The 57,671-nt window shown below is 70.9% G+C and carries 48 protein-coding genes and 1 pseudogene; 31 read left to right on the forward strand and 18 right to left on the reverse strand.

What is annotated here, in order from left to right; genetic code table 11:
• The 5 genes from ACFVYR_RS07715 to ACFVYR_RS07735 all read left to right on the forward strand — a co-directional run.
• Positions 1 to 327, forward strand: a 327-nt coding sequence (locus tag ACFVYR_RS07715; RefSeq protein WP_384253401.1) for an alpha-glucosidase C-terminal domain-containing protein, incomplete at its 5' end; no start/stop codon positions are given.
• Positions 328 to 340: 13 nt separating this feature from the next.
• Positions 341 to 1,681 (forward strand): maltokinase, encoded by a 1,341-nt coding sequence (locus ACFVYR_RS07720; RefSeq protein WP_384253399.1) that lies wholly within the window; start codon positions 341 to 343, stop codon positions 1,679 to 1,681.
• Positions 1,575 to 4,088: a 1,4-alpha-glucan branching enzyme gene (glgB, locus tag ACFVYR_RS07725; protein ID WP_384253396.1), complete on the forward strand. Its 2,514-nt coding sequence runs from the start codon at positions 1,575 to 1,577 to the stop codon at positions 4,086 to 4,088. Before ACFVYR_RS07720 ends, glgB begins: the two co-directional genes overlap by 107 nt.
• 72 nt (positions 4,089 to 4,160) lie before the next feature.
• Positions 4,161 to 4,694: a GNAT family N-acetyltransferase gene (locus tag ACFVYR_RS07730; RefSeq protein WP_384253394.1), complete on the forward strand. Its 534-nt coding sequence runs from the start codon at positions 4,161 to 4,163 to the stop codon at positions 4,692 to 4,694.
• Between the two features lie 114 nt (positions 4,695 to 4,808).
• Complete coding sequence (locus ACFVYR_RS07735; RefSeq protein WP_384253391.1) at positions 4,809 to 6,005, forward strand: Vms1/Ankzf1 family peptidyl-tRNA hydrolase; 1,197 nt, start codon at positions 4,809 to 4,811, stop codon at positions 6,003 to 6,005.
• Positions 6,006 to 6,071: 66 nt separating this feature from the next.
• Here ACFVYR_RS07735 and ACFVYR_RS07740 read toward each other — a convergent pair whose 3' ends face one another.
• Entirely contained in the window at positions 6,072 to 6,257 is a 186-nt protein-coding gene (locus ACFVYR_RS07740) for a hypothetical protein (RefSeq protein ID WP_384253389.1), read from the reverse strand.
• Positions 6,258 to 6,495: 238 nt separating this feature from the next.
• Between ACFVYR_RS07740 and ACFVYR_RS07745 the strand changes: the two genes are divergently transcribed.
• From ACFVYR_RS07745 to ACFVYR_RS07780, 8 genes are all read left to right on the forward strand, one after another.
• A complete protein-coding gene (locus ACFVYR_RS07745; RefSeq protein ID WP_384253387.1) occupies positions 6,496 to 9,561 on the forward strand; it encodes an FAD-binding and (Fe-S)-binding domain-containing protein in 3,066 nt (1,021 codons plus the stop codon).
• 47 nt (positions 9,562 to 9,608) lie between these two features.
• A complete protein-coding gene (locus ACFVYR_RS07750) occupies positions 9,609 to 11,435 on the forward strand; it encodes a thiamine pyrophosphate-requiring protein (protein WP_384253385.1) in 1,827 nt (608 codons plus the stop codon).
• Entirely contained in the window at positions 11,432 to 12,559 is a 1,128-nt protein-coding gene (locus ACFVYR_RS07755; protein WP_384253382.1) for an enolase C-terminal domain-like protein, read from the forward strand. Before ACFVYR_RS07750 ends, ACFVYR_RS07755 begins: the two co-directional genes overlap by 4 nt.
• Positions 12,560 to 12,608: 49 nt before the next feature.
• Positions 12,609 to 14,414 (forward strand): glycoside hydrolase family 15 protein, encoded by a 1,806-nt coding sequence (locus ACFVYR_RS07760; protein ID WP_384253380.1) that lies wholly within the window; start codon positions 12,609 to 12,611, stop codon positions 14,412 to 14,414.
• 51 nt (positions 14,415 to 14,465) lie between these two features.
• Positions 14,466 to 15,470, forward strand: coding sequence for an SDR family oxidoreductase (locus ACFVYR_RS07765; protein ID WP_384253378.1), 1,005 nt, complete (start codon positions 14,466 to 14,468; stop codon positions 15,468 to 15,470).
• 212 nt (positions 15,471 to 15,682) lie between these two features.
• Positions 15,683 to 17,149, forward strand: a complete 1,467-nt coding sequence (locus ACFVYR_RS07770) for an aldehyde dehydrogenase family protein (RefSeq protein ID WP_384253375.1) — start codon at positions 15,683 to 15,685, stop codon at positions 17,147 to 17,149.
• 29 nt (positions 17,150 to 17,178) lie between these two features.
• Positions 17,179 to 18,747, forward strand: coding sequence for a GMC family oxidoreductase (locus tag ACFVYR_RS07775; protein WP_384253373.1), 1,569 nt, complete (start codon positions 17,179 to 17,181; stop codon positions 18,745 to 18,747).
• A complete protein-coding gene (locus tag ACFVYR_RS07780) occupies positions 18,744 to 20,207 on the forward strand; it encodes an APC family permease (RefSeq protein ID WP_384253371.1) in 1,464 nt (487 codons plus the stop codon). The genes ACFVYR_RS07775 and ACFVYR_RS07780 overlap by 4 nt, the downstream gene beginning before the upstream one ends.
• 192 nt (positions 20,208 to 20,399) lie before the next feature.
• On the opposite strand, the gene ACFVYR_RS07785 is transcribed toward ACFVYR_RS07780, so the two are convergent.
• A complete protein-coding gene (locus ACFVYR_RS07785; protein ID WP_384253368.1) occupies positions 20,400 to 21,539 on the reverse strand; it encodes a PQQ-dependent sugar dehydrogenase in 1,140 nt (379 codons plus the stop codon).
• A 320-nt stretch (positions 21,540 to 21,859) separates the two neighbouring features.
• Between ACFVYR_RS07785 and ACFVYR_RS07790 the strand changes: the two genes are divergently transcribed.
• Positions 21,860 to 23,035 carry a serine hydrolase domain-containing protein gene (locus ACFVYR_RS07790; protein WP_384253366.1) on the forward strand — a complete coding sequence of 392 codons (1,176 nt, stop codon included), beginning with the start codon at positions 21,860 to 21,862 and terminating at the stop codon, positions 23,033 to 23,035.
• A 71-nt stretch (positions 23,036 to 23,106) separates the two neighbouring features.
• Here the strand turns inward: ACFVYR_RS07790 and ACFVYR_RS07795 are convergent, their stop codons facing one another.
• Complete coding sequence (locus ACFVYR_RS07795) at positions 23,107 to 23,547, reverse strand: DUF2000 family protein (protein WP_384253364.1); 441 nt, start codon at positions 23,545 to 23,547, stop codon at positions 23,107 to 23,109.
• A gap of 50 nt (positions 23,548 to 23,597) precedes the next feature.
• Between ACFVYR_RS07795 and ACFVYR_RS07800 the strand changes: the two genes are divergently transcribed.
• Together ACFVYR_RS07800 and ACFVYR_RS07805 are read left to right on the forward strand one after the other, a co-directional pair.
• Positions 23,598 to 24,515, forward strand: a complete 918-nt coding sequence (locus ACFVYR_RS07800) for an AraC family transcriptional regulator (RefSeq protein WP_384253362.1) — start codon at positions 23,598 to 23,600, stop codon at positions 24,513 to 24,515.
• A 281-nt stretch (positions 24,516 to 24,796) separates the two neighbouring features.
• Positions 24,797 to 25,258 carry an SPW repeat protein gene (locus ACFVYR_RS07805; RefSeq protein WP_384253360.1) on the forward strand — a complete coding sequence of 154 codons (462 nt, stop codon included), beginning with the start codon at positions 24,797 to 24,799 and terminating at the stop codon, positions 25,256 to 25,258.
• Positions 25,259 to 25,345: 87 nt separating this feature from the next.
• Here ACFVYR_RS07805 and ACFVYR_RS07810 read toward each other — a convergent pair whose 3' ends face one another.
• Positions 25,346 to 26,392, reverse strand: a complete 1,047-nt coding sequence (locus ACFVYR_RS07810) for a sulfotransferase (protein WP_384253357.1) — start codon at positions 26,390 to 26,392, stop codon at positions 25,346 to 25,348.
• Between the two features lie 287 nt (positions 26,393 to 26,679).
• Here ACFVYR_RS07810 and ACFVYR_RS07815 point away from each other — a divergent pair, with 287 nt between their 5' ends.
• From ACFVYR_RS07815 to ACFVYR_RS07835, 5 genes are all read left to right on the forward strand, one after another.
• Complete coding sequence (locus ACFVYR_RS07815; protein WP_384253355.1) at positions 26,680 to 27,801, forward strand: FAD-dependent oxidoreductase; 1,122 nt, start codon at positions 26,680 to 26,682, stop codon at positions 27,799 to 27,801.
• Positions 27,802 to 27,895: 94 nt separating this feature from the next.
• On the forward strand, positions 27,896 to 28,402 hold the full coding sequence (locus ACFVYR_RS07820) for a MarR family winged helix-turn-helix transcriptional regulator (RefSeq protein WP_384253353.1): 507 nt from the start codon (positions 27,896 to 27,898) through the stop codon (positions 28,400 to 28,402).
• Positions 28,399 to 29,739 (forward strand): MFS transporter, encoded by a 1,341-nt coding sequence (locus ACFVYR_RS07825; RefSeq protein ID WP_384253350.1) that lies wholly within the window; start codon positions 28,399 to 28,401, stop codon positions 29,737 to 29,739. Before ACFVYR_RS07820 ends, ACFVYR_RS07825 begins: the two co-directional genes overlap by 4 nt.
• A 10-nt stretch (positions 29,740 to 29,749) precedes the next feature.
• Positions 29,750 to 30,703, forward strand: coding sequence for a helix-turn-helix domain-containing protein (locus tag ACFVYR_RS07830; RefSeq protein ID WP_384253348.1), 954 nt, complete (start codon positions 29,750 to 29,752; stop codon positions 30,701 to 30,703).
• Between the two features lie 103 nt (positions 30,704 to 30,806).
• Positions 30,807 to 31,289, forward strand: coding sequence for an SRPBCC family protein (locus ACFVYR_RS07835; protein ID WP_384253346.1), 483 nt, complete (start codon positions 30,807 to 30,809; stop codon positions 31,287 to 31,289).
• Positions 31,290 to 31,333: 44 nt separating this feature from the next.
• Here ACFVYR_RS07835 and ACFVYR_RS07840 read toward each other — a convergent pair whose 3' ends face one another.
• Positions 31,334 to 33,613, reverse strand: a complete 2,280-nt coding sequence (locus ACFVYR_RS07840) for a catalase (RefSeq protein WP_384253343.1) — start codon at positions 33,611 to 33,613, stop codon at positions 31,334 to 31,336.
• Between the two features lie 287 nt (positions 33,614 to 33,900).
• Between ACFVYR_RS07840 and ACFVYR_RS07845 the strand changes: the two genes are divergently transcribed.
• Both ACFVYR_RS07845 and ACFVYR_RS07850 read left to right on the forward strand, forming a co-directional pair.
• Positions 33,901 to 34,290 carry a cupin domain-containing protein gene (locus ACFVYR_RS07845; protein ID WP_384253341.1) on the forward strand — a complete coding sequence of 130 codons (390 nt, stop codon included), beginning with the start codon at positions 33,901 to 33,903 and terminating at the stop codon, positions 34,288 to 34,290.
• A 54-nt stretch (positions 34,291 to 34,344) separates the two neighbouring features.
• Complete coding sequence (locus tag ACFVYR_RS07850) at positions 34,345 to 35,256, forward strand: glutaminase (RefSeq protein ID WP_384253339.1); 912 nt, start codon at positions 34,345 to 34,347, stop codon at positions 35,254 to 35,256.
• Positions 35,257 to 35,287: 31 nt separating this feature from the next.
• Here the strand turns inward: ACFVYR_RS07850 and ACFVYR_RS07855 are convergent, their stop codons facing one another.
• Together ACFVYR_RS07855 and ACFVYR_RS07860 are read right to left on the reverse strand one after the other, a co-directional pair.
• A complete protein-coding gene (locus ACFVYR_RS07855; RefSeq protein WP_384253336.1) occupies positions 35,288 to 36,178 on the reverse strand; it encodes an LLM class F420-dependent oxidoreductase in 891 nt (296 codons plus the stop codon).
• A 48-nt stretch (positions 36,179 to 36,226) separates the two neighbouring features.
• On the reverse strand, positions 36,227 to 36,865 hold the full coding sequence (locus tag ACFVYR_RS07860) for a LysE family translocator (protein ID WP_384253335.1): 639 nt from the start codon (positions 36,863 to 36,865) through the stop codon (positions 36,227 to 36,229).
• Positions 36,866 to 36,977: 112 nt separating this feature from the next.
• On the opposite strand from ACFVYR_RS07860, the gene ACFVYR_RS07865 reads away from it, so the two are divergent.
• From ACFVYR_RS07865 to ACFVYR_RS07875, 3 genes are all read left to right on the forward strand, one after another.
• On the forward strand, positions 36,978 to 37,658 hold the full coding sequence (locus ACFVYR_RS07865) for a CGNR zinc finger domain-containing protein (RefSeq protein ID WP_384253332.1): 681 nt from the start codon (positions 36,978 to 36,980) through the stop codon (positions 37,656 to 37,658).
• 177 nt (positions 37,659 to 37,835) lie between these two features.
• Positions 37,836 to 38,777, forward strand: a complete 942-nt coding sequence (locus ACFVYR_RS07870) for an endo-beta-N-acetylglucosaminidase H (protein WP_384253330.1) — start codon at positions 37,836 to 37,838, stop codon at positions 38,775 to 38,777.
• A 410-nt stretch (positions 38,778 to 39,187) separates the two neighbouring features.
• Positions 39,188 to 40,819, forward strand: a complete 1,632-nt coding sequence (locus tag ACFVYR_RS07875; RefSeq protein ID WP_384253327.1) for a M4 family metallopeptidase — start codon at positions 39,188 to 39,190, stop codon at positions 40,817 to 40,819.
• Between the two features lie 106 nt (positions 40,820 to 40,925).
• Here ACFVYR_RS07875 and ACFVYR_RS07880 read toward each other — a convergent pair whose 3' ends face one another.
• From ACFVYR_RS07880 to ACFVYR_RS07895, 4 genes and pseudogenes are all read right to left on the reverse strand, one after another.
• Positions 40,926 to 41,756, reverse strand: coding sequence for a pectate lyase (locus tag ACFVYR_RS07880; RefSeq protein ID WP_384253325.1), 831 nt, complete (start codon positions 41,754 to 41,756; stop codon positions 40,926 to 40,928).
• 76 nt (positions 41,757 to 41,832) lie between these two features.
• Positions 41,833 to 42,129, reverse strand: a pseudogene (locus ACFVYR_RS07885) (hypothetical protein); the annotation flags it as partial.
• An 87-nt stretch (positions 42,130 to 42,216) separates the two neighbouring features.
• Positions 42,217 to 42,549: a hypothetical protein gene (locus ACFVYR_RS07890; RefSeq protein ID WP_384253323.1), complete on the reverse strand. Its 333-nt coding sequence runs from the start codon at positions 42,547 to 42,549 to the stop codon at positions 42,217 to 42,219.
• 210 nt (positions 42,550 to 42,759) lie between these two features.
• Positions 42,760 to 44,964 carry an Ig-like domain-containing protein gene (locus tag ACFVYR_RS07895; RefSeq protein WP_384253321.1) on the reverse strand — a complete coding sequence of 735 codons (2,205 nt, stop codon included), beginning with the start codon at positions 44,962 to 44,964 and terminating at the stop codon, positions 42,760 to 42,762.
• Positions 44,965 to 45,541: 577 nt separating this feature from the next.
• Between ACFVYR_RS07895 and ACFVYR_RS07900 the strand changes: the two genes are divergently transcribed.
• Positions 45,542 to 48,085: a discoidin domain-containing protein gene (locus ACFVYR_RS07900; RefSeq protein WP_384253319.1), complete on the forward strand. Its 2,544-nt coding sequence runs from the start codon at positions 45,542 to 45,544 to the stop codon at positions 48,083 to 48,085.
• Between the two features lie 221 nt (positions 48,086 to 48,306).
• On the opposite strand, the gene ACFVYR_RS07905 is transcribed toward ACFVYR_RS07900, so the two are convergent.
• Positions 48,307 to 48,714, reverse strand: a complete 408-nt coding sequence (locus tag ACFVYR_RS07905) for a type II toxin-antitoxin system PemK/MazF family toxin (RefSeq protein WP_384253318.1) — start codon at positions 48,712 to 48,714, stop codon at positions 48,307 to 48,309.
• Positions 48,715 to 48,910: 196 nt separating this feature from the next.
• Between ACFVYR_RS07905 and ACFVYR_RS07910 the strand changes: the two genes are divergently transcribed.
• Complete coding sequence (locus ACFVYR_RS07910; protein ID WP_384253316.1) at positions 48,911 to 49,249, forward strand: pyridoxamine 5'-phosphate oxidase; 339 nt, start codon at positions 48,911 to 48,913, stop codon at positions 49,247 to 49,249.
• A 558-nt stretch (positions 49,250 to 49,807) separates the two neighbouring features.
• On the opposite strand, the gene ACFVYR_RS07915 is transcribed toward ACFVYR_RS07910, so the two are convergent.
• On the reverse strand, positions 49,808 to 50,233 hold the full coding sequence (locus tag ACFVYR_RS07915) for a tautomerase family protein (RefSeq protein ID WP_384253314.1): 426 nt from the start codon (positions 50,231 to 50,233) through the stop codon (positions 49,808 to 49,810).
• 37 nt (positions 50,234 to 50,270) lie between these two features.
• Complete coding sequence (locus ACFVYR_RS07920; protein WP_384253312.1) at positions 50,271 to 50,972, reverse strand: SDR family oxidoreductase; 702 nt, start codon at positions 50,970 to 50,972, stop codon at positions 50,271 to 50,273.
• Between the two features lie 91 nt (positions 50,973 to 51,063).
• Between ACFVYR_RS07920 and ACFVYR_RS07925 the strand changes: the two genes are divergently transcribed.
• Complete coding sequence (locus tag ACFVYR_RS07925; RefSeq protein WP_384253409.1) at positions 51,064 to 51,546, forward strand: winged helix-turn-helix transcriptional regulator; 483 nt, start codon at positions 51,064 to 51,066, stop codon at positions 51,544 to 51,546.
• 126 nt (positions 51,547 to 51,672) lie between these two features.
• Here the strand turns inward: ACFVYR_RS07925 and ACFVYR_RS07930 are convergent, their stop codons facing one another.
• Entirely contained in the window at positions 51,673 to 52,134 is a 462-nt protein-coding gene (locus tag ACFVYR_RS07930) for an amidase family protein (RefSeq protein ID WP_384253310.1), read from the reverse strand.
• Positions 52,135 to 52,509: 375 nt separating this feature from the next.
• Here ACFVYR_RS07930 and ACFVYR_RS07935 point away from each other — a divergent pair, with 375 nt between their 5' ends.
• Complete coding sequence (locus ACFVYR_RS07935) at positions 52,510 to 53,265, forward strand: SDR family oxidoreductase (RefSeq protein WP_384253307.1); 756 nt, start codon at positions 52,510 to 52,512, stop codon at positions 53,263 to 53,265.
• 96 nt (positions 53,266 to 53,361) lie between these two features.
• Here ACFVYR_RS07935 and ACFVYR_RS07940 read toward each other — a convergent pair whose 3' ends face one another.
• Entirely contained in the window at positions 53,362 to 54,015 is a 654-nt protein-coding gene (locus ACFVYR_RS07940) for a response regulator (protein WP_384253305.1), read from the reverse strand.
• Positions 54,012 to 55,214, reverse strand: coding sequence for a sensor histidine kinase (locus tag ACFVYR_RS07945; protein ID WP_389611470.1), 1,203 nt, complete (start codon positions 55,212 to 55,214; stop codon positions 54,012 to 54,014). Before ACFVYR_RS07945 ends, ACFVYR_RS07940 begins: the two co-directional genes overlap by 4 nt.
• Positions 55,215 to 55,336: 122 nt before the next feature.
• On the opposite strand from ACFVYR_RS07945, the gene ACFVYR_RS07950 reads away from it, so the two are divergent.
• Positions 55,337 to 56,299 (forward strand): SDR family NAD(P)-dependent oxidoreductase, encoded by a 963-nt coding sequence (locus ACFVYR_RS07950; protein ID WP_384253300.1) that lies wholly within the window; start codon positions 55,337 to 55,339, stop codon positions 56,297 to 56,299.
• Positions 56,300 to 56,739: 440 nt separating this feature from the next.
• Here the strand turns inward: ACFVYR_RS07950 and ACFVYR_RS07955 are convergent, their stop codons facing one another.
• Positions 56,740 to 57,609 carry a DUF5937 family protein gene (locus ACFVYR_RS07955; protein WP_384253298.1) on the reverse strand — a complete coding sequence of 290 codons (870 nt, stop codon included), beginning with the start codon at positions 57,607 to 57,609 and terminating at the stop codon, positions 56,740 to 56,742.
• Positions 57,610 to 57,671: the final 62 nt, after the last annotated feature.

Genomic DNA, 57,671 nt, shown 5'->3' on the forward strand with positions numbered 1-57,671 from the left:
GAAATCCGCAAACAGAACCCCGCCTTCGGCCTCGGCTCCTACACCGAACTCCCCTCCTCCAACCCCGCCGTCATCGCCTTCCTCCGCGAATACAAAGACGACCTCGTCCTGTGCGTCCACAACTTCTCCCGCTTCGCCCAACCCACCGAACTCGACCTCCAGACCTTCGACGGACGCCACCCCGTCGAACTCATCGGAGGAGTGCGGTTCCCCGCGATCGGCGAGCTGCCCTACCTCCTCACCCTCGCGGGCCACGGCTTCTACTGGTTCCGCCTGCGCGACCACCTTCCCCTGCCCCGTCCGGTGGCCCCCGCCGTGCGCCTCTGAAGGGATGTGTCGCATGCTCAAGACCGCACCGCTCTCGCAGGACAGCCTCAGCCCGCCACTGGTGCTGAGGTCGCTGGCCGGGCTGCTCACCGAGTGGCTCCCGAAGCAGCGCTGGTTCGCGGCCAAGGGATGGCCCATCACGGATCTCTCCGTGGTGTCGATGACCACGCTGCACCCGGGCTGCCTGCATCTGCTGATCAGCACCCGCCACGACGGGACGTCGCCGCACTGCTACCAGCTCCTGCTCGGCATCCGCGAGGAACTGCCGCCGCGGCTCCACCACGCGGTCATCGGCAGGCCCACCGCGGGTCCGCTCGCCGGGCTCAGCGTGTACGACGCCCTGCTGGACCCCCGGTCCGCCGGGCTGCTCCTGGAACGTCTGCGGACACCGGGCGAGGCGGGCCCCCTGCGCTTCGAGCGCGACGCCGGGGCCGTGGTCCCCGCCGGCCTCACCCCCCGGCTCCTCGACGGCGAGCAGTCCAACACCTCACTGGTGTACGGCAACCGCTTCATCCTGAAGCTCTTCCGCCGCATCCAGTACGGCACCAACCCCGACCTGGAAGTCCCCTGGGCCCTCGCCGGCGGCGGCTGCGCACGCGTGCCCGCCCCTGTGGCCTGGTTCTGGACCACACAACCGCGCAGGACGACCCTCGGCGTGCTCCAGCCCTTCCTGCGCGACGCGACGGACGGCTGGACGATGGCGCTGCAGTCCCTCGCGGCGGGCCAGGACTTCACCGCCGAGTCGTACGAACTCGGGCGCGCCACCGCCGAGGTGCACCTGGCACTGGCCGAGGTCTTCCCGCCACGCCCGCCCGACCGCCGCGCGGGCGGCGAGCTCGCCGCCGCGATGACCGAACGCCTGGAGGCCGCCGCGAGCCAGGTGCCGGCGCTCGCTCCGTACGTGCCCCGGCTGCGCGCCGCCTACGACGCCGTCGCCGCGGGCGGCCAGGAACGGGCGGACCAGCGGATCCACGGCGATCTGCATCTGGGCCAGGTGCTGCGCGCCGGCCAGCGTTGGTTCGTCATCGACTTCGAGGGCGAACCGGCCCGGCCGCTCACCGAGCGCAGACAGTTGCAGGCCCCGGTGCGCGACATCGCGGGAATGCTCCGCTCGTTCGACTACGCGGCGCACTCCGACCGCCCCTGGCAGCCGCAGTGGGCGAACAGCTGCCGGGAGGCGTACTGCGCGGGCTACGCCGCCGCGGCGGCATGGGACCCACGCGCGGACTCCGCGCTGCTGCGGGCCCATGAGACGGACCGGGCGGTGTACGAAGCGCTGTACGAGGCCAGGCACCGCCCCGAGTGGCTGCCCGTGCCCATGGCGGCGCTCGCCCGGCTCGCGGAGGGCCCCTGACAGCGAAGCCCACCGCACTGACGAAACGTTTCTGCATTCCCTCGGTCCACCCGTCACCCTCCACCCCCACCCTCCAGAGGAGAGCTCATCCGTGGCCACCACCGATACGTCCGCTCCTGAACCGGCGGCCGCCCTCCTCCAGCGCCCCCGAGCCCGCCGCCCGAAGCCCGCACCCGCCGACACCCCGCGGGTCACCGACAGCGGCCTTCTCCCCGAGGCGCCGCTCGACGCGGAGGACCGGCACCGGCTGCTGGCGGGCACGCACCACGACCCGCATGCCGTGCTCGGCGCACATCCGGCGCCCGGCGGCATCGCCTTCGTGGTCCTGCGCCCGCACGCCGAGGCGGTTCGGCTCGTCGTGGACGGACGGAGCATGCGGCTGAACGACGTGGGCGACGGCTTCCACTCAGGAGTCCTGCCCCTGACCCCGGGCACCTCCATGCCGGAGTACGAGCTGCGCGTGACGTACCCGGACGCGGAGATCGAGACGGGCGACCCGTACCGCTTCCTGCCAGCCCTCGGCGAATTCGATCTGCACCTCATCGGCGAGGGCCGCCACGAAGAGCTGTGGCGCGCGCTGGGGGCGCACCCGATGACCCACCAGGGCACACGGGGCACCCGCTTCACGGTGTGGGCGCCGAACGCCAGGGGCGTGCGGGTCTGCGGCGACTTCTGCCACTGGGACGGAACCGCCTACCCCATGCGCTCGCTCGGCTCGTCCGGCGTCTGGGAGCTGTTCGTGCCCGGGCTCGGCGAGGGCACCCTCTACAAGTTCGACATCACGCGCCCCGACGGCAGCCACACCCTGCGCATCGACCCGATGGCCCGCCGCACCGAAGCACCCCCGGCGACCGCCTCGGTCGTCGACGTCCCGCGATACGAATGGCGGGACGCGGAGTGGATGCGGCGCCGCGGCGACGTGCCCGTCCACGAGGCGCCGTTCTCGGTCTACGAAGTGCATCTGGCGTCCTGGCGCCCGGGACTCGGCTACCGCGAGCTCGCCGAGCAGCTGCCCGCCTACGTGTCGGACCTCGGCTTCACCCACGTCGAGCTGATGCCCGTCGCCGAGCACCCCTTCGGCGGCTCCTGGGGCTACCAGGTCACCGGCTTCTACGCGCCGACCGCCCGCCTCGGCACCCCCGACGACTTCAAGCACCTCGTCGACGCGTTCCACCGGGCAGGCATCGGCGTGCTCATGGACTGGGTGCCCGCGCACTTCCCGCGCGACGACTGGGCACTCGCCGCCTTCGACGGGGAGCACCTCTACGAGCCGGCCGACCCCCGGCGCGCTGAGCACCCCGACTGGGGGACCCTCACCTTCGACTACGGCCGCAAGGAGGTCCGCAACTTCCTCGTCGCCAACGCGACGTACTGGTGCGAGGAGTTCCACATCGACGGCCTGCGCGTCGACGCCGTCGCCTCAATGCTCTACCTCGACTACTCCCGCGAGGAGGGCCAGTGGGCGCCCAACGCCCACGGCGGCCGGGAGAACGAGGACGCGGTCGCCTTCCTCCAGGAGATGAACGCCACGGTGTACCGCCGCTGCCCCGGGGCCGTCACCATCGCCGAGGAGTCGACCGCGTGGGACGGCGTCACCCGGGCCACCCACGAGAGCGGGCCCGGCGGCGTCGGGGGTCTCGGCTTCGGCATGAAGTGGAACATGGGCTGGTCGCACGACTCCCTGGAGTACGTCGCGCACGAACCCGTGCACCGCCAGTACCACCACTCGGACCTCACCTTCGCCATGGTCTACGCGTACAGCGAGAACTACCTCCTGCCGCTCTCGCACGACGAGGTCGTCCACGGCAAGCGCTCGCTGGTGTCGAAGATGCCGGGCGACTGGTGGCAGCAGCGCGCCAACCACCGCGCCTACCTGGCCTACATGTGGGCCCACCCCGGCAAGCAACTCCTCTTCATGGGCCAGGAGTTCGCGCAGGGCGCCGAGTGGTCGCAGGAGCATGGACTCGACTGGGGCCTCCTGTCGGAGGACTGGCCGGCGCGGGGCGACCACCATGGCGTGCGGGAGCTGGTGCGGGACCTCAACCACCAGTACCGGGACGCGCCCGCCCTGTGGGAGCAGGACACGTCACCGGCGGGGTTCTCGTGGGTCGTGGTGGACGCGGCGCACGACAACGTCGTGGCGTTCCTCCGGTGGGCCAAGGACGGCACCCCGCTCCTCGCCGTGTGCAATTTCTCACCCGTGGTCCGCCACGACTACGCGCTGACCGTGCCCGACTCGGCCAGCGTCTGGCGGGAGACCCTCAACACGGACGAGGCCCGGTACGGCGGCGGCGACGTCCGCAACCCTGGGCCGCTGCGGCCCGAGCCGGAGGCGGGCGCAGACGGCCGCGGACGGCTGAGCGTGACGCTCCCGCCGCTGGCCACTCTGTGGCTGCGCCCGGCGTGAGCCGAGGTCACGAGCGGTGGGCGCGGCCGGGCTGATTACCGCTGAGGCTCCCGCCTTCGGCAGGATGGGCCCATGACCGAGATCCGCACACCCCGCCTCATCCTGCGTCGCTGGCACGACGACGACCTCGCGCCCATGGCGGACATCAACGCGGACCCACGCGTCATGCACTGGGTCGACGACGGTTCGGTGTACGACCTGGACCGCACGGCGGAGGAGATCGAGCGCTGGGAGGAGGAGTGGGACGACGAGGGCTTCGGCCTCTTCGCCGTCGAACTCCTCGCCTCCGGCGAACTGGTCGGCTTCACCGGCCTGTCCGTGCCCGAGTTCCTGCCGGAGGTGAGTTCCGAGGTGGCGATCAGCTGGCGGCTCGGTTCACAGTTCTGGGGCCAGGGCTACGCCTCCGAAGCCGCCCAGGCCACCCTGGAGTTCGCCCTCCAGGACCGTGGCCTCGACCGTGTCATCAGCATCGACCGGCTGGACAACCAGGCCTCCGAGAACGTCATCCGCAAACTCGGCATGGTGCCGGAACGGGAGACGACGCACCCGGTCCACGGCTACCCGCTGCGCATCCACGCCATCGACCTCACGGAGTACCAGGCGTAACCGCTTCGCCACTCGCGACGAGGCCCCGCGGGTGGGTGTTGCATGCGGACGGCCGGGTACGCGCTCCTCGAACCGGGATGAAACCGGTGGAAACGGCGTGAACGAGGAGGAAACATGCAGCTGTCGTTCCTGGGCCCGCTCTTCGACCGCCCCGGCCCCTGGGCCACGGTGTACCTCGATCCCGGCCGGCCCGACGAGGCGGGCGCCAAGCGGCGTGAACTCTCCGTGCGGGAGGTCAGGCGCTCACTGGAGGAGCAGGGCGCCGACGCGGCGACCGCGGACGCGGTCGAGAAGGTCCTGACCCGTACGGCCGCGGCCGAGTACCCGAGCGGCCGCGTGGTCTTCGCCACCGGCGGCGAGGTGGTGCTCAGCCGCCGTCTCTCCCGGCCCCCGCAGGGTCAGATCGCGAGCTGGGCCCCGCTGCCCCACCTGACGCCGCTGCTTGAACTCGCGGGCCAGGACCCCGACTGCCTCGTGGCGTACATCGACCGCACCGGCGCCGACTTCGAACTCCGCGGCGCGGCCGGACCCCAGGACGCCGGGGGAGTGGAGGGCCGGCAGCGGCCGGTCCACCGCACCGGCTCCGCGGACTGGTCCGAGCGGCACTTCCAGCTCAAGGTGGAGAACACCTGGGAGCACAACGCGGGCGAGATCGCCGAAGCGCTGACCAGGGAGTACGAGAAGTCCGGCGCGGAGCTGGTGGTCCTGGTCGGCGATCCCCGCGAGCGGCCCTCCGTGCACGCGAAGCTCCCCGACGCCGTCCGCGAGGTGACCGTCGAGACGGAGCACGGCGGCCGGGCCGCCGGATCCGATTCGGCCGCCCTGGAGGAGGCCATCGAGCGAGCCCGTCGCCGGCACGCCGACCGGCGCGTCGAGGAGGCGCTCGACCGCTTCCGCGCCGGACGCGTCGGCACCGACAGGCCGACGGACGCGGTCGAGGGCGTTCCCGCCGTGGTGGAAGCGGCTCGTGAGCACCGCATGGACACGCTGCTCGTCAAGCCCGACGGACCGGACCTGGCCCGCGAGGTCTGGGTGGGCCCCGGACCGGACCAGATCGCGGTGCGCAGGAACGACGCGCACGCCCTGGGCGGGAGCGACCCCGTGGCCGTACGCGCGGACGACGCGCTCCTGCGGTCGGCCGCCGTGACGGGAGCCGACGTACGGATCATCCCGCTGCCCGACGAGTCGGCGCAGTCCGCGCTCGACAGGTCGGACGGGTCCGACGGGTCCGGCGGATCGGCTCGGGACGAGGCGGGAGCCGCCGACATTCCGGCCGGAGGACTCGGAGCGCTGCTGCGCTGGACGTACTAGGCGCCGCGCAGCACGTTTCGCGCTGCCCGTCCCCCCGTCCGCCCGTCCCGCGTCCGCCGGGGAGGCTTACGGGTGGTCGGGCGCCTGCTCCGGCGGCGTCCCGCCGCCCTTGGCGCCCTTGTCGGTGCCGTGGGCCGCGTTCCCCTTGCCCTGTGCGGTGCCGGGCTCCGACGCCTTGGTCGACCTGCTCTCCTGCGGGGTCGCCGCGCCCTTCTTGCTCCGCCGCAGTTCGGGCTGTTGTGGGTTCGACATGTCAGCTCGTCTCCTCGGTCGGCCGGGTTGACCCTGAAATTTTCTCATCGCCCCTGCCTTCCGGCGACTTTCCGGCGAGCGGGCAGGGCAGCGGTGCTCACCGTGTTTCCTCGTCCGTCCGGGCGGTTACCCGCTTTGAGAACCGGCGGGTTCCGGTTGTCGGACGGCGCGACAGAGGAGTGAATGAAGCCATGGAAACATCGCCAGGGCCCGGCGCCGACGCGGAAGGCACACGGTGATGGGCGCCTCCGTGGACGCCGCATCCGTGGACGTCGCCGGGCTCGAGCGTGCGCTGCTCGAACGGGTCGACGCCGAGGTGCGCTTCGACGCGGGCAGCCGTGGCGCGTACGTCACGGACGGTTCCAACTACCGGCAGGTGCCGCTCGGGGTCGTGGTCCCCCGTTCGGTCGAGGCGGGGGCCGAGGCGGTCGCCGTCTGCGCGCGGTTCGGCGCTCCGGTCCTGTCCCGGGGCGGCGGGACCAGCCTCGGCGGCCAGTGCACCAACACGGCGGTCGTCATCGACTGGACGAAACACTGCCACCGGGTCCTGTCCGTCGACCCCGAGGCGCGGACCTGTGTCGTCGAGCCGGGCCTCGTGCTCGACGAACTGAACCGGCAGCTCGCCGGGTACGGACTGAAGTTCGGCCCCAAGCCGTCCACCCACAGCCACTGCTCGCTCGGCGGCATGATCGGCAACAATTCCTGCGGAGCCTCCGCGCAGGCGTACGGCAAGACCGTCGACAACGTACGGCGCCTCGAAGTCCTGACCTACGACGGCACCCGGATGTGGGTGGGCCCGACCTCGGACGCGGAGTACGAGGAGATCATCGCGGCGGGCGGCCGGCGCGCGGAGCTGTACCGGGGGCTGCGCGAGATCATCGGCAGCTGCCTGGGCGAGGTGCGCCAGGGCTTCCCGCGCATTCCACGGCGCGTCTCCGGCTACAACCTGGACTCTCTGCTCCCCGAGAACGGCTTCGACGTCGCCCGGGCGCTCGTCGGCAGCGAAGGGACCCTCGTCACCGTCCTGCGCGCCGAACTGGAGCTGGTGCCTGCCCCTTCGACCGAGGCCATGCTGGTCCTCGGCTACAGCGACATCTGCGCAGCCGCCGACGACGTGCCGCGCCTGCTCGAACACAGTCGGCCGACACAGCTGGAGGCCCTGGACGGCCGCATGGCACAGCTCATGCGCGCAAAGGGCGCCTACCTCGACTCGCTCGACAACTTCCCGGCGGGGGAGAGCTGGCTGCTGCTGCAGTTCACCGGCGACAGCCGGGAAGAGGTCGACCAGCAGGCACGGGAGCTGCTCGCGGCGCTGGGGCGCGGCGAGCAGGACGACACCGTGGCGTTCTCCGACGACCACGACCGCGAGCAGCGGATGCTGAAGGCCCGGGAGGCCGGGCTCGGCGTCACCGCGCGCCCGCTCGACGAGCGCGAGACCTGGGAGGGCTGGGAGGACTCCGCCGTACCGCCGGACCGGCTGGGCGACTACCTCCGCGACCTCAAGGAACTCTTCGCGGAGTTCGGCTACGACCACCCGTCCCTGTACGGGCATTTCGGCCAGGGATGCGTGCACACCCGCATCCCCTTCGACCTCCTGACCGCCGACGGCGTCTCGGCCTTCCGGCAGTTCCTGTTCCGCGCCGCCGACCTCGTCTGCTCCTACGGCGGGTCGCTCTCCGGGGAGCACGGTGACGGACAGGCCCGCGGGGAGCTGCTGCCGCGCATGTTCGGCCCACGGATCATCGAGGCGTTCGGCCGGGTCAAGGCGCTCTTCGACCCCGACGACCGGATGAACCCCGGCAAGGTGGTCGCGCCCCACCGGGTGGACGAGAACCTCAGGCTCGGCACCGACTGGCGACCGGCCGGCCTGACCACGCACTTCGGCTACCCGGACGACGACCACTCCTTCACCCAGGCGGTGAAGCGCTGCGTCGGAATCGGCAACTGCCGTAGCCACGAAGGCGGCGTCATGTGCCCGTCCTACCGGGCTACCGGTGAGGAGGAGCACTCCACCCGGGGCCGCGCGCGGCTGCTCTTCGAGATGCTGGGCGGCCACGCCGACTCACCGGTCACCGAAGGCTGGCGCTCCGGTGAGGTGCGTGACGCACTCGACCTCTGCCTGGCCTGCAAGGGCTGCAAGTCCGACTGCCCCACCGGCGTCGACATGGCCACCTACAAGGCGGAGTTCCTCTCCCACCACTACGCCGGACGGCTGCGGCCCGCCGCGCACTACTCCATGGGCTGGCTGCCGCTGTGGGCCCGGCTCTCGGCGCTCGCCCCGCGCCTTGCCAACGCCGCGCTGCACGCCCCCGGCCTGGCCCGGGCGGGCAAACGGCTCGCGGGCGTCGCCGGGGAGCGCAGGGCGCCGGTGTTCGCCGAGGAGAACTTCGTCCAGTGGTGGAAGAACCGGGCGACGCCCGAGCCGGACCCGCACGATCCGCGCGCCGTCGTGCTGTGGCCGGACACCTTCTCGACGCACTTCCACCCCGCCATCGCCAAGGCGGCGGTCCGCGTCCTGGAAGACGCCGGATTCCACGTCGCGGTGCCCACCCGCGCCGTGTGCTGCGGCCTGACCTGGATCTCCACCGGCCAACTCGCCACCGCCGAGCGGGTGTTGCTCCGTACTCTCGACGTGCTGCGCCCCTGGATCACGGCAGGCACCCCGGTCGTCGGCCTTGAGCCCTCGTGCACCGCGGTCTTCCGCTCCGACGCCCCCGAGCTGCTGCCGGACAACGAAGACGCGCACCGCCTGGCCAAACAGTTCAGGACGTTCTCGGAACTGCTGGTCAACGAGGCCCCCGACGGCTGGCGGCCGCCCCGGCTCGCTCGTACCGCCACCGTGCAGACCCACTGCCACCAGCACGCCGTGATGAAGTACGACGCCGACCGGGAACTGCTGCGCCGCGCGGGCATCGAGGCCGATGTGCTGGACGCCGGATGCTGCGGACTCGCGGGCAACTTCGGCTTCGAACGTGATCATTACGGTGTGTCGATGGCGGTCGGCGAGCTCGGCGTGCTGCCCGCCGTGCGGGAGGCCGCGCCCGACGCCCTGGTGCTCGCGGACGGCTTCAGCTGCAGGACCCAGATCGAGCAGGGCGGCACGGGCCGCCGGGCGATGCACCTGGCCGAGGCCCTGGCGCTCGCCCTGGACGGCCCGCTGCCGAGCGACCACCCGGAGAAGCTCAGCTCCCGCCCCGCCGTCCCGCCCTGGGCAGGGCGCCTGGCCACCGCATCGGCGGTGAGCGCCATCGGTGCGACAGCGGCGATCGGCGTGACAGCACTGGCCCGCCGGTATCGCCGTTGACGCCCACCCCCCGTTCTTCGACCCCTCACCTCAGAAAGGCCGATTCTGTGTCCACCAAAGTCTCCGACTACGTCCTCCAGCGACTGCGTGAATGGGATGTCGAGCGCGTCTTCGCCTACGCGGGGGACGGCATCAACGGTCTGCTCGCCGCCTGGGGACGAGCGGACAACAACCCGCAGTTCATCCAGTCCAGGCACGAGGAGATGTCCGCCTTCGAGGCCGTCGGCTACGCGAAGTTCTCCGGCAAGGTGGGCGTGTGCGCGGCGACCTCGGGCCCGGGCGCCATCCATCTGCTGAACGGCCTCTACGACGCGAAGCTCGACCACGTGCCCATGGTCGCGATCGTCGGCCAGACCAACCGCTCCGCCATGGGCGGTTCCTACCAGCAGGAAGTCGACCTGCTGAGCCTCTACAAGGACGTCGCCTCCGACTTCTGCGAGATGGTGACCGTCCCCGAGCAGCTGCCCAACGTCATCGACAGGGCCATGCGCACCGCGTACGCGCGCCGGACGGTGACCGCGATCATCATCCCCGCCGACGTGCAGGAACTGGACTACTCCCCGCCGACCCACGACTTCAAGATGGTGCCCTCCAGCCTCGGCATGGCCTCGTACGCGCCGGTCCCCGCCGCGGACGAGCTCATGAAGGCCGCCGAGATTCTCAACGCGGGGGAGAAGGTCGCCGTCCTCATCGGCCAGGGCGCCCGCGGCGCGCGCGCCGAGGTCGAGCAGCTCGCCGACACGCTGGGCGCCGGGGTCGCCAAGGCGCTCCTCGGCAAGGACGCGCTGCCCGACGACCTGCCGTACGTGACCGGGTCCATCGGCCTCCTGGGCACCCGCCCGTCGTACGAGCTGATGCAGAAGTGCGACACCCTGCTGGTCATCGGCTCCAGCTTCCCGTACTCCCAGTTCCTGCCTGATCTCGACCAGGCCAGGGCGGTGCAGATCGACATCGACCCGCACATGATCGGGTTGCGGTACCCCTTCGAGGTCAATCTGGTGGGCGACGCCAAGGAGACGCTCAAGGCCCTGCTGCCACACCTCAAGAAGAAGAAGCACGGCTCCTGGCGGAAGAAGATCGAGAAGGACACCGCGCGCTGGTGGGAGGTGATGGAGCGGCGCGCCGCGGTGGAGGCCGACCCCATCAACCCCGAGTACGTGGTGCACGCGCTCGACGCCCTGCTGCCGCACGACGCGATCCTCGCCGCCGACTCCGGCTCCGCCGCGAACTGGTACGCGCGGCACCTGCGCCTGCGCGGCACGATGCGCGGCTCCCTGTCCGGCACCCTCGCCACCATGGGGCCCGGCGTCCCCTACGTGATCGGCGCGAAGTTCGCCCACCCGGAGCGGCCCGCCATCGCCATCGTGGGCGACGGCGCCATGCAGATGAACGGCATGGGCGAGCTCGTCACCATCGCCAAGTACTGGCAGGAGTGGCAGGACCCGCGACTGATCGTGGCCGTGCTCAACAACCAGGACCTCAACCAGGTCACCTGGGAGATGCGGGCGATGTCAGGAGCCCCGCAGTTCCTTCCCTCGCAGGCGCTTCCCGACGTGCCCTACGCCGACTTCGCCAGGTCCATCGGTCTCGACGGCGTACGCGTGGAGAAGCCGGGCGACGTGGAGGCCGCCTGGCACCGTGCGCTCGGCGCCGACCGGCCGTTCGTCATCGACTTCCGCACCGACCCCGACGTGCCGCCGATCCCGCCGCACGCCGACCTCGACCAGATCGAGGCCGCCGCGTCGGCCATCGTGAAGGGCGACAGCGACCGGATGGGCATGATCCGGCAGGGCTTCAAGGCGAAGGTGCAGGAGATGCTGCCGGGTCGCGGCTCCGGCGGCGACTCGAAGGCGGGGGAGTCGGACGGCGCATGAACCCCGGTGCCCTCCTCGGTGACGATCCGTCGGTGGACGGTGTGGACGTGGCCGTCTACACCGTCCCCACGGACGCGCCGGAGGGCGACGGCACCCTGACATGGAGCTCGACCACCCTGGTCCTGGTCCGGGCGCACTGCGGGGACACGGTGGGTCTCGGCTACACCTACGGGGCGCCTGCCACCGCGCCGGTCGTCACGGATCAGCTGGCGCCGGTGGTGACGGGCCGGTGCGTCTGGGACGTGCCCGGGGCGAATGAGGCCATGCATCGCGCGCTGCGCAACGCGGGCCGCCCCGGGGTGGCCGCCGGCGCCCTCTCCGCCGTCGACATCGCCCTCTGGGACCTCAAGGCCCGCCTGCTCGGCCTCCCGCTGGTGCGGCTGCTCGGCGCGAGCCGGACGACGGTGCCGGTGTACGGCAGCGGTGGCTTCACCACGTACGACGACGAACAGCAGCACCGTCAGCTGCGCGGCTGGGTCGAGGAGCAGGGCATCCCCCGCGTCAAGATCAAGATCGGTGCGTCGTGGGGGCGGGAGGAGCGGCGGGACCGCGAACGCGTCGCCCGTGCCCGGCGCGCCATCGGGGACGACGCCGAGCTGTACGTCGACGCCAACGGCGCGTACTCCGTCAAGCAGGCCGTCCGGCTCGCCCGGCACCTCGACGGCCAGGGTGTCACCTGGCTCGAGGAACCGGTCTCCTCGGACGACTTGCCGGGCCTCGCACGGATCCGTGACGCGACGGCGACCGACGTCGCCGCCGGAGAGTACGGATACACCCTGTCCTACTTCGGGCACATGCTCGACGCGGGCGCCGTGGACTGCCTCCAGGCCGACGTCACCCGCTGCGGCGGCATCACCGTATGGCTGCGCGTCGCGGCGCTCGCCGAGGCCGCGGGGCTGCCGGTCTCCGGACACTGCGCCCCGCACCTGCACGCCCATGCTGCGGCGGCCGTACCCAACATCCGCCATCTGGAGTGGTTCCACGACCACGTCCGCATCGAGCGGCTGCTCTTCGACGGCGTGCTCGATCCGGGCGGCGGCTCGATCCGGCCGGGCGCCTCCGGCGAACCCGGGCTCGGCCTGACCCTCCGGCAGGAAGCGGCCGAGCCCTACCGCATCTCCTGACCGCCGCCCGCCCCCCCCGACCCACCCAGCCCGGAGAGGACGCCGCCCCATGCACACGCCGGACCCGGCCGACACCGGCCCCGCGTTCCCTCCGCACGTGCTGCGTGAATACGCTCTGCTGGCCGACGGCGAACGGGGCGCGCTGGTCGGCCCGCACGGGGACATCGCCTGGATGTGCGCGCCGCGGTGGGACTCCGACGCCGTGTTCTCGGCGCTCGTGGGAGGAGACGGGACCTACGCCGTCACCCCGCTCGACCCCCGGCACGTATGGGGCGGCTTCTACGAGACGGGCAGCCTGATCTGGCGCAGCCGCTTCATCACCGCCGAAGGCCCCGTCGAGTGCCGGGAAGCCCTCGCCTTCCCCGGCGACCCCGACCGCGTGGTGCTGCTGCGCCGGGTCCTGGCCACGGACTGCCCCGCGCGGGTCCGCGTACTGTTCGAGCCGCGGGGCGCGTTCGGCGGCGACGCCAGCCACCACATCCGACAGCACGGCGGGGTCTGGACGGGCAGGACGGGGCCGCTGCACTGGCGCTGGACCGGCGCGGCGGACGCCCGGACGAGCCGCGCGGGCTCCGGCGGCGAGATGCTGGCCCTCGACCTGACCGTGCCGCCGGGCGGGCACCACGACCTCGTACTGGAACTGTCGCCCGGCACCCTGCCCCGCGAACCGGTGGCGGCCGACGCGGCCTGGGCCGCCACCGAGGCATCGTGGGCACGGGCCTGTCCCGAACCCGCGAGGACCATCGCGACGCGCGACGCCCACCACGCGCTCGCCGTCCTGCGCGGCCTCACCAGCAGCAGCGGCGGCATGGTCGCCGCCGCCACGATGTGCCTGCCGGAACGCTCGGGCGCCGGCCGCAACTACGACTACCGCTACGCGTGGATCCGCGACCAGTGCTACGCGGGCATCGCCGCGGCCGGCGTCGGCGCCACCGCCCTGCTCGACTCCGCCGTCGGCTTCGTCGCCGGCCGGCTCCTCCAGGACGGACCGGACCTCAAACCCGCCTACACCGTCACCGGCCACGCGGTGCCGTCCGAACGGACGCTGGACCTGCCGGGCTACCCGGGAGGCACCGACAAGATCGGCAACTGGGTGAACCAGCAGTTCCAGCTCGACGCGTACGGCGAGGCCCTGCAACTGCTCGCCGCCGCGGGCCGCGCCGACCGGCTCGACCCGAACGGCTGGCGTGCCGCGCAGACCGCCGTCGCCGCGGTCGAACAGCTGTGGAAGCGGCCCGACGCCGGCATCTGGGAGATCGACGACCGGCTCTGGACCCACTCCCGGCTCAGCTGCGTCGCCGGTCTGCGCGCGCTCGCCGCGCTGCCCGGCGCCGGCGGTGAGGTCCGGCGCCTGACCTCACTCGCCGACACGGTCCTCGCCGAGACGGCACGCACCAGCCTGCACCCCGACGGGCACTGGCAGCGGGCCCCGGACGCCCCCGACGTCGACGCGGCGCTCCTGCTGCCGCCCGTCCGCGGCGCGCTGCCCGCCGACGACCCCCGCACCCGCGCGACCCTGCGCGCCGTACAGCGGGACCTGGCCCGCGACGAGTACGTCTACCGCTTCCGCCAGGACCCGGGAGCGCTCGGCGAGGCCGAGGGCGCCTTCCTGCTCTGCGGATTCATGATGGCGCTGGCCGAGCACCAGCAGGGTCACACGGCGCGCGCCCTGCGCTTCTTCGAACGGAACCGGGCGGCCTGCGGACCGCCCGGACTCTTCTCCGAGGAGTACGACATCACCCAGCGCCAGCTGCGCGGCAACCTCCCGCAGGCCTTCGTCCACGCGCTGCTCCTGGAGTGCGCGGGGCGCCTCGCCGAGGACCCCGCGGCCGGGACGCACGACCACCCCCTGTAGCCGGCCGGCCAGTACCACCGGTCGGCACCGCCCGAAAGGACCGCCCCAGCGATGCCCCAGAACGTAGTGATCACCGGCGCCAGCGCGGGCGTCGGCCGCGCCACCGCCAAGCACTTCGGCCGACGCGGCGCCAACGTCGTCCTCCTCGCCCGAGGAGAGGCGGGGCTCCAGGGCGCCGTCCGCGATGTCGAGGAGGCCGGCGGCACGGCGCTGGCCATCCCCACCGACATGGCCGACCACGCGGCGGTCGAGGCCGCCGCCGACCGGGCGGAGCAGCGGTTCGGGCCCATCGACGTCTGGATCAACGCGGCGTTCACCTCGGTGTTCGCGCCGTTCGACGAGATCGCGCCCGAGGAGTACCGCAGGGTCACCGAGGTGACCTACCTCGGCTTCGTGCACGGCACGATGGTGGCCCTCGAACGGATGAAGGCCCGCGACCGCGGCGCCATCGTGCAGGTCGGCTCCGCCCTGGGATCGAGGAGCATCCCCCTCCAGGCGCCGTACTGCGGTGCCAAACACGCCATCAACGGCTTCACGGAAGCGCTCCGCTGCGAACTGCTGCACCAGCACAGCGGGGTGCGCGTCACCCTCGTGCAGCTGCCTGCCGTGAACACCCCGCAGTTCTCCTGGGTGCTTTCCCGGCTCCCGCGCCACCCGCGGCCCGTCGCCCCGATCTACCAGCCCGAAGTGGCTGCCCGCGCCATCGCGTTCGCCGCCGACCACCCGCGGCGCAAGCAGTACTGGCTGGGCGGCAGCACCGCCGCCACGATCCTCGCGCAGAAGTTCGCCGCACCCCTCCTCGACCGCTACCTCGCCCATACCGGCTACGACTCCCAGCAGACCGACGAACCCGAGCCGGAGCGGGAGGGCAACCTGTGGGAGCCCGTCGACCAGGCCGAGGGGAGCGACCACGGAGCCCGCGGTGGCTTCGACGACAGTGCCCACACGCGCAGCCTCCAGATGTGGGTCTCCCAGCACGCCCGCCTGCTGTCCGCCGCGGGCGCGGCCGTCGCCGTCGGTGTGGGCGGAGCGCTCGCAGGCCGCGGCAGGCGATAGCCCGGCAACAGCCGCCGCACGCCCTGGGGCATGTGCCGGAAGTGCCGGAAGGCACCTGCCCTAACCCAAACAGGTCACATCTGCGCCCAACCCTCGCCCGGCCGGTGCGTCCCCGTGGCCGGTGCGCGTTGATCGGACGATGTTGGTGCGCGGCGTGCGTGCCGGCGGATGACCCTCGGCACCGGACAGGTACGAGAGCGAGGGAGCCCACGATGCCGGAACTGTTCGTCGACGGGGAGTGGACCGGGGCCGTCCGAGGCGGACGACGGGATGTGGTCAATCCGTACGACGCGTCCGTCGTCCAGCAGGTCGACGACGCCGACGAGGCGGACGTCGACCTCGCCGTACAGGCCGCCCGGCGGGCCTTCGACCGCGGCGAGTGGCCGGGGGCGCCCACCCGGGACCGGGCGGACGTACTGCTGAGGGTGGCGCGGTTCCTCCTGCGGGACCAGGAGGAGATCGCCCATGTGGAGTCCCTCGACACCGGCAAGACGCTCGCGGAGGCGCGGATCGACGTCGAGGACGTCTCGAACGCGTTCCGCTACTTCGGCGAGATCGCCGACAAGGACGGCGGCCGGGTCGTCGACGTCGGCCCGGACGTGCTCAGCCGCGTCACCCACCACCCCATCGGGGTCTGCGCCCTCATCGCGCCGTGGAACTACCCGCTGCTGCAGGCCTCCTGGAAGGTCGCCCCGGCCCTGGCCGCGGGCAACACCTTCGTGCTCAAGCCCAGCGAGATCACCCCGCTCTCGACGATCCACATGATGCGGCTGATCGCCGAGGCGGGCGCCCCGGCCGGCGTCGCCAACCTGGTGCTCGGGCCGGGCGCCACCGTGGGCGCGGCCATGTCCGCCCACCCCGACGTGGACCTGGTCTCCTTCACCGGCGGCCTGGCCACCGGCCGCCGGATCATGGAGGCGTGCGCGCCCGGGGTGAAGAACCTCGCCCTTGAGCTCGGCGGCAAGAACCCCAACGTGGTCTTCGCCGACTGCGACTTCGAGACCGCCGTCGACCATGCCCTCGAAGCCTCGTTCCTGCACTCGGGGCAGGTCTGCTCGGCCGGCTCCCGGCTCCTCGTGGAGGACTCCCTGCACGACCGGTTCGTGGAACGCCTGGCCGAGCGCGCGAGCGCCATCCGGCTCGGCAACGGACTCGACCCGGAGACCGAGAGCGGCCCCCTCAGCTCCGCGGAGCACCGCGAGAAGGTCGAGAGCTATCTGGAGATCGCCAGGGACGAGGGCGCCCGCCTCGTCTGCGGCGGGCGCCGCCCCGACGACGCCGAGCTGTCCCGCGGCTTCTTCCTGCTGCCCACCATCTACGCCGACTGCGACCGCTCCATGCGCATCGTGCAGGAGGAGGTCTTCGGCCCGGTGGTCACGGTGGAACGTTTCCGTACCGAGGAGGAGGCCGTGGAGCTGGCCAACGACACGCGGTACGGCCTGGCCGGCGGCGTCTGGACGAACGACGCCAGCCGCGCCCAGCGCGTCGCGGCCGCACTGCGCCACGGCACGGTCTGGATCAATGACTTCCACCCCTATGTGCCGCAGGCGGAGTGGGGCGGCTTCGGCCGTTCCGGCTTCGGCCGGGAGCTCGGCCCGGCCGGCCTGCGCGAGTACCAGGAAGCCAAGCACATCTACCAGAACCTGAGGCCGGCACCCTCCGGCTGGTTCAAGGGCTGAGCGGGCACGGCGAGAGAGAGGGCGACGGCATGGACGACGAGACGACGACCTACGACTACGTGATCATCGGTGGCGGCACGGCCGGCTCCGTACTGGCCGCACGGCTGAGCGAGGACCCCGGCTCCCGGGTGTGCGTGGTGGAGGGCGGCCCCAGCGACGTCGGCGACGACCGCGTGCTGCGGCTGCGCAACTGGATCAACCTGCTCGGCTCCGAACTGGACTACGGCTACACCACCGAGGAGCAGCCGCGCGGCAACTCCCACATCCTGCACTCCCGGGCCCGCGTGCTCGGCGGCTGCTCCTCGCACAACACCCTCATCAGCTTCCTGCCGTTCCCGCAGGACCTCGACGAATGGGTGGCGGCCGGCTGCGACGGCTGGGGCCCCGAGACGATCCTGCCGTACCGCTCGCGGCTGCAGAACAACATCGTGCCCGTCGGCGCCGCCGACCGTAACCCCATCGCCGAGGACTTCGTGACGGCGGCGACCACCCGGCTCGGCGTCCCGGCCGTCGACGACTTCAACGCCCGCCCCTTCACCGACGGCGCCGGCTTCTTCTCGCTCGCCTACGACCCGGAGACCAACAAGCGGTCCTCCGCGTCGGTCGCGTACCTGCACCCCATCATGGACCGCCCAAACCTGACGCTGCGCCTGGAGACCTGGGCGTACAAGCTGCTGCCCGACGACGAGGGCCGCTTCACCCGCGTCCAGGTCCGCAACCCCGACGGCTCGGTGTCGACGCTGGAGGCCGAGGCGGAGGTGCTGCTCTGCGCCGGGGCCATCGACACGCCGCGGCTGCTCATGCTCTCCGGCATCGGGCCCGCCGACCACCTGCGCGACCTGGGCATCGAGGTGCGCGCGGACCTGCCGGGGATCGGCGAGAACCTCCTCGACCACCCCGAGTCGGTGATCGTGTGGGAGACCCGCGGGCCGCTGCCGCCCAACTCGGCCATGGACTCCGACGCCGGCCTCTTCCTGCGCCGCGACGCGAGCGGCGGCCCGCGCCCGGACCTGATGTTCCACTTCTACCAGGTGCCGTTCACCGTCAACACCGAGCGCCTCGGCTACCCCGTGCCCGAGCACGGCGTCTGCATGACCCCGAACGTGCCGCGCGCCCGCTCCATCGGCCGCATGTGGCTGCGCAGCTCCGACCCCTCCGTCAAACCCGCCCTGGACTTCCGCTACTTCACCGACCCCGAGGGCCACGACGAGCGCACCATCGTCGACGGCCTGCGCATCGCCCGCGAGGTGGCCGCCACGGCGCCGTTCAGCGACTGGCTGCTGCGCGAGGTGGCGCCGGGCCCGGACGTGCAGTCGGACGACGAGCTCTCCGAGTACGGCCGGCGCGCCGCGCACACCGTCTACCACCCGGCGGGCACCTGCCGGATGGGCGCCGAGGACGATCCGATGGCGGTGGTCGACCCGCAGCTGCGGCTGCGCGGCCACGACGGCGTGCGCATCGTGGACGCGTCCATCTTCCCCACCATGCCGAGCATCAACCCGATGGTCACCGTGCTGCTCGCCGCCGAGCGCGCGGCCGACCTCATCAGCGCAAGGCCGGGCCCCGCGGCCACCGGCACGGAAGGCGGCCACCAGTGACCGTGCCCGCCGCGCCGGACGGCACCGCGGACGCCGCGCCCGGTGAAGAGAAGTCGGAGTTCCGCAAGGAGATGGGCCCCTGGGCGAACTTCGCCCTCGGCTTCACCTACCTCTCGCCGGTGGTGAGCACTTACACCCTCTTCGGCACGGCTCTCGCCGACGGCGGCCCCCCGATGATCTGGGCCTTCGTCATGGCGGGCTGCGGCCAGTTCCTCGTCGCACTCGTCTTCGGCGAGGTCGTCGCCCAGTACCCGGTCGCGGGCGGCGTCTACCCGTGGGCGCGGCGGCTGTGGGGCACGCGCTGGGCGTGGATGACGGGCTGGATCTACATGTGGGCGCTGCTCGTCACGATCACGAGTGTCGCGTACGGCGCGGGGCCCTACATCGCGATCCTGCTCGGCTTCCGCCCCACCGTGCACACCACCGTGCTGTGCACGGTCGCGCTGATCGTCATCGCCGTGCTCATCAACTACGCGGGTACGAAGGCCCTTTCGTGGGCGGCGCTGATCGGCTTCAGCGCGGAGCTGCTCGGCGCACTCGTCGTCGGTGTCATCCTGCTGACCACGCACCGCTTCCACGGCCTCGGCGTCCTCTTCGACGACTACGGCGCGGCCGGGGACAGCTCCTACCTGCCGGTCTTCCTCGGCGCGGCGATCATCGGCTTCTACCAGTACTACGGCTTCGAGGCCTGCGGCGACGTCGCCGAAGAGGTCAAGCACCCCGGCACGGTGATCCCCAAGGCGATGCGCCGCACCATCTACGTCGGTGGGATCGCGGCGACGTTCACCTGCCTGACGCTGCTCCTCTCCGTCGTCGACTACCGGGCGGTGATCTCGGGGAAGGACACCGACCCGGTGGTCAACGTCCTCTTCGACGCCCTCGGCGAGGCGGGCGCCCGCACCGTGATGGCCGTCGTCCTCATCTCCTTCCTGTCCTGCACGATCAGCCTCCAGGCCGCCGCGGGCCGGCTGATCTACTCCTACGCCCGGGACGAGATGATCATCGGCCACCGGCTGCTGCGGAAGTTCTCGGCGTCCCGCGCGGTCCCCGAGTACGCGCTGCTGGTCGCGGCCGTCGTCCCCGGGCTGATCGCCTTCGGCTCGCTGATCTCGGCCGACGCCCTGACCAAGATCGTCTCCTTCGCGATCCTCGGCATCTACGCCGCCTTCCAGATGGTCGTCCTGGCCGCGCTGCGGGCCCGCCTCAAGGGCTGGAGGCCGAGCGGCGAGTACCGCCTGGGCCGGTGGGGTCTTGCGGTCAACATCGGGGCACTCGCCTACGGCATCTTCGCCATCGTCAACATCGCCTGGCCCCGCACCCCCGAGGACCCCTGGTACGACAACTGGATCGTGCTGCTCTGCGGCGGCGTGGTCGCGGTCACGGGCCTCGTCTACATGTTCACCACCCACCACTACGGACGCAGCGACGCCCCTTCGGGGAACGCGGTGCCCGAGGAGTAGGGCCTTTCCGGCGCCTCGGCCGGCGCGCGGGTCAGCCCCTCCGTGCCGAGGCGGCCCGAAGGGGCTGAGTGGGCTGTGTTCCCAACCCGGTGGTTCCGGAGTATCCCGATGCCCGGCACCTCATGCGTCCGCCGGACTCCTGACTCCGGCGGCGGGCGATGGACGTTTGTGCGACCGCTCAGCCGCGAGGCCTCACGCCGGGTCGATACGGAACACGCTGCCGCCGATGTCGAGCACGTACAGCTCGCCGTCGCGGCCCTGCGCGAACGAGACGACCTCGCCGCCGTTGACCCCGAGATCGCTCACGCCGGTCACCTTGCCGTTCCTCATCCTCAGCGCCCGGACGGTGCCGTCGCAGTAGTCGCTGAAGACGTACTGCCCCCGCAGGGCCGGGAGCGCCCTGCCGCGGTAGACGAATCCGCCGGTCACCGAGCAGCCGAGGCCCGTGCGGTCGTACTCGTGGACCGGCGGGACGTGGTTCGCGGGCTCGGTGCCGTCCCGGAAGGGGTGGGTGCCTTCCATCCGGGACCAGCCGTAGTTCTCGCCGCCCCTGCTCCTCGCCGGGGCCCAGTCGATCTCCTCCCAGGAGCTCTGGCCGACGTCGCCGATCAGCAGGTCGCCCGTGCGGGCGTCGAAGGAGAACCGCCACGGGTTGCGCAGCCCGTACGCCCAGATCTCGTCCCTGGCGCCCGGCTCGTCGACGAACGGGTTGTCCGACGGGACGGCGTACGGCTTGCCGCCGCTCGGATCGATCCGCAGCAGCTTGCCGAGCAGCGTGTCGAGGTTCTGTCCGTTGCCGTGCGGGTCGCCGCCCGAGCCGCCGTCGCCGAAGGCGATGTAGAGGTAGCCGTCCGGGCCGAACTTGATGTCACCGCCGTTGTGGTTCGCGTAGGGCTGCGTCTGGGTGAGGACGGTGCGCCGGGTGTCCGGCCGGATCCTGCCGTGCCGCACCGCGAACTCGTCCACGGTGCTGGTGCCTTCGAGGTTGGTGAACGAGATGTACAGGTGCGCGTACTTCTTGTCGAACGCGAGCCCCAGCAGGCCGCGTTCGCCGTCGGTGGTGGTCTCGGCGGATATGTCGAGGACCGGCTCGCTGAGCCCCTTGTCGGTCAACACCCGTACGGTGCCCGCGCGTTCGGCTATCCATACGGTGCCGCCGGGGCCCGCGGTCCCGGCCGTAGGGTTCTTGGCCGTGGCCACCTTGTTGAGCGCGACCTTCGCTGCCGCCTGATGCGGGGCGGCGGGCTCGTCGGCGGACGCCGTGGTCAGGGCGAGGGAAGCGGCGAGGCAGACGGCGCCGATGAGCGCGGAACGTGTGCGGCGAAGTTTCACCGTGGTCCTCCTGGATGCGGTGCATGGGGGAGGTCACCCGGCTGTGGAAGGCAGGGGGGAAGAGGGTGTCGCCCGCGCCGGCACGCAACCTGGGTGGGGGGATGGGGTGGTACTGGCTGCGGATGAGAGTACTGGGACACGTCTGGTTGGTGTAGACCAAGGAGCGGGCCAACTTCCTTGCGTACGCGGCCAGTTCACTCACGCGCCATTCCCCGGGACCGGATTCCACCGCGGATAAATGAGCGGCCCCGCCGCCCCGGTGCCCCGTACACTGCCTCCGTCAGATGATCATGCTCCACCGTTTGGGGGATGGGAAACGCATGTCCATTCGCAGATCTCGCAGTAAGCGGAACGTCCTCAGAACCTTCGCCGTGGCGCTCGGCGCCGCGATGGTCCTGACGGGTGCCACCGGGACCGGAACCGCGGCCGAGGGGGCGGGAAAGAGGCACGACGCCACGCAGCGGGCGCTCGACGCGCTTGAGCGGGCCGGGATGCCGGGCGTCGCCGCCGAGGTCAGCAGCCCGCAGGGCAAGTGGTTCGGCTCCGCGGGCTTCGCCGACACCGCGACCAAGCGCAAGCGGACCGCGGCGGACCACCTGCGCGCGGGCAGCAACACCAAGTCCCTCATATCCGTGGTCCTTCTGCAGCTGGAGGCCGAGGGCGAGCTCAGCCTCGACGACTCCGTGGAGCGCTGGCTGCCCGGCGTGCTGCAGGGCAACGGATACGACGGCAACAAGGTGACGGTACGTCAACTCATCAACCACACCAGCGGTGTGCACGACATGGTGTCCACGCCGGAGTGGCAGAAGCACATGAACGGCCCCGGCTTCCTGGCCCACCGCTACGAGGCGTGGACGCCCCGGCAGATCGTCGACCTGGCCCTCACCTACAAGCCGGACTTCGAGCCCGGGACGTCCTGGAACTACTCCAACACCAACTTCGTGCTCGCAGGCATGATCATCGAGAAGGTCACGGGCAACACGTACGCCCACGAGGCCGAGCGGCGCATCATCAAGCGCCTGAACCTGCGCGAGACGACCTTCCCCGGCACCGACCCGAAGATGCCGGCCCCGTACGCCGTCGGCTACTCCAAGCTGTACGCGGCGAACCCCGGCCCCGAGATCTACGACGCCACGGAGTACAACCCGGCGTGGTCCGGCGCGACCGGCGAGGTCATCAGCACCACCGGTGACCTCAACCGCTACTACAGCGCCCTGCTGAAGGGCGAGCTCCTGCCGGCCGCCCAGCAGCGCGAGTTGCTGGACACGGTGGAGACGGGAACCTTCTTCCGCTACGGCACCGGTCTGATCGTCCGCACCCTGTCGTGCGGGGTGAAGGTCTACGGCCACGACGGCATCGTCTGGGGCTCGCTGACCAGCACCGCCACCACCGCCGACGGCAAGCACACCCTGACCTTCCACCTCAACGGCGACTGGCTGGAGGACGGGGCCCTCTACGAGAACGTCTTCGAGGCGGAGTTCTGCGGCAAGGGCTGAGCGGCAAGGGCTGAGCGGTAAGGGTTGAGCCGTAAGGGCTGACTGGACGGGCCTGGAGCCGGGCCGTCCGGTCACGGGTGCATGCGGGCACCCTTCAGCACCTTGTCGACCGCGTTGCGCGGTCCGTGGACGGCGATCCCGACCAGGTCGAGATCGCCGGCCGGTACGGCCCGTACCGCGGCGCGGTTGTCACGGTCGTTGCCGGTGGCGAAGAGGTCGGAGGTGAAGAGCGCCATGGGCAGGTCCCGGCTCACCGCGCGGCCGTGCGCCGCCGTCACCGTCTCCTTCGTCCCCTCGAAGACCATCACCGGCTGCCGGAGCATCGGCAGGTAGGGGGTGCCGTCGGCGTCGGCGTACGGTTCGCCGATCACCTCGGGGAACCGTGTGCCGAGGCCGCTGACCAGGAACGCGGTGACGTTCAGCCGCTGCCAGGTCTCCAGGTCCTCGCGCAGCAGTACTGCGATCTTGGTGTCGAAACGTACGGGCGCGTGCTGCGGGGTGTCGGTCGTCATGCGTCCCAGGCTGCCGACCGACACCCCGCACCGTCTTGTACGTTCTTTGCATGCCGTCCCCGCAGGAGGTCTCCGCGTGGCGCCCGCAGGTCCCGGGCGTCGTGGAGGTCTTCCACGCGCACTTCACCGAGCACGCGTACCCGATGCACGTCCACGACGTATGGACACTGCTGATCGTCGACGACGGGGCTGTCCGCTACGACCTGGGCCGCCGCGAGCGCGGCACCCCGCGGGACACCGTGTCGCTGCTGCCGCCGCAGGTGCCGCACAACGGCTCCCCGGCCACCGCGCACGGCTTCCGCAAGCGGGTGCTGTACCTGGACGCGCCCCTGCTCGACGAGAGCCTGATCGGCCCGGCGGTGGACGACCCCGACATCGCCGACCCGCTGCTGCGCAGGCGCATCGGGCAACTGCACGCCTCCCTGGCGCGGCGCGGCGACGAACTGGAGGCCGAGAGCCGTCTCGCCCTGGTCGGCGAACGGCTCCGCGGCCACCTGCGGCCCCGGCTCGCCACCGCGCGCCCCGGGCCCGGCCGCGGCGTGGCGCAGAGCCTGCGGGAGCTGCTCGACGAACGGCTCCTTGACGGGGTGACGCTGGACGAGGCGGCGCGGCAGGTGCACGCTCACCCCACCCATCTGGTACGGGCGTTCGGCGCCGCCTTCGGGATCGCCCCGCACCAGTACCTGATGGCCCGCAGGGTCGAGCGCGCCCGGCGGCTGCTGCTCGCGGGCAGGCCGCCCTCGGAGGTGGCGACCGCCGTCGGCTTCTACGACCAGGCCCACCTGAACCGGCACTTCAAACGGGTCGTGGGCGTCCCGCCGGGCCGTTACGCGGGCCGGAACGTCAAGCGCATGCAACACGCCGAGCGCGCCGACAGGCCTTCGGCGGCCCCTCCCGCGGCCCCTGCGGAAGCGCTCCCTCCGCCGTACGACAAGACGGGTGAGGGCGAGTATTCTGCTGGTAGGTAGGAGCCGACGCCGCAGCGGGCTCCGAAGAGCAGTGCCAGTTGAAGGTCCGTCGCCCCGATGGAGCGGCGCGTGCCCCCTCCGGCCCGCCGGGACGGTTTCCGCCCGGCTCGGCACGGACACCCGGCAGCCATCTGATCTGCTGCCACCGCCCCGAGTCATGGTTCGGCCGCGTGACGACACCGCTGGTTGACGATGTCGGTGCCCGCGGCCCTGTCCGCACCCAAGGAACCACCCAACTGGAGGTGGACGCAGTGGCAACGTCTCCCATGTCCCCGTCCTCCATGGAAACGCACCCGGACATCGCCGACATCCGCGCTCGCCACGAGAGCGCCGAGCGTGCGGCGAGCTCTCCGAAAGTGCAGGCCATCGACACGCTGGCCTTCCTGACGGGTCTGTACCTGGCCGCCTCGCCCTGGATCGTGGGCTTCGACGGCCTGACGCGGCTGACGGTCACCAACCTGATCGTCGGCATCGCCTACGCCCTGCTGATGAGCGGCGGCTTCGGCCGTGCCTACGACCGCACGCACAGCATGGCGTGGGCCGCCTGCGCGCTCGGCGTCTGGACGATCGTCGCCCCCTGGGTCGTGGCGGGTGACGTCAGCACCACAAGGACCGTGGTCAGCAACGTCATCACCGGTGGCGTCGCCCTTCTGCTCGCCCTGGCCGCCAGTGCGGCCGCCCGGCAGGGAGAAGCCGGCGCGAGCCGCGGCAAGCGGGGCATGTACCGAGCAGGCCCCGGCTGACCGGCCGAACCGGAACGGGCCCTACCGTGCTGCGGCGCGGCGGGGCCCGTCCGCGTGCGGTGCGTTGCCCAGGAGGCCGCCGAGGGGTCAGCGCCGGTCCGCTCGCTCCGCCAGAGCGCGGGTGCCCGCGGCGCAGCTCTCCTTCAGCTCGTCGAGAGCAGCGGCCGTCAGCTGCCTCCCGGCGGAGCCGCGGCGACCGCCGTCGAGCAGGGCGCACGCGCCGTCCAGCCACTGCGGGGACGGCGCGAACCCGACGAACGACGCAAGGCGGGTGAGCTCATCGCGGGGAGCGTCCAGGAGGTCCCCGTAACCGAGTGTCATGCCCTGACCAGCAGGAAGGCCGTCGAGGAAGTGCACGCCCTCGACGACGAGTTCCGACCACAGAGCGCCGAACCGACGCAGCGGAAAGTCGCGGTCGCGGACGAGGGCGGGGTCGAAGCGCTCGCCGAGCAGGGGCGCGAGCTCCGGCGGCAGGGACCGCACATGCTCGTCCGTGAGGTCCGCGAAGCTGTCGACGCCCGTACGTTCCCTGATCTCACGTATCAAGGTGATCACCCGGTACCCGGGGTGCCGGCTCATGGACAGGGCGCAGTCCGGCCCGTCACGGAAGAGATGCACGAACTTCGCGTAGGGGAAGGCGGCCCGGAGCCCCGGCGCCCAGCCCGTCGAGTAGCCGGAACGCTCCACGACGGCGGTGCGCCCGAACCGTGCGCAGAGCAGGTCGAAGAGCGCCTCGTGGTGTGCGGCGGCGGCGCGGCCGGGCCAGTCGACGACGGCCGCGCGGAGCTCGTCGAGAAGGCCGTCGGGGTCGTCGGTGAGGTGGGGGAGCACCATGAGGGAGAGCGCGGGGATGCCGGTGGCCTGCGGCGTGTACCGGCCCGGGCGGTCCGTGTAGAGGAACTCGGGCATCAGCACCCCGCTGCGGATCATGCTCGCGAAGTACGGCGTTGGCCTGAAGAGGGCTTCCCAGAACTCCGCCCCCGACACCTGGCCCTCGGGGAAGGCCGCGTCACCGACCGAGGCCAGGTACTCGTTGAGGCTGAGTACGTCGGGATGGGTGTTGAGGATGCGGGACAGCGCGGTGGAGCCGCTGCGGCCCGTACCGATGACGAAGGTCAAGCTGCGCAAGGTCACTCTCCGGGAACGCGGGGCGGGTGGTCCAGGGCTTCGTGCACCTCAGCACACGCGGGCGGAGGGCGCCAGGTGGCGGCGGGGGTGGGGCGGTGTGACCCGGGGGCGTGGCGTGGTCGACAGGCGGTCGGTACCGGCCGCGTATCGGCGGCTGTCGGTCCGGTGTCGGTGGCCTGTCGGCGGGGGCTGGCACCTTGATGAAGACGAGCCGGACGCTTACCGGCCGACCCAGAGGCCCGGACCCTGGCACCCCAGTGCCCCGATGGCCGAGCGACACTCAAGGAGCCCCTGTGACCACTCACGTCACCATCATCGGCGCGGGCCTCGGCGGCCTGACGCTCGCCCGCGTCCTGCACGTACACGGCATCCCGTCCACCGTGTACGAGGCGGAGCCGTCCAGGGCCGCGCGCGCTCAGGGCGGAATGCTCGACATCCACGACTACAACGGCCAGCAGGCCCTTCGGGCGGCAGACCTGATGGACGAGTTCCGCGGCCTCATCCTGGAGGGCCGCCAGGCCATGCGCATTCTGCACCGGGACGGCTCGGTCCTGTTCGACCAACCCGACGACGGCACGGGCGGGCGTCCCGAGGTCCAACGGGGCGAGCTCCGCCAGATCCTGCTCGACTCACTGCCGGCCGGAACCGTCCGGTGGGGCCACAAGGTCAGCGGCGTCCGGGCCCTCGGTGGGGGCCGCCACGAGGTGCGCTTCGCCGACGGCGGCACCACCGTCACGAGCCTGCTGGTCGGCGCCGACGGCGCGTGGTCACGGGTCCGCCCGCTCCTCTCCGCCGCCACACCCGAGTACACCGGCATGTCATTCGTCGAGACCTACCTGTACGACGCCGACGTCCGGCACCCCGCCGCCGCGAAAGCGGTGGGTGACGGATCGATGCTCGCGCTCGCTCCGACCAAGGGAATCCAGGCGCACCGGGAGAGGGCCGGGACCCTCCACACCTACACAGCCCTGTTCAAGCCGCAGGACTGGTTCTCCGGCATCGACTTCACCGATGCCGCCGCGGCGACGGCACGGATCGCGCGGGAGTTCACCGACTGGGCCCCGGAACTCACCGCCCTGATCACCGAAAGCGACACCGCACCGGTCCTGCGCCCCCTCAACGGCCTGCCGATCGGGCACCGTTGGGACCGGGCGCCGGGGGTCACCCTGCTCGGCGACGCCGCCCACCTCTCGCCCCCCAACGGTGAGGGCGCCAACCTGGCCATGCTCGACGGCGCCGAACTCGGCAAGGCCCTCGCCGCCCACCCCGATGACATCGACGCCGCGCTCACCGAGTACGAGCAGGCCATGTTCCCCCGCGCCGCCGAAGCGGCCACCGAGGGTACCGAGCTCTACGCCCTGATGTTCGGCGACAACGCACCCCACAGCCTGGTTGGAGCGTTCGGCGCGGGCTGAGCGCCTGTGGCTTCTGCCTGGCGGGCTCGAAGGGGAAGTGGCCCAGCAGGTCCGGGGCGGGAGCCGATTTCTGAAGCGCTGTTATATTAGCGCTGTGACATTTTCGGACCCCGCCCCCTCACCCGACCCCACCACGCTCCCGGACCCCTGGCAGCCGCTGCATGAACTGCTGGCCGCCATGGACGCCGAGATCGAGCAGGTCTACGTCGACCGCGGCATCCGCGGCGTGCGGCCGCGGTTCGCGTATCCGCTGATCCGGCTCGCCCACACCGGGCCGCTGACCATCCGCGAGCTGGCGAAGTCCCTGAACCGCTCGCATTCGGCGATCAGCCAGACAATCGCCGCCATGCGCAAGGAGGACCTGGTCACCTCGGAGCCGGGGCCGGACGCCCGTACCCGGCGGATCGACCTGACCGAGCGCGGCCGGGCCCTTGTGCCGTTCCTGGAGGCCGAGTGGCGGGCCACCCACGCGGCCGTCGCCGAGCTGGATTCGGAGATCCCGTACGCGCTGACCACCGTCGTCGAGGATCTGCGGCGGGCGCTGGAGCGCCGGTCGATGCGGCAGCGGATCCGCCACCGCCTCGTCGAGCCACCTCGATGAAAGCGTCGCGGGTCCTGTTCCTCGACATCCGCCCGCTTCGCGGCAACCGGCCGTTCCGGTCCCTGTGGGTCGGCTCCGCGGCATCCGGACTCGGCGGCCAGGTAGCCACCGTGGCGGTGCTTGCCCAGGTCTGGGAGCTGACCGGCAGCCCGGTCGGCACCGGGGCCATCGGGCTCGCCACCGGCCTGCCGATGGTGCTGTTCGGTTTGCTGGGCGGCACGTTGGCCGACACCCTGGACCGCCGTGCGATCGTGCGGGCCGCCACCGCGGGCCAACTACTCGCCGCCGGGGGCCTGTTCGTCCAGGCACTGGCGGACAACCGCAACGTCCTCCTGCTGCTCTGCCTGGTCGCCATGGGGGCGGCCTGCGGCGCACTCGGCGCGCCGGCCCGGCGCACCTTCCCGGTCCGGCTGCTGCCGCCCGACCAGGTAGCGGCGGGTCTCGCCCTGACCAACATCGCCTTCCAGGCGACGATGCTGGCCGGGCCCGCGCTGGCCGGACTGATCATCGCCCGCTGGGACTTCCCCGCCGCTTACGCCGTGCAGGCGGTGGCCGTCGCGCTCGCCATGTTCGCGGTGAGCCGCCTCCCCGTGATGAAGCCCGAGGGAGCAGTGGCCGAGGGTGCTGACGCCGACGTGGCCGGCGCGGGAAGTGGCAGGCGCCGACCGAGGCACGGCGGCTGGCGGGTCATTCTGCGTCGCCCGACGCTCTGGGGCGCCATGGCCACCGACCTGTCCGCGACGCTGCTCGCGATGCCGATCGCGCTCTTCCCGCTGGTCAACGAGGTCCGCTTCGACGGCGACCCGCAGAACCTCGGTCTGTTCCTGTCGGCCGTCGCGGTCGGCGGCATCGCGGCGGGCCTGCTTTCGGGCACGGTGACGCGGTGGCGCCGTGGCGGCCTTGTCCAGCTGGCCGCGGCCGGCGCGTGGGGCCTCGCGCTGGCCTGCTTCGGCCTGTCGGCGGAGCTGTGGACGGCGCTCGCCTGCCTGGCCGTGGCCGGTGCGGCCGACACGGTGTCGGTGGTCACCCGCAGTGCCATGGTCCAGTGGGAGACGCCGGACGCGTACCGGGGGAGGGTCTCCTCGGTGGAGCACGTCATCGGCGTCGCGGGCCCCGAACTCGGCAACTTCCGCGGCGGTCTGCTGGCTTCGGCCACCTCCGCCCCCTTCGCGCTGGTCTCCGGGGGCCTCTCCGCCGCCCTGGCGATCGCCGCCGTAGCCGCGGCCAACGCTCCCCTGCGCGCGTACCGCACCCCGGCGCCCGCCGCGGCACCGACCGCCTCCCCGGCCGCCGGACGCCGACGCGCGGACGACCGCCGAGCGGCGAGCCGGCCGTAACCTCGACCTCATGGCGTTCGCATCCACCCGCCCCGCCCATTTCGATCTCCAGCCCTACGCCGGTTTCGACATGGGGCGTTACGTCCGGCGGACGTACTGCAGCTGGGAGACCGTCGGCTGGCAGTCCTTGCTCGTCCAGCGGTTCGAGCACGTCCCCGTCGTCGAGGACATGGCGCTGCCGGGCGTGGCGGATCTGCACTTGGTGCTGCCCGTGGCGGGGCGGGCGGCGATGGAGACGACGCGGAGCGACGGGCCGAAGAACCGTCACGCCTGGGCGCCGGGACGACTGGAGCTGATGATCCCGGGCCGGTCCGTCCTGCGGAGTTATCGCGGGGACGAGGCGATGCGGAGCGTCCAGATCCATATCCCGCGCGGCACGGTCGACACGGTCGCGGAGCAACTGGGTGTCGGCAGCGCGGTGGATTACGAGGCCATGGCCGCGTCCCTGGCGACGGGGGACCCGCTGATCGAGGAGGCCGTCCGAACGCTCGGCACCATGGACGAGGCAGCCGACGACGTGTACGCCGAATCCGCGGCCGCCTTCCTGACGGCGCACCTGCTCACTCGTCACGCGAGCCGTGGCCGTCGCAGCCGTGACGGCCGACGACCTGATCCACGAACGCGTACAGGCACGGGTACGGGCGCGCAGGAAGACGTACGCGTCGCCACCGCCGTCGCGATGATGCGCGATCGGCTGGCGGAACCGGTCACCTTGGCGGAGATCGCCGCCGAAGTACACCTGAGCGTCTACCACTTCGTCCGGGTCTTCAAGGCGGCGACCGGGATGACCCCGTACCGGTACCTCGTCCGGCTGCGCGTGGAGGAGGCGGGACGACTGCTGGAAACCACCGACTTGGCGATCGCCCGGATAGCACCACGGTGCGGCTTCGCAGGGCCCGGCGCCCTGTCGGCGGCATTCCTCCGGCAGACCGGGATGCGTCCCTCCGAGTACCGCAATTCCTGACCGCGGCACCGCAATTCCACGCATGGGACCAGCGACGCCCCGCACCTAGGGTTTTCCCCGCGACCCCGAAAGTCGGCAGTCGGACAGGGTGAGGAGCCCGCAAATGCAGTCGTACGACGTCACGGCCGAATCGACGGCACCGCCCGCGGCGATATGGACGCTGCTGCTCGACCCGCGGAGCTGGCCCGAATGGTCGCGCATAGACGCGCTGGAGACCGGCCGGTCCAGCGACCTCTCGCCCGAAGGCCGGGACGGTGTCGGAGCGACCCGAGCCTTCCGTACGGGGAAAGTCGTCACCCGGGAGCGGATAACCGGCCTCGAACCCGAACGCCGCTTCTCGTACGAGGGCGTGGGAAACCCGCAGATGGCCGATTACCGCGCCACGGTCGAACTGGCGGAGCTGCCCGACGGCGGAACAAGGATCCGCTGGCACGGCACGTATGTGGCACGCCGAGGCATGCGCCGCTTCTTCCAGTGGTACCTGAGCCGCTTCATGCGGACCATGGCGACGGGCCTCGCCGAACTAGCCGCCGACCTGGAGATTCGCCCGGCCCCGGGCGGGTCGGGAAAGCCGGAGGGGCGGTAGCCGCGCTCCGCGCACAGCTACCGCCCCCGACCAGGGCCTTCGCCTCAGACCGCAGGCGTGAACCGCTCCCATGCGCGATGGCCGGCGAGCAGGCCGGTGACCGTTTCCAGTACGGACGTGGCGGCCTCGCCGACCACCACACCTGCCGCCGCCTCGGGCAGGCCCGCGGCTTCCAGGGCGACCGCTCCCCGGCCCCAGGCGCCCAGCGCCTTGCCGTGCCGGAACGCCTCCGTGAGCAACAGCAGCAGGCGGGGTTCGACGCCCGTGGCCAGCGCCGCGGCGTCGTCCGCCTTGGCGTCACGGGCTCCGTAGGCGTCCGGAGCCGGGGCCGGCGCCCCGGCCACCAGCACCGCGTCGAACTCGATGGACCGCGCGGTGGTGAAGGTGCGCTGCACGGTCACCGGGTCGCCGTCCGCGTCCAGCGTGCCGCCGGTCGGGGCGATGACCAGCGGGACCATCCCGGCGTCCAGGACCGCCTGGCGGACCGTGCGGACTCCGTCCAGGTCACTGGCGCCGTCGGTGACGATGCCGATGATCCGGCCGTCGACCGGCCACTGCTCGCCGACCTGGGAGAGCGCGGGGCTCGGCTCGACGGCCGCGAGCGGCACGGACGGCTCCGGCGCCGGAAGGCCGAGGCCGGTCGCGACCTGCGAACACAGCTCCGGGTCGATGTTGGCGAGCACCTTCAGCGCCCGCTCCTTGATCCCCACGTTCCAGCACTTGCCGAGCTCGAAGGTGTAGGCGGCGATGATGTGCTCGCGCTCGGTGGGGCTCATGCTGAGCCAGAACTGCCGGGGCTGGCTGAAGTGGTCGTCGAAGGTGGCCGCCGCGTCCCGGACCTTGCGGGAGGCGGGCATCTCGACGGGCACCTCGATGTAGGCCCCGGTGTCCGCGCCCGCGAGGAACGGGCAGCCGCCGTCGACCGAGTTGGGCCGGTACGGCGCCGCACCCCGGTGCACGGCAGTCTGGTGCATGCCGTCCCGCGTCATGTCGTTGACGGGCGCGTGGGTGCGGTTGATGGGCAGCTGACCGAAGTTGGGGCCGCCGAGCCTGCTGATCTGCGTATCGAGGTAGGAGAAGAGCCGGCCCTGCAGCAGCGGGTCGTCGGTGACGTCGATACCGGGAACCAGGTGGCCGGGGTGGAAGGCGACCTGCTCGGTCTCGGCGAAGTAGTTCGACGGGTTGGCGTTGAGCGTCATCAGGCCGATCGGGCGGACCGGCGCGAGCTCCTCGGGCACGATCTTCGTGGGGTCGAGCAGATCGATGCCCTCGAACATCTGGTCCTCGGTGTCCGGGAAGGTCTGGACACCCAGTTCCCACTCGGGGAAGGCGCCGGCCTCGATGGCGTCCGCCAGGTCGCGGCGGTGGAAGTCGGGGTCCATGCCGCCGGTGATCTGCGCCTCCTCCCACACCTGCGAGTGCACACCCAGCTTGGGCTTCCAGTGGAACTTCACCAGGGTGGTGGCGCCCTCGGCGTTGACCAGCCGGAAGGTGTGGACGCCGAAGCCCTCCATCATCCGGTAGGAGCGCGGGATGCCGCGGTCCGACATGTTCCACAGCGTGTGGTGAGTGGCCTCGGTATGGAGGGTGACGAAGTCCCAGAACGTGTCGTGGGCGCTCTGCGCCTGCGGAATCTCCCGGTCCGGGTGCGGCTTGCCGGCGTGGATGACGTCGGGGAACTTGATCGCGTCCTGGATGAAGAACACCGGGATGTTGTTGCCGACCAGGTCGAAGACGCCCTCGCCGGTGTAGAACTTCGTCGCGAAGCCACGGGTGTCCCGCACGGTGTCGGCCGAGCCGCGTGAACCGAGCACCGTGGAGAAGCGGACGTACACCGGCGTCTCGACGCCCTCGGCGAGGAAGCCCGCCTTGGTGATGCCCGCGGCGGAGCCGTAGGCCCGGAACACGCCGTGCGCGGCGGCCCCGCGGGCATGCACGACCCGCTCGGGGATGCGCTCGTGGTCGAAGTGGGTGATCTTCTCCCGCAGGTGGTGGTCCTGCAACAGCACCGGGCCGCGCGGCCCGGCCTTCAACGAGTGATCGGTCTCGTACAGGCGTGCGCCCTGAGCGGTGGTCAGGTACGCGCCGTCCTGGGCGACCTTCTCCTGAGGTACTCCGGTGGGCTGCCCCGTCGGGCTGTAGGTCGCGGGGCCGCGCTGGTCGGGCTTGGGGGGCAGCGGCTCGCGCGGCTCCGTCGGCTCGTGCGCAGGTACGTCCTCGGGGCCCGGGGCGCCGGGAATCTCGTTCCCGGACCGCATGACCTCCTGGACCTTCTCCACAGCCTTCTCCGCGGCGGCCGTCACCGGGTTCTTCTTCTCGCTCACTGGTTTCCGATCGTTCGACGGGACCGTGCCACCCGCAGGGGTGGGTGGCACTGGGCAGGGGCACTATCGCGTGACGACGGGTACCCCATGACGCCGAGGCGGACACATGTACTGGGCCGTTAGTGCGGCACCGTTCGCTTGGGCCGATTGAGAAGGGGGCGTGAGGGTCCCAACGGATCCTTTGCCATTCGGTCGACCAGGCATCAGCGCAGGTCAGATAGCGTCCAGGACATCCACTGTTGCAGACGGCCCCGGCGCGAGCGCCGGGTTGACAGGAGAAGTGCGTCGTGAGCCTGATCAATGTGACCGACACCGCGGCAGACCTCGCGGAAGGGTGGCGGTCCCTCGTGCTGGGACATGTGGGCAACGCCTGCCTGAAGGTGCTGAGGATGGACGACATGCCCGTCGCGGAGGAGAGCCACGAAGCCCCCGAGGCCCTGCTCGTTCTCGACGGGGAGCTCCGGCTCGACGTCGGCGGGGCGGCCGTCCTGGTCGGCGCGGGCGAGCTCTACATCGTTCCGGCAGGCACGGCCCACGCCGTTCGCCCCGGCAGCCGGGGCACACTGGTGATCGTGGAACTCCGGGAGGGCGCAGGAGACCAGGTGCCCGATCCCGGGCGGGAGCAGGTCCCGACGGAGCGTTATCCTGTGGCCGCGGCCGACGACATAGCCCCGTAACCAGCGGCTTTCCAGGATGAAACGGTCGCGTCGTGCAGTCAGAAAGCCGGGGTTGTGGACTACCAGACCGTTCTCGAAGAAGTCGCCGCCTTCGCGCGGCCGCTGGTGGGCCGCGGCCAGGTGGCCGGGTACATTCCGGCGCTCGCGGGGGTGGACGCCGAGCGCTTCGGCATCGCGGTCGCCGACGTCGACGGCGAGGTGCACGGGGTGGGGGACTGGCAGGAGCCGTTCTCCGTCCAGTCCATCTCGAAGGCCTTCAGCCTCGCGCTCGTACTCGCGGAGGGCGGCGAGCGGATCTGGGACCGGGTCGGCACGGAACCGTCCGGCAACCCCTTCAACTCGCTCGTCCAACTCGAGTACGAGAACGGCATCCCGCGCAACCCCTTCATCAACGCCGGTGCGCTGGTCGTCACCGACCGGTTGCAGAGCCTGACCGGAGACGCCGGCACCACGATGCTGGAGTTCCTGCGCACGGAGAGCGGCAACCCGGACGTCGCCTTCGACCCCGTGGTGGCGGCCTCCGAGGCCGAGCACGGCGACCGCAACGCGGCTCTCGCGCACTTCATGGCGAGCTACGGCAACCTCGAGAACCCCGTCGCCACGGTCCTCGAACACTACTTCCGGCAGTGCGCGATCCGTATGAGCTGCCGCGACCTCGCCCTCGCGGGAGCCTTCCTGGCCCGGCACGGGCTGCGCCGCGACGGCACGCGCCTGCTGCCCGCCCGCGAGGCCAAGCAGGTCAACGCGGTGATGCTCACCTGCGGTACGTACGACGCGGCGGGCAGCTTCGCCTACCGCGTCGGCCTGCCGGGCAAGAGCGGCGTGGGCGGCGGCATCGTCGCGGTGATCCCGGGACGCTGCACCCTGTGCGTCTGGAGCCCGGGCCTGGACACGTACGGCAACTCCGTGGCGGGCGTGGCGGCGCTCGACCACTTCACCACGGTGACGGGCTGGTCGGTGTTCTAGCGGGGGCGTTTCGCCGGGCGGCGACCGCCCGTCACAGAACGTCGGCGAACGCCTCGGCCAGTCGGCGCCATTCGGTGCGCGGCAGCCCCGCACCGCCCTCTTCGGAGGTGAGCACCTGGAGCGCGATGTGGTCGGCTCCCGCGTCGAGGTACTCCTGGGTCCGGGCCCGTACGCGCTCGGTGTCGCCCAGGGCGAAGAGGGCGTCGAGGAGACGGACACTGCCGCCGTCCTCGAAGTCGTCCTCCTCGAAGCCGAGGCGCAGCAGGTTGGCGGTGTAGTTGGGCAGCTGGAGGTACATCCGCAGCATGTTCCGCGCGGTCGTACGCGCCCGGTCGAGCTCCGTGTCGAGCACTACGGTCAGTTCCGGCGCGAGCAGGGCGTCGGGGCCGAGCGCCTCGCGCGCCTCGGTGGTGTGCTCGGTGGTGACCAGGTAGGGGTGGGCGCCCAGCGCCCGATCGGCGGAAAGCCTGAGCATCTTCGGACCGAGCGCCGCGAGGACGCGGCGCTCGGGGCCCACGGAGGGGGCGGCGCTGTCCAGCGCGTCGAGGTACGCCACCATCGCGCTGTACGGCTTTGTGTACTGCGGCACCATCGGCCCGTGGCTGACCCCCAGGCCGAGGACGAGGCGTCCGCGCGCGCTCGCCTCGACGGCCGCGATGCGTGCCGCCACGTCCTCGGCGGTGTGTTCCCAGATGCTGAGGATGCCGGTGGCCACGGTGACCGTACGGGTGGCGTCGACGACGGCCGCGGCGTCGTCGGGGGAGGCGTTGCCGCCGAGCCACAGCGTGCCGTAGCCCAGCTCGTCGAGTTCGGCGACGGCTTCCCTGATCGCTCCCTTGCCCGCGTCGTCCGCACGGGACTCGTGCAGGGCGCTGCTCCAGATGCCGATCCGTCCGAACGTGTTGCGCTTCTCAGAGGTCATGGTGGCGTCAACCATGCTCCGGCTCCGCTATTCCCGGCAGAGCGGCACTCAGGCTACGGCGGCGGTCAGCGCGTCCTCCAGAAGGAACACCGCGAGGACGGCGAAGGTCACTCCGGCGACCGTGTTCACCGCCACGGCCGTGCGGCGACCCCGTACCAGTCCCTGGCCCAGGCGGCCCGCGAACAGGCCGATCGTGCTGTCCCAGACGAACCCCATCACCAGGAAGATCAGCCCGAGGACGAGCAACTGCAGCCAGACGAGGCCCTGATCGGGATCGGTGAACCGCGGCAGGAACGCGGCGAAGAACAGCACGATCTTCGGATTGAGCAGATTGGTGAGGAGGGCCCGGCGCAGGACCTGACGCTCGGGCGGCGTCTCGGGCGCCGCCGTCGGCGTCTTCCTGGCCGAACGGATCGTGGTCACCGCCAGCCATCCGAGGTAGAGGCCGCCGATGAGTTCCACCGCTATCAGGACGGCGGGTGTCGAGCGCAGCAGGACGGCGAGGCCGAGCGCGGCAGCCGTCACGTGCACGGCCATGCCCAGGGCCATTCCGGCGGCGGAGACGAGGCCCGCCCGCGGGCCGCGTTCCAGGGCCACGGCCACGATGTACGCGGCGTCGGGTCCCGGGGCGACGGTGATGATCGCGACCGCCGCCAGATAGGCCGGCAGAAGAGCGAGATCCAGCATGCCGGCCTCCCGAGTCCGGATGGTGTAACGCTCATGACTGCGGCAAGACGTTACCCGCCCGGCGTAGAGTCTGCAACGCATAGTCGACCTTTAACGCGTTACGCTGGAACGTATGGCAGTCACCCCGGTCACCCTCACGGAAGTTTCCCTGGAGACGCTGACGGAGCTCGTCAACGGCTGGGGCACACTGCCGCGCCAGGAGGACGGCCGGGGGGACGACCCGCACCGGCCCGTCGCCGAGATCGCGGCACGCTTCGGCCTGCCCGCGCGCGTCAGGGCGGCGCTGACCCCAGAGGCGCTGGCCGACGCGGCGGACCGCCTTCACGCGGTCTTCTCCGCCCGGGACGCCGAGACGTGTGCGCGGAAGCTGACGCGGCTGCTGTCCGAGACCGGTGTCCGTCCCGTCATGAAGACCGGAATCAAGACCCGAAGCCAGACCGGAAGCAAGACCGGAGTCGAGACCGGAGTCGAGACCGGAATCAAGACCGGAGTCGAGACCGGAATCAAGACCGGAGTCGAGACTGGAATCGAGACCGGGGCCTCCGACGCGCTGCGCGCCGCATGGTGCGTCGACGACGCCGATCGCGCCGTGGTCGCGGCGGCGGCGATCACCCTGCGTCAGTACCTCGCCGCCCACGGGTTCGCGCGCATCGGCACCTGCGCCGGCGGCCGCTGCGCCGACGTCTACATCGACCAATCCCCGGGCGGCCGACGCCGTTTCTGCTCGGTGACCTGTCAGAACCGCACACGCGTGGCGGCGTTCCGCAGTCGCAGGGCGCTCGCTGACGGCTGAAATGCGGCGCCAACTGCCGCCCGTAGGGGCACTGCTGGGGCGCGAGGTGCGTGGGAATCGTGAAGAGATTGCGTACGATTCTTGGGATTCGGTCACGGGGGAGGAAAACTCGGAGGGCTCACTCGGCGCTTTCGAACAGGTCGGGCGCCGATCCATGCGTTGGGAGACCGATCAACGATGTTCACACTGGTACGAAGCAGAGTGCGGACGGCCGCACTCGCTCTCTCGGCCGTCGCGGCCCTCGCCTTCGGCACGGCCGCCGCGACCGGCGCGGCGGCCGCCCCGAACCCCGCGCCCGCCCCCACCCCCGCTCGCGCGAAACAGGGACCGACCTCGGTGGCGTACGTCGAGGTGAACAACAACAGCATGCTGAACGTCGGCAAGTACACCCTCGCCAACGGCGGCGGCAACGCCTTCGACGTCGCCGTGATCTTCGCGGCGAACATCAACTACGACACGGGCAAGAAGACGGCGTACCTGCACTTCAACGAGAACGTGCAGCGAGTCCTCGACAACGCCGCCACGCAGATACGGCCGTTGCAGCAGAAGGGCATCAAGGTCGTCCTCTCGGTGCTCGGCAACCACCAGGGCGCCGGTTTCGCGAACTTCCCGTCGCAGCAGGCGGCTTCGGCGTTCGCGAAGCAGATGTCGGACACCGTCACCAAGTACGGGCTCGACGGCATCGACTTCGACGACGAGTACGCCGAGTACGGCAACAACGGCACGGGGCAGCCCAACGCCGGCTCGTTCGTGCACCTGGTGACGGCGTTGCGCGCGAACATGCCGAACAAGATCATCAGCCTCTACAACATCGGCCCGGCCGCGTCGCGCCTCTCCTACGGCGGCGTCGACGTCTCGTCCAAGTTCGACTACGCCTGGAACCCGTACTACGGCACCTGGCAGGTCCCCGGCATCGCACTGCCCAAGTCGAAGCTGTCGCCGGCGGCTGTCGAGATCGGCCGGACCTCGCGGAGCACGGTCGCCAGTTTCGCCCGCCGCACCGTCAGCGAGGGGTACGGCGTCTACCTGACGTACAACCTCGACGGCACCAACCGCAGCGCCGACGTCTCCGCGTTCACCCGGGAGCTGTACGGCAGTGACGCCGTCTACACGCCGTAAGGCGACGGCGCGCCCCGACGCGCGCTGCTCCCACGGAGCCGACCACGCCCCATAGGGCCGCAATCCGCGCAAACCGCTTCTCTGACAACGATGTCGGAGCGCGGCGCGGCTCAGAGGCTCCGCCCTCACCGAAACACGCCGCCGCCCCGGGGCATCAACTCCCCCGGGGCGGTGCGCGGGTTGTCGGTGCCGTACGCGTTCACGATCTGTTCGTATTGCGTACGTCGACCCTCGCTCAACGGACCACATTCGGCCAACATCCAACAAAAATGCTGACATGTACCTGGCCCGAATGGCACGCTTCCCCGCAACACGCTGCACGTACAGCACCACGCTGAACGCCCGCATCGCGTCCCTTTCTGCGCCGGGTGGCCCTCAACGCACCCGGGGCCCCCACAGATGGAGCCTGCGTGACCCCTTACATATCCGGCAAGCGTTCGATGCTCGTGATCGCCACCGCCGTTGCCGCCGGAGCGCTGCTCACCGCCGGACTGACCACCGGCGCCTCCGCCCAGCCGGACGAGAACACCGAGCCGTCCGGCTCCCCTGTCGCCCTCTCGGCGTCGGTGCGCGCGGACCTCCTCCAGGACGCGAGCGCCGACAGATCGGCGACCGCCGAGCGGATCGGTCTCAGCGCCAAGGAGAAGCTCGTCGTCCGTGACGTCGTGAAGGACAGCGACGGCACCACCCACACCCGCTACGAGCGCACCTACGACGGTCTGCCCGTCCTCGGCGGCGACCTCGTCGTGCACACCGCGAAGAGCGGAGAGCTGAAGGGCGTCACCAAGGCGACCGAGGCCAGCGTCAAGGTCGCCTCCACCGACGCGAAGCTCGGCAAGGCGTCGGTCGCCAAGTCCGCCGAGTCGACCGCCGCCAGGGCCAAGACCGCCAAGGCCGACGCGCAGGCTCCGCGCAAGGTGATCTGGGCCGCCACCGGCAAGCCCGTCCTCGCCTACGAGACGGTCGTCACCGGCACGCAGAAGGATGGCACGCCCAGCAGGCTCCACGTCATCACGGACGCCGCGACGGGCAAGAAGCTGTACCAGTACCAGGCCATCGAGACCGGCACCGGCAACAGCCAGTACAGCGGCAAGGTCAAGGTCGGCTCCAAGAAGGGCACGAGCGGCTACGAGCTGACCGACAAGGCCCGCGGCGGCCACCGCACCTTCGACCTGAAGCACGCGGAGACCGGCACCGGCAAGCTCTTCAAGGACGCCAACGACGTCTGGGGCAACGGCAAGCCCTCGAACGCGCAGACCGCCGCGGTCGACGCCGCCTACGGCGCCCAGATCACCTGGGACTACTACAAGAACGTGCACGGCCGCAAGGGCATCAACGGCGACGGCAAGGGCGCGACCTCGCGCGTCCACTTCAGCAACAACTACGTCAACGCCTTCTGGGACGACAGCTGCTTCTGCATGACGTACGGCGACGGCGAGGGCAACAAGAAGCCCCTCACCTCGATCGACGTCGCCGCCCACGAGATGTCGCACGGCGTCACCTCGGCGACCGGCAACATGGAGTACAACGGCGAGTCCGGCGGCCTCAACGAGGCCACCTCGGACATCTTCGCCACCGCTGTGGAGTTCAACGCCAAGAACTCCGCGGACGTCGGTGACTACCTCATCGGCGAGAAGATCGACATCAACGGCGACGGCTCCCCGCTGCGTTACATGGACAAGCCGAGCAAGGACGGCAGCTCCCTGGACAAGTGGAGTGCCAACGCCGGCAACGTCGACGTCCACTACTCCTCGGGCATCGCCAACCACTTCTTCTACCTGCTCTCCGAGGGCAGCGGCAAGAAGCGGATCAACGGCGTCCAGTACAACTCGCCGACCGCCGACGGCACCAAGGTACTTGGCATCGGACGCGCCAAGGCCGAGAAGATCTGGTACAAGGCCCTGACGACGTACTTCACGTCGACCACCAACTACAAGGCGGCCCGTAAGGGCACGCTGAGCGCCGCGAAGGACCTGTACGGCGCGAACTCCACCGAGTACAAGCGCGTGGCCGCCGCCTGGTCCGGCGTCAACGTCAAGTAACCCCCCGGGTCACTCACTGAAGGGGCGGCGTCCACCACGGACGCCGCCCCTTCGGCGCCGCCGCGCGGGGGCGCCGGCGCCGACGTACATCAGTCAGTGGTATGACTCAGTTGTACGTGATGTCCGATGCCGAGAAGCGGCACGTGGTGCCGTCAGGGCCGCTGCCCAGCTCGGTGGGCTCCTTGCCGGTGTCGTTGCCCTTGAAGCGCACGCAGGTCTTCATCTTCTTCTTCGTGTCACCGTGGATCCGGATCTTCGACAGCGTCGCGGTGTCACCGAAGTTCTGGTTGACGCCGACGATCGACTTGCCCGGCGCGGTCAGGTCGATGTCGCTCAGCACGATCGTGCGCTTGTGCTGCGTCTTGCAGTTGCCGCACGAGCGGACCAACTTGCCGAACTCCTCGACCTTGAAGCCGGTCACGGTGAGCTTGCCGGCCCCGTTGAACTGGAGGACCTTGTCGTCGGCCTTCTTCGCCCCGCCGCCGATGACGTTGTACGTCGCCGACGCCGACTTGCCCTTGAAGGTGGCGGCGTCCTCACCGACGTCCAGCCACCACACGTTCTGCAGGGTGCAGCTGCCCTTGCAGTGGACGCCGTCGGCGGCGGGCGTGCCGATGATGACGTTCTTCAGGACGGCGCCGTCGGCCAGCTCGAAAATGGGGGACTGGCCCTCGTCCTGGCCGCTGCCGCCCAGGACGCCGGTGCCGTAGAACTTCTTCATCCCGCCGTCGTACTCACCGGAGACCGGGATGGTCTTCGACACCGGCTTGCCGCCGGTGTCCGAGGGCCAGGACGCGGCGGCCCCGGCGGGGGACAGCATGGTCGTGGTGACGATCGCCGCACCGGTCAGCCCGAGGGCGGCGGCTCCGCCGATCACCGCCCGGCGTGCGGTGACCCGGCGACGGTGGCGGACGCGCTGTTCAGTTCGTGCAGTCATGCCCATTCCTTGCGTGGGGAGGATCTTGCACCTTCTGGTCGCCACGGGTGGGGAAAAGGTTGCCGCCCTTTTGGAATCAGTCGTCGTGCCGGGCGAAGTCGCCCGACACGGTGACCTGTTCGCTCCGCGTCCGGGCGGTGGCCGCGTAGCGGTCGCCCCGGGCGTCCCGGCCACCGCGGACGTGGTTGTACTGCCCGGCGAACACCCACTGGCCGGCCGGGACCGTACGCCCCCGCTTGAGCACCCAGGTGTGGACGAGGTAGCCGTCCTTCTCGGCGATCCTCAGTGTGAAGTCGGACTCGGGCAGCGACCGCCAGGCACCGGTGGAGGTGACCCCACCGGTCTGAGCGATCCGCAACTCGACGGTCAGCGCGTCCCGCGCGGCCCGTCCGCCCCAATTCGGCTGGGTGCGTGCGGCCGGCGTCACCGCGGCGGTCGCAGGGATTCTCGCTGTCGGCGGCTACGGCATGGCCTCCGTGGTGAACGACGTGCCTCCGCAGCACCCGGCCGCGGTCCCACCGACCCCGGCCACCACCCCCACCTCCCCGCCCGCCCCGTCGACGGTCGCGACACGCCGGGTGCCCTCGCCGGTGGACCCGGCGCCCGGGGATCCGACGCCCGCGGACCCCACGCCGAGCGCCTCCCGCGAGCCCCGCGAGCCGAGCGCCTCCCCGTCACGTACACCCGATACCGGCGCGCCCGCCGCCGGTGCGCAAGCCGGGCCGCTGTGGTCGGACGGCTCCGTGGACCCGCACAGCAACGACTTCTGGGCGCAGAGCAACGTCACCCTCAAGACGCGCGAGGAACTGGCCGGCCCCCATCCCGCCATCCCCCAGCCAGGACCGGGCGGCGGGCCGTGTCTTCTGCCGCTACCCGGGCATGCCCAGCCGCTCTGCTCGGGCCGTCAACGAGGCGGTGGATCCGGTCAGGCGCCTTGCGCCGTACACGCACATGGCAGCCCCACGTGTGCCGGGTCAGTGCCAGGCCGACTCTCCTCTCGGCGTCACACCCTGGGCCTGAGCAGAGTGATCTTCGAAGCGCCCTGTTCCGTGACGTACAGGGTGCCCTTGGCCGTGTCCTCCGTGACGTCCAGCGGCTGTTGGAATCCGGTGAACCCGGTGATGCCCGTCGTGGGCGCCGACAGCTTCCCCTGCGCGTCGACGCCGAACACCTCGATGTCCTGGCCACTGCTGTAACGGACCACCAGGAGCTTGCCCTTGAGCGCGCCGCCGAAGGCGTTGCCGCGGTACTCGACGACCCCGTCGGCGGAGGCGTGCAGCCCGGCGTCGTACATGCCGGCCGCGTCCAGGTTGCGGTCCGGCTGGGTGCCTACGGGATAGCCGGTGACCTCGAAGGGACTGGTGCCCGAAGTGGGGTTGCCCCCGGCCAGCACCCACTCGCAGCGCGCCGGGTTCGGGTGCCCGTAGTAGCGGTTCTTCTTCACGTCGAAGACGTAGTCGGTCTCCGCCACGGGGTTGGACGTGATCCCCGGCACGGTCGGGCCCGTGTAGGCCCCGGCCGTCGCCGCGTCGATCCGGCGGGAGCAGGCGGCGGGCAGCGGCGTGGGCGTAGCGGGCGTATTGCCCCCGGCCGCGGATCCGTTGGTGGGTGCGTAGAGGTGACCGTTGGTGTGCCACACCAGGTCATAGGCGTTGCGGACGCCCGTCGCGTACAGGGTCAGCGGTGCGTTGGCGGCGAACGGGTCGTACGTTCCCGGGCTCTCGGTCCGCACGTCGACGGCACCGGACGCCGGGAGCTTGGCCGGGTCGAGGCGCAGAACGGCGGCGTTGAGCAGGTGCTCGGGGCGGTTGCCCCACGTCGGGTCGGCGGCGCCCATGGCGTTGTTGGCGCCCTGCGTCACGTACAGGGCGCCGTCAGGGCCGAACGCCAGCGAGTTGGTCTCGTGGTCCTTCACGGACCGGGGCAGACGGCTGATCACCTCGGTGTAGGTGCCGAGCCCCGGACCGCTCAGTCTGGCGATGCTGCTGGACCAGTCCGGCTCGTTCGGTGTGCCTCCCGCGTACATGGTGTTGGAGGTGATCCACAGAACCGGGCTTGCCGCCGTGGACGAGGGGTCGAACGCCATCCCGATGACGGAGCGATTCGGTGCTCCCGGCAGGCCGCGGGCCGTCGCGTCCGTGCGCACGGTGGAGATCGTCTCCGCCCCGCTCAGGGTGCCGTCGGCGGCGATCGCGTACCGCAGGATGTATCCGTCGAGTGTGGACGCGTACAGCTTGCCGTCGGGGCCCTTCACGACGGAGGCGAAACTCCTGCCCGTCGCCGACGTGGCCACCTTGTCGAAGGCGATGCTGCCCGTGCCGGTGCCCGCTCCGGTGGTGAATACCGAGCTCCATGGTGTGAAGCTCCGCCCGTCCAGGTCCCGGGCGCCGCTGGTGACCGAGAAGCGGTAGCGGGTGTTCGCCTTGAGCCCCGTCGTCGGCGACAGGTTGATGACGTCGCCGCCGCCGCTGGTGATCACGTGGGCGGGCACGGCGGCCCCGGTCACCGACTCCTTGAGGGCGACCGTGCCGCCGGTGAGGGTCGCGGTGTCGACGCCCGGGCCCACCAGGCGGAGGTCCGCCACGACGCTGCCGGTCGGTGCCGCGCCGGTCGCCGTGTTCGCCGGGGTCACCGTCCTGACCTCCGGGTGGACGGCGGAGTCGGCGAGCGGGGCCATGGTCACGTACGCGATCTTCGTGTTGCTGCCCCCGAGCGGACTGATCGTCAACCGGCCGTCCGTCACGGTCGGTTGAACGGTCCTGGTCTGGTACTTGGTGGTGGACGTGGGGACGAAACCGTCGACCGCGTTCTGGTTCTCGACCTGGAGCGCGTGGGAGCTGTCGATGCTCGGGGCGTCGCCCACGGCGACCGTCACCGTGTAGGTGCCGTTGGGCACGGCGATCTCCCACCGGCCCGGGGTCTTCACACCGGCTGACGAGGCGGGTAGCTGCATGTGCACGAGGGTGGCGAGGAGCCGGTCGGGCTCGGCGGTGCCTCTGTCCCGGCCGTTGCCCGTCAGGTCGAGCGGGGTGGTGTCGGTCAGCCCCACCCAGCCGTAGGTGAGGCCGGTGCCCTGGTCGGCGCCGGTACGGGCGCCGAAAGCCTGCCCGTAGTCGAGTGCGTAGCCGCTCACCGGCACGGTGGCGGCGGTGCCGAAGTCGATCTTCGCTGAGAAGGTGGTGTCCGCTCGCACCTGCGCGGGAGCCACCAGGGCGACAACTATGAGGGACAGGGCCGGCAGGAACCCCGCCGCGCGGGGCGATGGCCCGCTCCGTGAGTGACTGCGTCTTCGAAGGCGTAATACGGTCACGGTCTTCTCCCGTCGAGAGTCGAGCAGGGAACACGCCCCGTGACGTGGCGACCGGTGCCCGGTGCCCGGGGCCTTACCGTGCCCATGACTGCCCTGGGCGTGGCGGTCCAAGCGGCGGCCGTGCCGGGCCCGCGCCGGCCGGCGGCCCGTCTGCCGCGTGGACGCCCTGGACCTGCTGGGTTGCGATGAACCTCTGCCTCCACAAGCGCATTTGGAGTGCTTCGGGCACGACATCTACGTATGCGCCTCCTACTGATGAGATATCAGTGCGCATCAGCCGGTGCGCTCCCGCGAGCATGCGCGGCGCCTCGATGGACGGTGCACCACGACGGTGGATGCGGCGATAGGTGCGCCCGCTGGCCGCACGGCTGCGGCGACGAGCCGATTGGCGTGAGAACGCCCTTTACATCCCTGCACTCCATTGACATGGTCATGCCTCCATCTGCGCACCCGTCGCGCATCTCCGGGGGACTTCATGCCGACCCGTCTGTTCGCATCCTTTCCGTACCGCAGACTCAGATCCACCGGCCTCATAGCGTTCGCGCTCGCCGCCGTCGTCGCTGCGCTGCTTCCGTTGACCGGAGGCAGCCCGGTCATCGCGGCCGCCGGATCCGGCGCCACCGCAGCTCCCGATCCTCGGCACCCGATGGCGGCGCCGCACGAACCCGTGGTGCCGGCCGACGCCATGGAACCCACCGCCCCCGTCCTGCCCAGGGACGGCTGGACCGTGTCCGCGAGTGACGAGGAGACCGCGTCCGAGAACGGACGCGCCGTCAATGTGCTCGACGGCAGCACCGCCACGTTCTGGCACAGCAAATGGAGCGGCACCGCCGCGCCGCTGCCGCACACCCTCACCGTCGACATGCACCGGACGGCCGTCGTATCCGCACTCGTCTACCAGCCGCGCGCCAGCAGCGCCAACGGCAGGGTGGGTTCGTATGTCATCCATTTGAGCGCCGACGGTACGAGTTGGGGTTCCGCCGTCGCCTCCGGCACCCTCGGCGACGACGCGACCGCCAAGACCCTGAGTTTCGCCGCGCAGGGAGCCCGCTACGTGCGGCTCACCGCGACGAGCGAGGCCGGCAACCGCGGCCCCTGGTCGTCCGCGGCCGAGCTCAACCTCCTCGGCGACCCCGGCTCACCCGCCTCCGTGGTCGACCTGTCACGGACCGGGTGGACGGCGACGGCGAGCGACGAGGAGGCGGGCGCCTCGGCGAACACCGCCGCCAACGTCCTCGACGGCGATCCGGACACCCTCTGGCACAGCCGGTACTCCGGTACCGTCGCGCCCCTGCCGCACAGCATCACCATCGACATGAAGAGCGCCCGCGACGTCTCGGCTCTCACCTACCAGCCGCGCAGGACCGGGGCCAACGGCCGGGTCGGCGCCTACACCGTCACGACCAGCACGGACGGCACCACGTTCGGGGCACCCGTCGCGAGCGGCACCTGGAAGGACGACGACACCGCCAAGGGCGCCACCTTCTCCCGCACCGTCAGCGCGCGTTACGTGCGCCTGACGGCCACCACGGAGGCGGGCGGGCGCGGGCCGTGGTCCTCGGCGGCGGAACTCCGTCTCAGCACTCCGGCGAACCCGGCGACCGCCGGTTCCTGGGGTCGGGTCACCGGATTCCCGCTGGTTCCGGTGGCCACCGCCCTGCTGCCGAACAACAAGCTGCTCGCCTGGTCCGCGTACGGAGTCGACCGCTTCGGGGGAAGCAACGGCTACACCCAGACCGCGATCATGGATCTCGGCAGCGGAGCCGTCACCCAACGACGGGTCGACAACACCCGGCACGACATGTTCTGCCCCGGCATCGCGGTCCTGAAGGACGGCCGGGTGCTGGTCACCGGCGGCAGCAACGCCGAACGGGCCAGCATCTATGATCCGGCCACCGACGCCTGGTCGGCGACCGGCGACATGAACATCGCCCGTGGCTACCAGGCCATGACCCTGCTCTCCAACGGCGACGCCTTCGTCCTCGGCGGCTCCTGGAGCGGCAGCCGGGGCGGCAAGAACGGCGAGGTCTGGTCGCCGTCCACCGGCACCTGGCGGGGGCTGCCCGGCGTGCCGGTGACCAACACCATGACAGCCGACCCGGCGGGCCCCTACCGGGCCGACAACCACCAGTGGTTGCACGCGACGTCGGGCGGCCGGGTCCTCCAGCTGGGACCAAGCAGGCAGATGAACTGGATCTCCACCCAGGGGGACGGCTCCGTCACCGCCGCCGGAACGCGGGCAGACAGCGCGGACGCCATGAACGGCAACGCCGTCGCGTACGACATCGGCAAACTCCTCACACTGGGCGGTGCGACCGCGTACGAGAACACGACGGCCACCCGGCGCGCGTACACCGTCGACCTCAAGGGCGGCGGTACACCGGTGGCCGCCCGCACCGGTGACATGGACTTCGCCCGTTCCTTCAGCAACAGCGTGGTCATGCCGGACGGCAAGGTCGCCGTGTTCGGCGGGCAGTCCTATCCGGTCCCGTTCAGCGACGCGACCTCCTCGCTCACACCGGAGATATGGGACCCGGCGACGGGGCAGTTCACCCGCATGGCAAGCATGGCCGTGCCGCGCAACTACCACAGCGTGGCCAACCTGCTGCCTGACGGGCGCATCTTCTCCGGGGGCGGCGGCCTGTGCGGTGACTGCGCCACCAACCACGCCGACGGGGCCGTCTTCACCCCGCCTTACCTGCTCAACGCCGACGGCACCGAGCGCACCCGGCCCGTCATCACCGGCACGGTGCCCGCCCACGTGGCCAACGGGGCGGCCGTCCCCGTGACCACTGACTCGGCGGTCACCTCGTTCGCCCTGGTGCGGGCGGGCGCCGCGACCCACTCCACCGACAACGACCAGCGGCGCGTACCGCTCACCTTCACCCGCAACAGCGCGACCTCGTACACCCTCGACGTCCCCTCCGACCCGGGGGTGGCACTGCCCGGCAGCTATCTGCTGTTCGCGCTCAACTCGGCCGGGGCACCGAGCAAGGCCCGGATGGTCAGCGTGGACTGACGGCGCGCACGACGAAGCCCTGCTGAACAGATGGCGGGGCTTCGCCGTGCGGGCTTGGCCAAGGCACGGACGCCGACATGCAGATGGGACCCGATGCCATCGGCGGGATGCAGGGAGCAACGAGGTGGACCTTGCTCAACTGCTGTGCCAACGACGGCGCTCATCGTGACTGACGGTTGCCGAGTCGAGGGCACTGAATCGGCAACCCCTCGACTACCCGGCTACTCAAGTCCACCGAGACGGAGGGCGTCCCTCAATTCGCTGAGCTTCTCGGTCGTCGCCGGGGTCCGCTCCTTCGCCTGTCCAGCGAGTCGGAGGGCATCCTCGATCTCTTTGAGTTTCGCGTACGACAGGGCGCTTTTCGCCCGCTCGATCAGGTCCTCCCGGCACACGGTGGTCAGCCACGTACAAGGGGTGAAGCCCGGACACGGGAACGCGAACCGCAGCACGCCTTCAAAGGGCAGTCCTTCCATGGCGCCTACTGCCACTTCGACGCCCAGACCGCTGATGTCGACGCCCGCCGGAGCCACGACCTGCATCACCCGGATCCCGGCCGCGTCGCCTTCCGACAGCAGTACGACCGGGCGCCGCTCGTCGAACTCGATCCACCAGACTTCGCCACGTTGCACATGTCCTCCTGACCCAGGACCGCATGCGTTCGCCGCGTGACCCTGACGCGCTGTGGAGACAGGTGCGGCCACGTTGATCATCAGTATGTGAAGACAAACGATCACGTGGTGGCCGCAGGTCACAGCGTAGACCCTGCCCGCTGGCAGGAGGTGTTCGTTGGCCTGATGAGCCGGATGGCCGGGCGGTTCGCGCGGGTTGAACGAGTATTGTGTCCGGCCCGCTCACGGCCCGGCCCATCGGCTCAGCTGGTCCGCCCGGCGACGCAGCCACGTCCGCAAAGAGCCGCGCGTGCGCCTGGCGCTACCGGACACCTTCGACGTGGTGCTCCTCCAGGGGGAGGCGGAGTGCTTCCCGGACCAGGAGGTGCCCGGAGACGCAGCGGAGGCCTTCGCCGACAAGTTCGGATGGGATCCGCGCGTGGATGAGGGTTCCTTTCTGTATGTACGCGTGACCCCGAGGATTGTGCGCGCTTGGCGCGGCGAGCCGGAACTGCGGGGGAGAGTCATCATGCGCGACGGAATGTGGCTGGAATAACGGCCGTCCCTCGCCGACGCGCCTCCCTCGGATCCCGATCTGCAGCTGGAGTGTTAAGACGTTGTCCTATGTGGTGAGGCGGAGTAGAACCTCAGCATGGGTTAGGAAACGCGGAGTTGGATCGTTCCAGACGCCAGACGGGCTGTGGAAGATCGCGAAGCCATTGCATCCGGCCCGGACACCGTCGTCTTGCGACAGACCACTGGAACGCCGCACCCCTCTACTGCGTTCCGTGTTCGTAGCCGGCACTGCGGCATGGCGAGCCGAACTTCCTTGAAGCCGTGCCGTTTCGCACCCGGGCCTGTTCAGGTGGACGGCGGTGACCAGTTCGTGGGCGACCTCGGGTACGGGTACGCCATGGCCCCGCAGTCTGCGGGGCCACGGCGGCCATGGTGTCGTCGATTCTTCAGGGCCCGCCCTGCCGGCCGCGCTCACGGCCCGCACGGCGGCGCCAGGGAAGCCCCCGGTTCGCGCTCGGCCTCGGCTGGGTGAGGGCACGCACCGGCGCCCTGACGGCAGTGCGGCTCTTTTGTTCCGGGGGTGGCCCCGGCGGCGCGATCAGTAGGGGGACGCCGAATTCGTCTCGGCCCAGAGCTTCTCGGCGTCGGAACCTGCCGGGGGCGGCACGAGCCCGTTGATCATCCAGAGGTCATCGCTGGTCTCGTCGATGTGAAACTCCCAGTGCAGCCCTGCGCTCCGTTCGAGGTGGGGCTGCAGCATGCCCCTGATCCATTGGGCGGTTCGGCGCCGGCTCTGCTGGTCCGGGTTGCGGCGGGCGATGTGGTCGATGGTGATGCGAACTCCGGTCGGGGTGGGCTCGCCGCCGACGTAGAAATCCTCGGGCCGGGTCTCGCGGAAGAGCGTGACCACGTAGAACCGGGGCAGGCCGACCTGTTCGTAGTGGTCGGCGATGTGGGAGGCGAGCTGGTGCTTCTCCGCGTCGGTGAAGGTTCCGGGCGTGTGGTGAATGGTCCACAGTGGCATGGCGGTTGCTTACTCCTCGAAATGTCGGGACGGGGCGTCAACGGGCGGGCGAGAAAGTCAGGTGTTCCACGGGGCCGGACAGTGCCGCCTTGGCGGTGGCCGAGGCATCGTCCGCGAGCACCTCCGTGGCCTCGGCCTCCAGGCCGTCGACGATCCGCGCGGCCACCTCGGTCGGCGGCGCCTTCGGCAGTTGGAAGGCGGAGGTCATCCCGGTGTCGATGAACCCTGCGTGTACGCCGACGACCTGGGTCTTCTGGCGCCCCAATTCGAGTCGGAGCGAGTTCGTGACGGACCACGCCGCCGCCTTGGACGCCCCGTAGGCGCCGCTGCCGGCCAGCCAGGACAGCACGGAGTGCATGTTCACCAGGGCGCCTCCGCCGTTCGCGGCCAGGATCGGTGCGAACGCTCGTGCCACCCGCAGCAACCCGAAGACGTTGACGTCGAACGTCTCGGTGACGCGTTCGAGGTCACCCGTGAGCAGCGGAGCCGGCAGCAGGACTCCAGCGTTGTTGAACACGATCTCGGCATCGGCGGCGGCCTCCGCGAGGGCGGCGGCCGACTCCGCCGAGCGGACCTCCAGTTCGGCGGTGACCACCTCCGGGCGGTTGTCGGTGTACGCCGAGCGCGCGGTCGCGTACACCTTTCGCGCCCCGCGTGCCAGCACCTCGTCCACCAGCGCCGCGCCGAGCCCCCGCCGGCCCCCGGTCACCACGACCACCCTGCCTGCTACTGCAACCACAACATCTCCCACCTGGATAACGAAGTCGTTAGCCAGATGGAAGCACGCCTCGCTGGATAACGCAATCGTTAGTTACAATGGCGGGGTGGCGATGAACTTCGAGGAGCGGCTGCACGACCGGGACGCGTGGTCGGTCGGCGACGGATGCTCGGCGGCACGGGTGCTGGACCTGCTCACCACCAAGACGGTCTTCCTGGTGGTCCGCGAATGCTTCTACGGCACCACCAGGTTCGAGGACTTCGTGGAGCGGATCGGGGCCTCGGCGCCCGCGGTGTCACGCGCACTCAAACAGCTCAAGGCCGCGCAGATCGTCGCGCCCGTTCCCTACCGGGAACCGGGGAGCCGGGCCCGCGAGGAGTACCGGCTGACCGAGGCCGGCGAGGACCTGCTGCCGGTGTTCCTGTCGCTGATGCAATGGGGCGACAAGTACCTGCAGGAAGGCCGCCCGCCCCTGACGTTCGTCGAGGCCGGCACCGGCCGCTCGGTACGGGCTGGCGTAACCGCCGACCCGGCACCGGAGGTGGCGTCCGACGACATCGAGATCCGGCTGAACCCCGCCTGGGAGCGCAGCTGAACCGGACCTCCCGGCGAACAGGCCAACCTCAGCGGCACTTCCTGCACCCCAACCGCCGCCGCCGATTGCCGTGAATGCGCATGGGCGACATCGGTTCCGGAGGCGGCGTGCGCCCCGCCCCCAACTTCACCCGCCTGCGCCGGCGACCCGGTGCCATGGGGTGCGCGCCCGTTCCCGCCCCGAGCGACTGCGGCTACCGGCTGACACGCACGTCCCCGGCCGTCGGCCACCAGGACCTCGCCGCAGTGGGCAGGCTGCCGCCCCGCGAGATGCGTGGGAGGCCGTGCCCGTCATCGTCGGCAACACCGTCCCATCCTCGCCGTCGACGCCGTTGCCTGCGCCATTGCCGCGGGGCACGCGGGCGAGGCGGTCTAGGTGGTCGAGACGGGCCGCAGCTTGCAGTGGGACCAGTTCCTGGCTCACCCCCCCGGAGTCCGTCGCGGAGTCCCAAGGATCGCGGGTTCTGCTGACGCGCGGGTCGGCCGTCTCGGCGCAGTACGAGAACTCCGGCAGATTCGTCCCGGCCAGAAGGACGCCCCCGGCAGTCCGGAGCCGGGTGCTCACCACGTACGAGACGGACCGCGACATCCCGCGCGCCGTCGAAGCAGGAGTCGCCGGTTACCTTCTGACCTCGCTTCAGCACCCACGCCCACCGCGCCGGCCTACACGTCCGTCCACGCCACGCCCATGCTGCTGCGCAACCACACCCTCGGTGTGCTCAATCTCTTCCGCCGCGCCCCGGCAGGCCTCCGACGGTGGGCCGGCGTCGCAGTCGCGGCGTTTTGATGATGTCGCCGCCGAAGGTGAGGCGGCCGACGATGGCGGCACACAGCTGCGGATCGGTGAAGGTCCTGGTCTGCGGCACCGCCGTTCGCCACCAGGAAGGTGGGGGGAATAGGGCCATTCATCAGTCGGTTGTCGGAAGTTGATCACGTATATGCGCTGCACCGATAAGGAACCGCCATGAGCCAGCTGCCCCTTGACACTGAAGCCCACCACGACGGGCGCCTCGAAGGGCGCACGGTCGTCCTGATCGGCGGTGGTTCGGGCATCGGGCTGCGGGTCGCGCATCACGCGGCCGCTGCCGGCGCTCGCGTCGTCCTGGGAGGCCGCACTCCCGAGCGACTGGCCGCCGCGGCGGAGCGGGTGGGTGACTCGGCGACCTGGCGGGCCGTGGACGTCACGGACGGCGCCTCGCTCGCGGCGTTCTTCGCGGAACTCGACCGCGTGGACCACCTGTTCACCTCTGCCGCCTCCTACCAGGTGGGCCCGATGCTCGAGCTGGACGACGACGCGGCGGCGAGCCCGTTCGTCTCCAAGTTCTGGGGCCAGTACCACGCCGTGCGATGCGCCGCGCCGAAGCTGGCGGCGGATGGCTCCGTTGTGCTGATGTCCGGTGCTGCCGGGGCCCGGCCCCCGGCGCCCGCACCCGCCTACGCCGCCTGCAACGCGGCGATCGAAGGACTCGGGCGAGGATTGGCCCTTGAACTCGCACCGGTCCGCGTCAACGTCGTCTCGCCCGGCACCATCGACGGCAACCTCTGGGCGCAGCGACCGGCCGCAGACCGTGAAGGCGCCTTCGCGCAGTACCGCAGGGACACGGTCCTGCACCGGCTCGGCACCGAGGACGACATCGCCCACGCCGTGCTGTTCCTCTTCACCAACGGCTTCACGACCGGTTCCACCCTCTATCCCGACGGCGGCTACACCCTGCGGTGACCCCATGCGCGGGCCGGCGGACCGTGGCCCCGGGCGTTTCGGCTCCGCGTTGCTGTGCCCGTCTCGGTGCGGAGGGTCTCTCGCAGCAGGGGCGTGTCAGTCCGCAGTGATGCCGGTGAGGACGGCGAGAACGGCGAGACGGATGCGGTTGTCCCGGCCCGTCTTCGTCATCAGGTTCGCTACATGCGTCTTCACCGTGGTGACCCCGAGATGCAGCCGGTCGGCGATCTGCTTGTTGGACAGGCCCACGCCGAGCAGGCCGAGTACTTCCCGCTCGCGGGGGGTGATGGCCGGCACGGGGATGTCCGTAGGCGTGTCGGAGGAGGGCCGGGCCTGGAGAGCCTGAGTGACGAGGCGGTCAAGGATGTCCCGGCTGAAGGGTGCCTCTCCGTTGGCGGCCCGGCGTACGGCGTCCAGGAGTTCGGCCGGTGGGGTGTCCTTGACGAGGAAGCCGCAGGCTCCGGCCGCGAGTACCGGATACAGGTGGTCGTCGTCGTCGAACGTGGTGAGGGCGACGACCCGGGTGGCAGGGCGCGCCGCCAGGATACGGCGGGTGGCCGTGATGCCGTCCATGCCGGGCATTCTCAGGTCCATGAGGACGACGTCGGGGGTGAGGCGTTCAGCAAGTCGTACCGCCTCTGCTCCGTTGTCGGCCTCGCCCTGGATCTCGATGTCCTGAGCCTGCTCGAAGAGCATGCGCAGCCCCATGCGGACGAGTTGCTGGTCGTCGACGACGAGGATGCGGATCACAGCTGGGGCTCCATGTCGGGTGTGAAGGCGGGCAGTTCGGCCGTGAGTCGCCAGCCCTGAGCTGCGGGGCCCGCGTGCAGCCGGCCGCCGAGCAGGCTCACGCGTTCGCGCATGCCGGTCAAGCCGTGTCCGGTCGGGGCCATGGCCGGTGGTCCGGTTCTTCCGGCCCCGTCGTCGTGGATCGTCAGGTGCACGGCGTCATCGGCCACTCGCACGGCCAGCTCGGCGTGTGCGCCGGGTCCGCCGTGCTTGGCCGCGTTGGCCAGGCCCTCTTGTGCCAGGCGGAGGACCGCGAGGCCCCGTACCGCGTCGAGCCGTGCGACACGGGGATCCACGGAAGCGGTGACGGCCAGGCCGGTCTGGCGGCTGTGTTCCACCACCGACTCCAGTGCCGCCGCCAGTGCCCCGGGCGAGACCAGTGAACCGGTGTCGGGACCGGTATGGTCCGGGGCGCGCAGTACAGCCACCAGGCGCCGCAAATCAGCCAGTGCCGCGCCGGCGCTCGAGTGCATGTCGTCGAGGACTTCGGTGATCCGCGGATCGGTGGTGCTGGTGGCGGTGATGACATGTCGGGCGACGCCAACGCGCAGCACCATGGAGGAGACGTGGTGGGCCACGAGGTCGTGCAACTCGCGCGCGATGGCGGTGCGCTGCGCTGCGCGGGCGGCCAGCAGCTGTTGTTCGGCGCGGAGTTCCTGCTGTTCTGCCTGTTGACGGGCGTGCACTGCGGCGTCGCGGGTCACGCGTACGTACGCGCCCAGGAGCAGTGGCAGGCCCGCGACGATGCCCATCTTGTAGAGCACCGGCAGAAGTTCGCCGGGCAGGTCCTCAAGTCGGTTCACGGCAACGGCAAGCGCCAGGGCCGTCGTCCCGGCGGCCAGGCGGCGCCCGGGCTGTCGAACCGCCAGCTCGAAGAGCGTCACAGCGGCCAGCACCTTCAACGAAGAAGCGGTGCTCGAGCCCAGCGTATGTGCGACAACGAGCAGGACCGACTGCGCCAGGAGCGCGCCGAACGCCCACTTGCCCGCGGCCAGGCACAACACGAGCCCGGCTGCGGCGAAGCCCCAGTCCTGTGCTCCGGACGGCCGCTGCAGCAGCAGGAAATCGCCGATCAGTAGGCCGGCGAGCGCCAGGACCCGTATGACGGCGAATCTGCTGTCGAACGCAAGCTCGATCCAAGATCGGTTCACGTGGGCCACGATAGGCGGACGCCCGTGCTTTGGGGTCCTGCCGTGGGAGGAGGGCAGCTCCTCCTGCCGGCCGCGAGGTCCGGCCCGATGACGGAGTGGTGTGGCCGGGACGGGCTGACAGTGTGCTCGTCATGGATACGAACGCGAACACGGACATGAGCCCCAACGAGGTCGCGAATTCCGCGGCCACGGGGCGGCGGTCCCTCCTCGGTGGTGCTGCCGTCCTGGGCCTGGCGGGCGCGGCCTTCGGCACAACCGCCCATGCGGTCGGCGCCCAGTCCAGGTCCCGCACCGAGGTCGGCCGCTTCCAGGGGAAGTCAGTGCTCATCACGGGTGCCACCTCGGGCATCGGCAGGGCGGCGGCGAAGGCGTTCGCCCAGGAAGGTGCCCATGTCGGATTCTGCGGCAGGCGAGCCGCCTTGGGACGCCAGGTGGAACGGGAGATACGGGACGCGGGCGGTGAAGCCACATACATGCAGGCAGATGTCCGGGTAGCCGCCCAGGTACTGAGCTTCGTGGACCGGGTCGCGAGCCGTTACGGCGGCATCGACGTGGCCTTCAACAACGCCGGAATCGGCAGCGGCAAACTGCCCCACGAGATGAGCGTCGAGGAGTGGGATGACGTCCAGTCCACCAATGCCCGAGGGGTGTTCCTCGCGATCAAGTACGAGATCCCGCACATGCTCAGGGCGCAACGCGGCGTCATCATCTGTACTTCGTCGTCAGCGGCCGAACAGGCGCGGCCGAACGGCGCGGCCTACACCGCAAGCAAGCGGGCGGTGCAGGGCATAGTGAAGTCCGCAGCGCTCGCATACGGCCCCAAGGGAATCAGACTCAACGCTCTGCTGCCCGGCACCACTGACACCCCCTTCGTCCGCCCGCCGGGCATCCCGGACGCGGAATGGGCCAAGTACAAGCAGGCATGGGGCCCGCTCAACGTCGACGGTCTCGAACGGATGGCCGACGCCGAAGAGATCGCGCGCGCAGTGCTCGGGCTCGCGTCCGACGACTTCCCCTACATGACGGGTGCGTCGGTCACCGTGGACGGCGGCAGCACCACCGGCCGGAAGATGATCCAGCCCAGCGGTACCTGAGGCTGGGCTCTTCGCCCTTGCCGCTATTCACCGAGACGCCAGGATAGGAGCGGAGCTCACACGGTCGCTCAGGACACGGTGGCGACGCGTGTGCTGCGGCCGACGCGCAGCACACGGCATGGGAACTCCCCGCGGCGAACCAGGTCGTAGCCCTTCACCCTTGAGAAGCCCAAGGCCCGCGAGGCGTCTTCGACGCGGACTCGGTGACGGATCCTTCAGCGTCAGCTTCCGGCGATGACGTCTTGCCCGATGCGTGCGAAGTGACCGTCTGTTGTCCGAGCGGCGTGTTACCGGCACGGTGGGGGCGATACGTGTCCATGAGCCCGATGAACTCCCACCCCCCACCCGTCAGTTGCACGCGCGTCATGCAAGACGGTCTGCCGGTGCAACACCACTCACGAGGGCGAATCCCGCAGCTCGATCACGACGCGGTACGCTCCCTAACCGCGGGCCTCTTCCAGCAGGCCTGCCGCGTGTGCGGTCCGCTGGTACAACACGTAGCGGCCGTCTCTGACCTTGGTGACGAGGCGTGCGCGGTGCAGGGCGCTGAGGTGGTAGGAGACGGTGCCCGGGGTGTATCCGGTCCGGGTGGCGAGTTCCGTGGTGGACCGGGGGGTTTCGAGGTCTGCCAGCAAGGCGGCTCGGGCGTTGCCGACCACTTGCGCGATTTTTCCGGACCTGTGATCCCGGCCGGCTCCGATCCGCTGGGCGGGGTAGTAGAGGACGAGCTGCCCGGGGGTGTCGACCTGGATGATGACGTCGGGCCAGTTGAGCACGCTGGGGGCGAGGACCAGGTCCCGGCCGGTGACATCGATTTCACCGTCCCACGGCTTGGCGAGGGTGACCGCGTTGCCTGCCCAGGCGATGTCGGGGTGGAGTGCTCCGAGCGCCCGGCCGACGCCTTGGGTGGCGATGGCGGTCGCGCGGTGTGCGATGTCCTGATCGATGATCGAGTGCAATTCGGGCCAGCCCTCGGCCAGGGCATCGCGCCAGAACCGGGCGAGACCGTTGGCGAGATGTCGCTGCATCCGTCCCGATTCCGCGATCCGGCGGGTGGTGGCCAGCAGCGGCCTGTTCCAGTGGGTCCGGGTGTGGGTGAAGACCTGGGTTTCGAGGTCTTCCTGCGCTGCGGCCTCGATCTGCGCGATCTGCTCGTCGAGCAGATCGCGGCGCTGTGTGTGCGCTGCTGGCTGAGGGGTGAGCAGGTCAGGTCTGTAGGTGTCGCCGTTCTGCGGCAACAGGTCTGCGAGCAGGGCGACGTCCGGATGAGCGAGTGACGCGCGGGCGAGTGGTCCAGGATCTCCGAACACTGGGTGCCGTCCCGACGCGGCGGTGAGTTTCAGCCATGCTATGGACTCCGACGCGGGCGAAG

This window comes from Streptomyces sp. NPDC058284 (assembly GCF_042881135.1).
GTDB lineage: Bacteria > Actinomycetota > Actinomycetes > Streptomycetales > Streptomycetaceae > Streptomyces.

Bases quoted from the DNA above. Each gene is read 5' to 3' on its own strand.
- ACFVYR_RS07720 (WP_384253399.1), top strand. From the start codon at position 341: ATGCTCAAGACCGCACCGCTCTCGCAGGACAGCCTCAGCCCGCCACTG.
- glgB (WP_384253396.1), top strand. From the start codon at position 1,575: ATGAGACGGACCGGGCGGTGTACGAAGCGCTGTACGAGGCCAGGCACC.
- ACFVYR_RS07730 (WP_384253394.1), top strand. From the start codon at position 4,161: ATGACCGAGATCCGCACACCCCGCCTCATCCTGCGTCGCTGGCACGAC.
- ACFVYR_RS07735 (WP_384253391.1), top strand. From the start codon at position 4,809: ATGCAGCTGTCGTTCCTGGGCCCGCTCTTCGACCGCCCCGGCCCCTGG.
- ACFVYR_RS07740 (WP_384253389.1), bottom strand. From the start codon at position 6,257: ATGTCGAACCCACAACAGCCCGAACTGCGGCGGAGCAAGAAGGGCGCG.
- ACFVYR_RS07745 (WP_384253387.1), top strand. From the start codon at position 6,496: ATGGGCGCCTCCGTGGACGCCGCATCCGTGGACGTCGCCGGGCTCGAG.
- ACFVYR_RS07755 (WP_384253382.1), top strand. From the start codon at position 11,432: ATGAACCCCGGTGCCCTCCTCGGTGACGATCCGTCGGTGGACGGTGTG.
- ACFVYR_RS07760 (WP_384253380.1), top strand. From the start codon at position 12,609: ATGCACACGCCGGACCCGGCCGACACCGGCCCCGCGTTCCCTCCGCAC.
- ACFVYR_RS07765 (WP_384253378.1), top strand. From the start codon at position 14,466: ATGCCCCAGAACGTAGTGATCACCGGCGCCAGCGCGGGCGTCGGCCGC.
- ACFVYR_RS07770 (WP_384253375.1), top strand. From the start codon at position 15,683: ATGCCGGAACTGTTCGTCGACGGGGAGTGGACCGGGGCCGTCCGAGGC.
- ACFVYR_RS07775 (WP_384253373.1), top strand. From the start codon at position 17,179: ATGGACGACGAGACGACGACCTACGACTACGTGATCATCGGTGGCGGC.
- ACFVYR_RS07790 (WP_384253366.1), top strand. From the start codon at position 21,860: ATGTCCATTCGCAGATCTCGCAGTAAGCGGAACGTCCTCAGAACCTTC.
- ACFVYR_RS07795 (WP_384253364.1), bottom strand. From the start codon at position 23,547: ATGACGACCGACACCCCGCAGCACGCGCCCGTACGTTTCGACACCAAG.
- ACFVYR_RS07800 (WP_384253362.1), top strand. From the start codon at position 23,598: ATGCCGTCCCCGCAGGAGGTCTCCGCGTGGCGCCCGCAGGTCCCGGGC.
- ACFVYR_RS07805 (WP_384253360.1), top strand. From the start codon at position 24,797: ATGGAAACGCACCCGGACATCGCCGACATCCGCGCTCGCCACGAGAGC.
- ACFVYR_RS07825 (WP_384253350.1), top strand. From the start codon at position 28,399: ATGAAAGCGTCGCGGGTCCTGTTCCTCGACATCCGCCCGCTTCGCGGC.
- ACFVYR_RS07830 (WP_384253348.1), top strand. From the start codon at position 29,750: ATGGCGTTCGCATCCACCCGCCCCGCCCATTTCGATCTCCAGCCCTAC.
- ACFVYR_RS07835 (WP_384253346.1), top strand. From the start codon at position 30,807: ATGCAGTCGTACGACGTCACGGCCGAATCGACGGCACCGCCCGCGGCG.
- ACFVYR_RS07855 (WP_384253336.1), bottom strand. From the start codon at position 36,178: ATGACCTCTGAGAAGCGCAACACGTTCGGACGGATCGGCATCTGGAGC.
- ACFVYR_RS07860 (WP_384253335.1), bottom strand. From the start codon at position 36,865: ATGCTGGATCTCGCTCTTCTGCCGGCCTATCTGGCGGCGGTCGCGATC.
- ACFVYR_RS07865 (WP_384253332.1), top strand. From the start codon at position 36,978: ATGGCAGTCACCCCGGTCACCCTCACGGAAGTTTCCCTGGAGACGCTG.
- ACFVYR_RS07870 (WP_384253330.1), top strand. From the start codon at position 37,836: ATGTTCACACTGGTACGAAGCAGAGTGCGGACGGCCGCACTCGCTCTC.
- ACFVYR_RS07880 (WP_384253325.1), bottom strand. From the start codon at position 41,756: ATGACTGCACGAACTGAACAGCGCGTCCGCCACCGTCGCCGGGTCACC.
- ACFVYR_RS07900 (WP_384253319.1), top strand. From the start codon at position 45,542: ATGCCGACCCGTCTGTTCGCATCCTTTCCGTACCGCAGACTCAGATCC.
- ACFVYR_RS07915 (WP_384253314.1), bottom strand. From the start codon at position 50,233: ATGCCACTGTGGACCATTCACCACACGCCCGGAACCTTCACCGACGCG.
- ACFVYR_RS07925 (WP_384253409.1), top strand. From the start codon at position 51,064: ATGAACTTCGAGGAGCGGCTGCACGACCGGGACGCGTGGTCGGTCGGC.
- ACFVYR_RS07930 (WP_384253310.1), bottom strand. From the start codon at position 52,134: ATGTCGCGGTCCGTCTCGTACGTGGTGAGCACCCGGCTCCGGACTGCC.
- ACFVYR_RS07935 (WP_384253307.1), top strand. From the start codon at position 52,510: ATGAGCCAGCTGCCCCTTGACACTGAAGCCCACCACGACGGGCGCCTC.
- ACFVYR_RS07950 (WP_384253300.1), top strand. From the start codon at position 55,337: ATGGATACGAACGCGAACACGGACATGAGCCCCAACGAGGTCGCGAAT.